The sequence below is a fragment of the Mesorhizobium sp. M0040 genome, assembly GCF_040323505.1.
Lineage (GTDB): Bacteria > Pseudomonadota > Alphaproteobacteria > Rhizobiales > Rhizobiaceae > Mesorhizobium.
The window spans coordinates 115,344-171,258 of sequence record NZ_JAMYVA010000008.1 but is presented as its reverse complement, the minus strand read 5'-3'; the positions used below and the strand labels follow the sequence as shown (position 1 = coordinate 171,258).

The 55,915-nt window shown below is 63.4% G+C and carries 56 protein-coding genes (2 of these 56 only partly in view); 25 read left to right on the top strand and 31 right to left on the bottom strand.

Annotation, left to right across the window (positions count from 1 at the left end; translation table 11 throughout):
• The 5 genes from NKJ91_RS10155 to NKJ91_RS10135 form a co-directional block, all read left to right on the top strand.
• Positions 1-1,157, top strand: the 3' portion of a protein-coding gene (locus NKJ91_RS10155; protein WP_352455420.1) for a saccharopine dehydrogenase family protein. Its footprint begins 7 nt before the window's first position; 1,157 of the gene's 1,164 nt are visible here — the last part of the coding sequence; its start codon lies off the left edge, out of view; its stop codon occupies positions 1,155-1,157.
• Between the two features lie 110 nt (positions 1,158-1,267).
• Positions 1,268-2,056, top strand: a complete 789-nt coding sequence (locus NKJ91_RS10150; protein WP_352455419.1) for an ABC transporter substrate-binding protein — start codon at positions 1,268-1,270, stop codon at positions 2,054-2,056.
• A gap of 184 nt (positions 2,057-2,240) precedes the next feature.
• Positions 2,241-2,912: an amino acid ABC transporter permease gene (locus NKJ91_RS10145; RefSeq protein ID WP_352455418.1), complete on the top strand. Its 672-nt coding sequence runs from the start codon at positions 2,241-2,243 to the stop codon at positions 2,910-2,912.
• Positions 2,909-3,583, top strand: a complete 675-nt coding sequence (locus NKJ91_RS10140; protein WP_352455417.1) for an amino acid ABC transporter permease — start codon at positions 2,909-2,911, stop codon at positions 3,581-3,583. Before NKJ91_RS10145 ends, NKJ91_RS10140 begins: the two co-directional genes overlap by 4 nt.
• Positions 3,584-3,612: 29 nt before the next feature.
• A complete protein-coding gene (locus tag NKJ91_RS10135) occupies positions 3,613-4,341 on the top strand; it encodes an amino acid ABC transporter ATP-binding protein (protein WP_352989606.1) in 729 nt (242 codons plus the stop codon).
• A gap of 637 nt (positions 4,342-4,978) precedes the next feature.
• On the opposite strand, the gene NKJ91_RS10130 is transcribed toward NKJ91_RS10135, so the two are convergent.
• The 3 genes from NKJ91_RS10130 to NKJ91_RS10120 all read right to left on the bottom strand — a co-directional run bounded on the left by NKJ91_RS10130 (position 4,979) and on the right by NKJ91_RS10120 (position 7,528).
• On the bottom strand, positions 4,979-5,431 hold the full coding sequence (locus tag NKJ91_RS10130) for a nuclear transport factor 2 family protein (RefSeq protein WP_352455415.1): 453 nt from the start codon (positions 5,429-5,431) through the stop codon (positions 4,979-4,981).
• A gap of 14 nt (positions 5,432-5,445) precedes the next feature.
• Positions 5,446-6,111, bottom strand: coding sequence for a hypothetical protein (locus NKJ91_RS10125; RefSeq protein WP_352455414.1), 666 nt, complete (start codon positions 6,109-6,111; stop codon positions 5,446-5,448).
• Positions 6,112-6,241: 130 nt separating this feature from the next.
• A complete protein-coding gene (locus NKJ91_RS10120; protein ID WP_352455413.1) occupies positions 6,242-7,528 on the bottom strand; it encodes a LuxR C-terminal-related transcriptional regulator in 1,287 nt (428 codons plus the stop codon).
• On the opposite strand from NKJ91_RS10120, the gene NKJ91_RS10115 reads away from it, so the two are divergent.
• Entirely contained in the window at positions 7,517-7,819 is a 303-nt protein-coding gene (locus NKJ91_RS10115; protein ID WP_198023562.1) for a hypothetical protein, read from the top strand. The genes NKJ91_RS10120 and NKJ91_RS10115 overlap by 12 nt on opposite strands.
• Positions 7,820-8,335: 516 nt before the next feature.
• Here NKJ91_RS10115 and NKJ91_RS10110 read toward each other — a convergent pair.
• The 4 genes from NKJ91_RS10110 to NKJ91_RS10095 all read right to left on the bottom strand — a co-directional run bounded on the left by NKJ91_RS10110 (position 8,336) and on the right by NKJ91_RS10095 (position 13,544).
• Complete coding sequence (locus NKJ91_RS10110; protein ID WP_352455412.1) at positions 8,336-9,424, bottom strand: Gfo/Idh/MocA family protein; 1,089 nt, start codon at positions 9,422-9,424, stop codon at positions 8,336-8,338.
• A 53-nt stretch (positions 9,425-9,477) separates the two neighbouring features.
• On the bottom strand, positions 9,478-10,263 hold the full coding sequence (locus NKJ91_RS10105; RefSeq protein WP_352455411.1) for a ThuA domain-containing protein: 786 nt from the start codon (positions 10,261-10,263) through the stop codon (positions 9,478-9,480).
• 363 nt (positions 10,264-10,626) lie between these two features.
• Entirely contained in the window at positions 10,627-12,162 is a 1,536-nt protein-coding gene (locus tag NKJ91_RS10100; RefSeq protein WP_352455410.1) for a tlde1 domain-containing protein, read from the bottom strand.
• 569 nt (positions 12,163-12,731) lie between these two features.
• A complete protein-coding gene (locus tag NKJ91_RS10095; protein ID WP_352455409.1) occupies positions 12,732-13,544 on the bottom strand; it encodes a class I SAM-dependent methyltransferase in 813 nt (270 codons plus the stop codon).
• 219 nt (positions 13,545-13,763) lie between these two features.
• On the opposite strand from NKJ91_RS10095, the gene NKJ91_RS10090 reads away from it, so the two are divergent.
• Positions 13,764-14,186, top strand: coding sequence for a hypothetical protein (locus NKJ91_RS10090; RefSeq protein WP_352455408.1), 423 nt, complete (start codon positions 13,764-13,766; stop codon positions 14,184-14,186).
• Positions 14,187-14,431: 245 nt separating this feature from the next.
• On the opposite strand, the gene NKJ91_RS10085 is transcribed toward NKJ91_RS10090, so the two are convergent.
• On the bottom strand, positions 14,432-15,028 hold the full coding sequence (locus NKJ91_RS10085; RefSeq protein ID WP_352455407.1) for a cation efflux transmembrane domain-containing protein: 597 nt from the start codon (positions 15,026-15,028) through the stop codon (positions 14,432-14,434).
• A 31-nt stretch (positions 15,029-15,059) separates the two neighbouring features.
• Entirely contained in the window at positions 15,060-17,261 is a 2,202-nt protein-coding gene (locus NKJ91_RS10080; protein WP_352455406.1) for a heavy metal translocating P-type ATPase, read from the bottom strand.
• Positions 17,262-17,324: 63 nt separating this feature from the next.
• Between NKJ91_RS10080 and NKJ91_RS10075 the strand changes: the two genes are divergently transcribed.
• The 9 genes from NKJ91_RS10075 to NKJ91_RS10035 all read left to right on the top strand — a co-directional run bounded on the left by NKJ91_RS10075 (position 17,325) and on the right by NKJ91_RS10035 (position 26,234).
• Positions 17,325-17,750 carry a MerR family transcriptional regulator gene (locus NKJ91_RS10075; protein WP_352455405.1) on the top strand — a complete coding sequence of 142 codons (426 nt, stop codon included), beginning with the start codon at positions 17,325-17,327 and terminating at the stop codon, positions 17,748-17,750.
• Positions 17,751-17,837: 87 nt separating this feature from the next.
• A complete protein-coding gene (locus NKJ91_RS10070; RefSeq protein ID WP_352455404.1) occupies positions 17,838-18,245 on the top strand; it encodes a hypothetical protein in 408 nt (135 codons plus the stop codon).
• 130 nt (positions 18,246-18,375) lie between these two features.
• Entirely contained in the window at positions 18,376-19,812 is a 1,437-nt protein-coding gene (locus tag NKJ91_RS10065) for a multicopper oxidase family protein (protein WP_352455403.1), read from the top strand.
• A gap of 28 nt (positions 19,813-19,840) precedes the next feature.
• Complete coding sequence (locus NKJ91_RS10060; protein ID WP_352452325.1) at positions 19,841-20,281, top strand: DUF411 domain-containing protein; 441 nt, start codon at positions 19,841-19,843, stop codon at positions 20,279-20,281.
• A gap of 7 nt (positions 20,282-20,288) precedes the next feature.
• Positions 20,289-20,816 (top strand): TlpA family protein disulfide reductase, encoded by a 528-nt coding sequence (locus tag NKJ91_RS10055; RefSeq protein WP_352455402.1) that lies wholly within the window; start codon positions 20,289-20,291, stop codon positions 20,814-20,816.
• Positions 20,817-20,883: 67 nt separating this feature from the next.
• Entirely contained in the window at positions 20,884-21,567 is a 684-nt protein-coding gene (locus tag NKJ91_RS10050) for an SCO family protein (protein ID WP_352455401.1), read from the top strand.
• 53 nt (positions 21,568-21,620) lie between these two features.
• The gene (locus NKJ91_RS10045; RefSeq protein WP_031211922.1) at positions 21,621-22,400 is read left to right on the top strand and encodes a DsbA family protein; all 780 of its coding nucleotides are present in this window, start codon (positions 21,621-21,623) and stop codon (positions 22,398-22,400) included.
• On the top strand, positions 22,397-22,963 hold the full coding sequence (locus tag NKJ91_RS10040; RefSeq protein ID WP_352455400.1) for a hypothetical protein: 567 nt from the start codon (positions 22,397-22,399) through the stop codon (positions 22,961-22,963). The genes NKJ91_RS10045 and NKJ91_RS10040 overlap by 4 nt, the downstream gene beginning before the upstream one ends.
• A gap of 736 nt (positions 22,964-23,699) precedes the next feature.
• Positions 23,700-26,234: an NAD-dependent epimerase/dehydratase family protein gene (locus NKJ91_RS10035; protein WP_352455399.1), complete on the top strand. Its 2,535-nt coding sequence runs from the start codon at positions 23,700-23,702 to the stop codon at positions 26,232-26,234.
• Here NKJ91_RS10035 and NKJ91_RS10030 read toward each other — a convergent pair.
• From NKJ91_RS10030 to NKJ91_RS10020, 3 genes are read right to left on the bottom strand one after another with little or no spacing between them, the layout of a single operon-like run.
• A complete protein-coding gene (locus tag NKJ91_RS10030; RefSeq protein WP_352455398.1) occupies positions 26,231-27,451 on the bottom strand; it encodes an NAD(P)/FAD-dependent oxidoreductase in 1,221 nt (406 codons plus the stop codon). The genes NKJ91_RS10035 and NKJ91_RS10030 overlap by 4 nt on opposite strands.
• The gene (locus NKJ91_RS10025) at positions 27,448-28,161 is read right to left on the bottom strand and encodes a methyltransferase domain-containing protein (RefSeq protein WP_352455397.1); all 714 of its coding nucleotides are present in this window, start codon (positions 28,159-28,161) and stop codon (positions 27,448-27,450) included. The genes NKJ91_RS10030 and NKJ91_RS10025 overlap by 4 nt, the downstream gene beginning before the upstream one ends.
• The gene (locus NKJ91_RS10020) at positions 28,158-29,225 is read right to left on the bottom strand and encodes a type III polyketide synthase (protein WP_352455396.1); all 1,068 of its coding nucleotides are present in this window, start codon (positions 29,223-29,225) and stop codon (positions 28,158-28,160) included. Before NKJ91_RS10020 ends, NKJ91_RS10025 begins: the two co-directional genes overlap by 4 nt.
• Positions 29,226-29,489: 264 nt before the next feature.
• Here NKJ91_RS10020 and cueR point away from each other — a divergent pair, with 264 nt between their 5' ends.
• The gene (cueR, locus tag NKJ91_RS10015) at positions 29,490-29,888 is read left to right on the top strand and encodes a Cu(I)-responsive transcriptional regulator (RefSeq protein WP_352455395.1); all 399 of its coding nucleotides are present in this window, start codon (positions 29,490-29,492) and stop codon (positions 29,886-29,888) included.
• A gap of 42 nt (positions 29,889-29,930) precedes the next feature.
• Here cueR and NKJ91_RS10010 read toward each other — a convergent pair whose 3' ends face one another.
• Positions 29,931-30,413: a DUF2127 domain-containing protein gene (locus NKJ91_RS10010; RefSeq protein WP_352452336.1), complete on the bottom strand. Its 483-nt coding sequence runs from the start codon at positions 30,411-30,413 to the stop codon at positions 29,931-29,933.
• A gap of 41 nt (positions 30,414-30,454) precedes the next feature.
• Between NKJ91_RS10010 and NKJ91_RS10005 the strand changes: the two genes are divergently transcribed.
• Both NKJ91_RS10005 and NKJ91_RS10000 read left to right on the top strand, forming a co-directional pair.
• Positions 30,455-30,997 (top strand): phosphatase PAP2 family protein, encoded by a 543-nt coding sequence (locus tag NKJ91_RS10005; protein WP_352455394.1) that lies wholly within the window; start codon positions 30,455-30,457, stop codon positions 30,995-30,997.
• Between the two features lie 17 nt (positions 30,998-31,014).
• Complete coding sequence (locus NKJ91_RS10000) at positions 31,015-31,572, top strand: cytochrome c (protein ID WP_352455393.1); 558 nt, start codon at positions 31,015-31,017, stop codon at positions 31,570-31,572.
• Between the two features lie 5 nt (positions 31,573-31,577).
• On the opposite strand, the gene atzF is transcribed toward NKJ91_RS10000, so the two are convergent.
• From atzF to NKJ91_RS09960, 8 genes are read right to left on the bottom strand one after another with little or no spacing between them, the layout of a single operon-like run.
• Positions 31,578-33,386: an allophanate hydrolase gene (gene atzF / locus NKJ91_RS09995; RefSeq protein WP_352455392.1), complete on the bottom strand. Its 1,809-nt coding sequence runs from the start codon at positions 33,384-33,386 to the stop codon at positions 31,578-31,580.
• Complete coding sequence (locus tag NKJ91_RS09990; protein ID WP_352455391.1) at positions 33,383-33,733, bottom strand: cupin domain-containing protein; 351 nt, start codon at positions 33,731-33,733, stop codon at positions 33,383-33,385. The genes atzF and NKJ91_RS09990 overlap by 4 nt, the downstream gene beginning before the upstream one ends.
• Positions 33,726-34,394 carry a cysteine hydrolase family protein gene (locus NKJ91_RS09985; RefSeq protein ID WP_352455390.1) on the bottom strand — a complete coding sequence of 223 codons (669 nt, stop codon included), beginning with the start codon at positions 34,392-34,394 and terminating at the stop codon, positions 33,726-33,728. Before NKJ91_RS09985 ends, NKJ91_RS09990 begins: the two co-directional genes overlap by 8 nt.
• Entirely contained in the window at positions 34,394-35,926 is a 1,533-nt protein-coding gene (locus tag NKJ91_RS09980) for an ABC transporter ATP-binding protein (protein WP_352455389.1), read from the bottom strand. The genes NKJ91_RS09985 and NKJ91_RS09980 overlap by 1 nt, the downstream gene beginning before the upstream one ends.
• Before the next feature lie 10 nt (positions 35,927-35,936).
• Positions 35,937-36,638 (bottom strand): biuret amidohydrolase, encoded by a 702-nt coding sequence (gene biuH, locus NKJ91_RS09975; protein ID WP_352455388.1) that lies wholly within the window; start codon positions 36,636-36,638, stop codon positions 35,937-35,939.
• A 14-nt stretch (positions 36,639-36,652) separates the two neighbouring features.
• Entirely contained in the window at positions 36,653-37,579 is a 927-nt protein-coding gene (locus NKJ91_RS09970; protein ID WP_352455387.1) for an ABC transporter permease, read from the bottom strand.
• A gap of 16 nt (positions 37,580-37,595) precedes the next feature.
• Positions 37,596-38,738, bottom strand: a complete 1,143-nt coding sequence (locus NKJ91_RS09965; protein ID WP_352455386.1) for an ABC transporter permease — start codon at positions 38,736-38,738, stop codon at positions 37,596-37,598.
• 20 nt (positions 38,739-38,758) lie between these two features.
• Positions 38,759-39,886, bottom strand: a complete 1,128-nt coding sequence (locus tag NKJ91_RS09960) for a BMP family ABC transporter substrate-binding protein (protein ID WP_352455385.1) — start codon at positions 39,884-39,886, stop codon at positions 38,759-38,761.
• 322 nt (positions 39,887-40,208) lie between these two features.
• On the opposite strand from NKJ91_RS09960, the gene NKJ91_RS09955 reads away from it, so the two are divergent.
• Entirely contained in the window at positions 40,209-40,868 is a 660-nt protein-coding gene (locus NKJ91_RS09955) for a GntR family transcriptional regulator (RefSeq protein WP_352455454.1), read from the top strand.
• A 3-nt stretch (positions 40,869-40,871) separates the two neighbouring features.
• Here NKJ91_RS09955 and doeB read toward each other — a convergent pair whose 3' ends face one another.
• From doeB to ehuR, 10 genes are all read right to left on the bottom strand, one after another.
• Positions 40,872-41,873, bottom strand: a complete 1,002-nt coding sequence (doeB, locus tag NKJ91_RS09950; RefSeq protein WP_352455384.1) for a N(2)-acetyl-L-2,4-diaminobutanoate deacetylase DoeB — start codon at positions 41,871-41,873, stop codon at positions 40,872-40,874.
• Between the two features lie 5 nt (positions 41,874-41,878).
• A complete protein-coding gene (gene doeA / locus NKJ91_RS09945; RefSeq protein WP_352455383.1) occupies positions 41,879-43,057 on the bottom strand; it encodes an ectoine hydrolase DoeA in 1,179 nt (392 codons plus the stop codon).
• Positions 43,058-43,095: 38 nt separating this feature from the next.
• On the bottom strand, positions 43,096-44,088 hold the full coding sequence (locus tag NKJ91_RS09940) for a cyclodeaminase (RefSeq protein WP_352455382.1): 993 nt from the start codon (positions 44,086-44,088) through the stop codon (positions 43,096-43,098).
• A complete protein-coding gene (gene eutB / locus NKJ91_RS09935; protein WP_352455381.1) occupies positions 44,085-45,077 on the bottom strand; it encodes a hydroxyectoine utilization dehydratase EutB in 993 nt (330 codons plus the stop codon). The genes NKJ91_RS09940 and eutB overlap by 4 nt, the downstream gene beginning before the upstream one ends.
• A gap of 10 nt (positions 45,078-45,087) precedes the next feature.
• Positions 45,088-45,861 carry an ectoine utilization protein EutA gene (eutA, locus tag NKJ91_RS09930; protein WP_352455380.1) on the bottom strand — a complete coding sequence of 258 codons (774 nt, stop codon included), beginning with the start codon at positions 45,859-45,861 and terminating at the stop codon, positions 45,088-45,090.
• Complete coding sequence (ehuD, locus tag NKJ91_RS09925) at positions 45,858-46,517, bottom strand: ectoine/hydroxyectoine ABC transporter permease subunit EhuD (protein ID WP_023677202.1); 660 nt, start codon at positions 46,515-46,517, stop codon at positions 45,858-45,860. Before ehuD ends, eutA begins: the two co-directional genes overlap by 4 nt.
• 16 nt (positions 46,518-46,533) lie before the next feature.
• A complete protein-coding gene (gene ehuC / locus NKJ91_RS09920; RefSeq protein ID WP_254819481.1) occupies positions 46,534-47,193 on the bottom strand; it encodes an ectoine/hydroxyectoine ABC transporter permease subunit EhuC in 660 nt (219 codons plus the stop codon).
• Positions 47,194-47,365: 172 nt separating this feature from the next.
• Positions 47,366-48,217 carry an ectoine/hydroxyectoine ABC transporter substrate-binding protein EhuB gene (ehuB, locus tag NKJ91_RS09915; RefSeq protein ID WP_023677200.1) on the bottom strand — a complete coding sequence of 284 codons (852 nt, stop codon included), beginning with the start codon at positions 48,215-48,217 and terminating at the stop codon, positions 47,366-47,368.
• A gap of 65 nt (positions 48,218-48,282) precedes the next feature.
• The gene (ehuA, locus tag NKJ91_RS09910) at positions 48,283-49,068 is read right to left on the bottom strand and encodes an ectoine/hydroxyectoine ABC transporter ATP-binding protein EhuA (protein WP_023677199.1); all 786 of its coding nucleotides are present in this window, start codon (positions 49,066-49,068) and stop codon (positions 48,283-48,285) included.
• 121 nt (positions 49,069-49,189) lie between these two features.
• Positions 49,190-50,575, bottom strand: a complete 1,386-nt coding sequence (gene ehuR / locus NKJ91_RS09905; protein WP_352455379.1) for a MocR-like ectoine utilization transcription factor EhuR — start codon at positions 50,573-50,575, stop codon at positions 49,190-49,192.
• 82 nt (positions 50,576-50,657) lie between these two features.
• On the opposite strand from ehuR, the gene NKJ91_RS09900 reads away from it, so the two are divergent.
• From NKJ91_RS09900 to NKJ91_RS09880, 5 genes are all read left to right on the top strand, one after another.
• Positions 50,658-51,149: an Lrp/AsnC family transcriptional regulator gene (locus NKJ91_RS09900; protein ID WP_352455378.1), complete on the top strand. Its 492-nt coding sequence runs from the start codon at positions 50,658-50,660 to the stop codon at positions 51,147-51,149.
• A 127-nt stretch (positions 51,150-51,276) separates the two neighbouring features.
• Entirely contained in the window at positions 51,277-52,770 is a 1,494-nt protein-coding gene (locus NKJ91_RS09895; RefSeq protein WP_352455377.1) for an NAD-dependent succinate-semialdehyde dehydrogenase, read from the top strand.
• Positions 52,771-52,805: 35 nt separating this feature from the next.
• Positions 52,806-54,185, top strand: coding sequence for an aspartate aminotransferase family protein (locus tag NKJ91_RS09890; protein WP_352455376.1), 1,380 nt, complete (start codon positions 52,806-52,808; stop codon positions 54,183-54,185).
• Between the two features lie 9 nt (positions 54,186-54,194).
• Positions 54,195-55,361 carry an alcohol dehydrogenase family protein gene (locus NKJ91_RS09885; RefSeq protein WP_352455375.1) on the top strand — a complete coding sequence of 389 codons (1,167 nt, stop codon included), beginning with the start codon at positions 54,195-54,197 and terminating at the stop codon, positions 55,359-55,361.
• A 147-nt stretch (positions 55,362-55,508) separates the two neighbouring features.
• A protein-coding gene (locus tag NKJ91_RS09880) for a nucleotidyltransferase family protein (RefSeq protein ID WP_352455374.1) crosses the window boundary here: on the top strand, positions 55,509-55,915 show its 5' portion. Its footprint extends 706 nt past the window's final position; only the first 407 of its 1,113 coding nucleotides appear in the window; its start codon is at positions 55,509-55,511; the stop codon falls past the right edge of the window.

Sequence of the window (55,915 nt, the reverse complement as noted above, 5' to 3'; positions counted from 1 at the left end):
TCGCGGTTCTCGGCGGCCTCGGCCTGCAAGGCCGGGCGGCGATCGCCGATCTCGTTGCCAGCGACGGCGTCGAGCAAGTGGTCTGCCTCGACACTGCAACCGACGGCGCTGCGCGGCTTGGCGGCCTGACCGACCTTGCCCGGGTGCGTTTTGTCGTGCCGGAGGGCGCGATCGGTCCGGTGCTGGCCGATGTGATGAAGGACGTCGACGCCGTCATCGACCTGTTGCCGCTGCCGCTGATGCGCGAGGCGGTGCAGGCGGCGATCGCGACGCGCACGCCGCTGGTCACCACCAATTACGGCAAGGCCATCGCCGATCTCGCGCCCGAGGCCGAAAAGGCCGGCGTCTCGATCGTCACCGAATGCGGGCTCGACCCCGGCATCGACCTTGTGCTCTACGCGCGCGCCGCAAGCCAGTTCGACACCATCACCGCGATCGATTCCTACTGCGGCGGCATTCCCGAGCCGAAAGCGGTTGTCGAGCCGTTGCGCTACAAGGTGAGCTGGAATTTCGACATGGTTCTGGTCAGCCAGAACCGCGACAGTGTGCTGGTCGAGAACGGCAAATGGGTCGATGTGCCGGCCGCCCGCCAGCACGACAATCGTTTCATCCACGACATCGAGATCGCCGGGCTGGGCAGGCTCGAAGCCTTCCCCAATGGCGACGCGCCGCATTATGCCGGCATGCTCGCCGCCGCCAAGGGACTGCAGCGCTCCGGCCGCTATTCGCTGCGCTGGCCCGGCTGGTCGGCGTTCTGGGCGCCGCTGAAGCAGCTCGGCCTCCTGTCCGAGGACAAGGTGCCCGGCACCGGCGTTAGCCCACGCGAATTCCTCGGCCGGCTGCTTGGCCCGCAACTGCAATATGGCGCGGACGAAAAGGACCTTTGCGTCATGCGCAACGTCTTTGTCGGCAGCGAAGGCGGCCGCCGCAAGACGGTGACCTCAGAGCTGGTCATCGAGCGCGACCTCGCCTCCGGCCTGTTCGGCATGAGCCTCGGCGTCGGCTATCCCGCCAGCATCGTGGCGCAGATGCTGGCACGGCGCGAGATCGCCGCGCCCGGCCTGCTCAACCCGCTGCTGCATGTGCCGGATGGCCGCTTCCTCGATGAGCTCGCCAGGCGTGGCATCAATGTCGCCGAAACGGTGAGCTGGGATTGAAGATTTTCGAACGGTGGTTGCCGCCGGCAACGGCGCCGCCGCTCAAAAGGCACCCCGATGGGGTGAAACAACAAGTGGAACAACAAACGACAACAAGGAGGAATGCCCAAATGAACATTGCCAAGCTTTTCATCGCCGGCCTTGCGCTCGCTGGCCTTACCGCTGCCGCCAGTGCGGGAACGCTCGACGAGATCACCAAGCGCGGAGAGTTGCGTGTCGCCGTGCAGACGCAAGGACCGCCCTTCTCGCTGGTCGGTGCTGCCGGCGAACGCACCGGCAGTTCGGTCGAACTCGCCGAACTGATGGCCAAGGAAATGGGCGTCAAGATCACCTTCCTCGACTTCGACTGGGACGGCCTGATCCCGGCGCTGCTGTCGGGCAAGGCCGATCTTCTGGTCGCCGACATGACCCCGACACTGGCGCGTGGCATGAAGGTCGCCTTCACCAAGCCTTACATGTACACTGGCAGCACCGTCTTCACCAAGGCTGGGACCGCCTTCAAGTCCACCGAGGACTGCAAGGCCAAGGGCACCAAGATCGCCGTGCTGCTCGGCGCCACCGGCGAGAAGGAAGCCAAGGCCGCCTTCCCCGATGCCGACATCAAGAGCTACAAGGGCGGCGGCCCGCTGTTGCTCGACGCCGTCAACAACGGCCAGGCCGATTGCGGCGTCAACGACGTCTCGGCGGTCAAGGGCCAGTCGACCGCTTACCCGGCCGGCAGCTTCACCATCATGCCGGATATGCTGTCGAAGGAGCCGCTGGCCTTCGCCACGCGCTATGACGAGCAGGACCTGCTGGTCTGGATGAACCTGTTCCTCGACCAGGTCAGCCTCGACGGCCGCCTGCAGAAGAACCTGGATTACTGGGTGAATTCCGACGCCTGGAAGAAGGATCACTGAGTAGGGTGAATGGTTAATGGTTAATGGTGAATAGTGAATAGTAAGTAGGGAGCAGGGAGTAGGGGGTAGGGAGTAGAGAAAGAGCTACTCTCTACTCGCTACTCTCTACTCTCTACTCTCTACTCACACTTCACTATTAACTATTCACTATTCACCATTCACTATTCACATTCACCGCCCCACCATGCTCGAAAACTTCAGCTTCCGCACCATCGTCGAATATCTGCCCCTGTTCGGGCAGGGCCTCGTCACGACCGTGTGGCTGTCTGTCCTCTCCTTTGCCGGCGCGCTCGCCGTCGGCATCGTGCTCGCCGCAATGAACCTGCAGCGCGGCCGGCTGTTCCGCGTCCCGGCCAAGGCCTATATCGACGCGGTGCGCGCCACGCCGCTGCTGGCGCAGCTTTATTTCCTCTATTTCGGCCTGCCGCGGCTCGGCCTCATCCTGCCCGAGTTCGTCGTCGGCATCCTCGCTTTGTCGCTGAACAGCGGCGCCTATGTCGCCGAGATCATCCGCGCCGGCATCCTGTCGATCCCGCGCGGCCAGGTCGAGGCCGGCGTCGCCTCGGGCATGACCTATGTCCAGCGCATGCGCCTCGTCATCCTGCCGCAGGCGTTCAAGGTGACGATCCCGCCGCTGCTCGGACAGGCGATCGTGCTGGTCAAGGATTCCGCGCTGTTGTCGCTGATCTCGGTCGCCGAACTGACGCGCGCCGGACAATTGCTCGCCTCCGACCGCTTCATGCCGGCGGAAGGTTTCATCACCATCGCCGCCTTCTACCTCCTGCTCTATTACGGGCTGAAGGGACTGGCGGCGCTCTCCGGGCGCTGGCTCGGCCTGGCGGGGACACGGACATGATCTGGCAGCAGCTGCAAAGCGTCGCCGGCAGCTATCCCCTGGCGCTGCGCGGCCTCGGCATGACCGTGGTGCTGTCGCTGATCAGCCTGGTGCTGGGCACGCTGCTCGGCTTCGGCCTCGGCATCCTGCGCACCGGCGGCAACCGGCTGATCAGCGGCGCGATCGGTGCCTGGGTCGACCTGATCCGCGGCACGCCGTTCCTGGTGCAGATCTTCCTGATCTTCTTCATCCTGCCGGAACTCGGCATCGAGCTCGACGCCTTCACCGCCGGCATCATCGCGCTGACCAACCTGGCCGCCTGCTTCATCTGCGAGATCGTCGTCGCCGGCATCCGCTCGGTGCCGACCGGCCAGGTCGAGGCAGCACTTGCGTCCGGCCTGTCGCGCTGGCAGCGCATGCGCCAGGTGGTGCTGCCGCAGGCGATGCGCATCGTGCTGCCGCCACTGGTCGGGCAATATGTGCTGCTGATCAAGGATTCCTCGGTCGTCTCGGCCATCGGCCTCACCGACCTCACCCGCGTCGGCTGGCTGGTGGTGCAGCGTGTACCAAATGGCCTGCTGGTCTTCTTCCTCGTCGGCCTCGGTTACTTCATCGTCTGCTACCCCCTGATCATGCTGGCCCGCCGGCTGGAGCAACGCATGGGCGCGGCGCATGGCGAGGTGCAATTGTGATGTCGAACCCCAGCAAAAATGGCACCGGCATGATCGAATTTCGCGGCGTCAACAAATGGTTCGGCCAGCTCAACGTGCTCAGGGATATCACGCTGAGCGTCGAGCCGCGCGAAGTGGTCGTCGTCTGCGGCCCGAGCGGCTCGGGCAAGAGCACCTTGATCCGCTGCATCAATGGGCTGGAGACGATCCGCGACGGCGACCTGACGGTCGACGGCCAGCGCCTCGGCGACCCCGCCACCAACATGACGCGGCTGCGCACCGAGATCGGCTTCGTCTTCCAGTCGTTCAACCTCTACCCGCACAAGACGGCGCTCGAGAACGTCACGCTGGCGCCGATCCATGTCCGCAAGATCCCGCGCGCCGAGGCCGAAATGGCCGGGCGCGAATTGCTCGCCAAGGTCGGTCTTGCCGACAAGATCGACGCCTATCCCGCGCAGCTCTCAGGCGGCCAGCAGCAGCGCGTGGCGATCGCGCGCTGCCTCGGCATGCGCCCCAAGATCATGCTGTTCGACGAGCCGACCTCGGCGCTCGATCCCGAGATGATCTCGGAAGTGCTCGACGTCATGGTCGCGGTGGCCGAGGAAGGCATGACTATGATGGTGGTGACGCATGAAATGGGCTTTGCCCGCAAGGTCGCGCAGCGGGTGGTATTCATGGACGCCGGCGCCATCGTCGAGAGCGGCACGCCGGACGAGTTCTTCTCCAACCCGAAGACCGACCGCAGCCGCGCCTTCCTGAGCAAGATCCTGCGGCATTAGGGCTAACAACTCAATTAGCTGACTGCCGGCTGCGACCGAGATGAGTGGAAATCGACCTTAGGACTCGCGCACCGTGACCTTGGTCACAGCTCTGTCGCCACGCTCAATCTTAATGCGCTTGTCACTCGGGATAGGCGGTGGAGCTACGTTAGCAATCTTTCCATCCTCTAACCGATCCGCAGTCAAAAGCTCTTCCCCTTTCGCCGTCTTTAGGCGCTCTAATTGATTGATTACAATCCTGACATGCCGGCCTCCCAAACGAAAAAATCGGACAAGAATATTGTTAATAGCGAGCAGGCAGGCGGAAGAAGCAACTTGCGAATTAGAGAAAGCGCATCACGCTTTCAATATAGCGGCCGAGTCCCTGGCCCTCAATATCAACTAACGGACGTGGTTTACACAGCATGCCGAGAGGTCTGCAGAGGGTTCAACTCGGTCGTTCAGAATGATTGGGTTTTGACCTAAAACTTCAGCCGGCCGTGGCCGGCGTCTTCAGCCAAACGTCGCCAGAGGGTCGGCGCTGATCTCGACCCAGCCGACGGGCTGAAAGAAGCACAGTTCTGGCTCGATGACGCCGGCAGAGCCGATGGTCCCGCCAGCGCAATTCCTTTCTCTGCCCGTTTCGGACCGACGCTTCTCAGAACGCGAAATCCGCGGACTGAACGACATCGGCTGGGAGCCAGGTTTCATGAACTTGCAAGATCTCGGGCCCCCGGCTGTAGCCGCGATCGCGGACCACCATCGTCGTGACCCGGCCATTGTTCGGTTGATCGGAGTCCTTCGCGTCGCGTTGCCATTCGTGGTAGTTCACGACCGCCAGGTCGGCGCTTTGATGGCTGATCCGGATGTCGCGTATCTTGATACGGAAGGCCGGATTCGATCCGTAGATGCTCTTCATGTAACCTGCGAAGTCTTTTTTCCCGAACGCCCTGCCGCCTGGCATGATGGCGACCAGATCATCGCTGATCCGGTCGAGCGCGTTCTTCTTGAACGTCGCATCGTCGCCACGGCATCGGCCCGTCACCCAGTCGGTGAAGAATTCGTGGACGTCGTGGATCGTCGCTTCGATTTCCTTCGTTTGAAGGGACATGTTTTCCTCCTGTCTTAAGATGATGCTGGATCAGGCGCTTTGTGCTGTGGCTTGCCCGACCGGACGCTCCTTGAGGACAGCCCGTACCACGCGAGCCACAGGCACATGAGAAGCGAGGAAATCAGCCAGATCGGACCTCCGATGCCGATCCCGAGCTGCTCACCGAGTGTCCACCCGGTTGCCGAAAGGATACCGAACGCCGAGCCGACGATCGCGGCCCATCGGGGCAGTATCCCGACGTCATCGCGGGCGTCGTGATACGCGACAAGCGCTGTCGCCAGGGCGAGCGCCCAGAATCCGTTACCCATGCCGCCGGAAAACGCCCACCAGGTCATGAAGGCGTTGGTGTCACCCCGGTCGGCCGCGACCGCGACCACCGATGCCTCGGCGACTGCGGTGGAGAACGTGATCAGGGCGCCGAGAGCCATCACCATCCAGGCAGAACTCAGCATCGGCGAATGCCGGACCCGGGGGTTGAGCGCCAGGTTCAGGAACGAAGCGCCGGCGATCAGGAACAGCGCCGCTGCCGCCGTCCAATGGACCGTAGCCCATCGCCCATGGCCCTCGGCGATATTCTGCATCTGAACAGACAAATCCGCGTCCGGTGGCCCGTGAAAGACGAGCGCAGCCGCCAGCAGTAGCGTTCCGGTGGCGAGCCAGACACCGCCCGGCCCGCTCATGCTGTTATTATTCGTTGGCATCGGGAAAACCTCCTGTGGCCTTTACCACCCCATGAGGTTTAGACCCGCGCCACGGTTGCCCGCTTCGGCGTAAGTACCCACGCAACGAGAAATTTTGGCTTGGGTAGGATTACCCAAACACGTCCATGCCGATCAGGCCGTGCTCGACCGCATAGGCCGTGGCTGCCGCGCGCGTGCGCACGTTCAGCCGCGTCAGGATATCGCTAACGTGACGGTCTACCGTCCGCTGGCTCAGACCGAGCTCGCCGGCAACTTCCGGGTTGGTCAGGCCTGACGCGATCAGGCGCAGAACCTGCGTCTGTCTGGGGGTGAGAACTTCGCTGCCTGTCGCCGTCATGGTGACCCGCAGCTTGCCGGCAACGGCTTCGTCGGGGCGCGCGCCGAGCTCGCGGAAAAGTCTTATCGCTTCGTCCAGTTCGGTCCGCGCCGCTTCAGTATCGCCGGTTGCGAGACAGGCCCGCGCTGTCAGCACCCGCATCCGGGCAAGATGATAGGGCGCCCGAAGCTCCCAGAGGATCGCTACCGCGCGCCGGATATGGGCCAATGCCTCCGCGGCTCGACCAGCATGGATCAGCACCCGCGCGGTAGCCTCGGCGGCTGCGGCGCGGACTGCATCCGCGGAATATTGGCGCGCGCAGTCGTGCAGTGTTTCGCACAGCTCCCAAGCGTCATCGGCCGAACCGACGGCGAGAGTGATTTCCACCGCAGCCGGCAAAAGGCGGAGTTTGCCCGGCATGTCGTCGACGGACTGCAGTGCGCGGCGGATCGCCGAAAGGGCCGGCTGCTCGTGCCCCTGCTGCAATCGCATAAGCGCCAGCCCCGGCTGCGGATCGAACCCGAGCCTGCTCGCCGCGCAATAGGCGGCATCGGCCTCGTTCCATTGGCCGCGGAGGCGAAATACCTCGCCCTTCTGGTAGAATGCCGGACCGGCGTGGTGCTTCGAGGGCCCCTGCTGAAGGCGGATGCTGGCGACACCGGCCTCGCGGCCGGCCTCGTCCCAGTGGCCGTCGAGGATCAGGATTTCGGCCCGGTGGATCAGGCATCTGCCGGTGAAGGCAACGATTTCGGGCTGTCCCGCGCACCATCCGACCAGCGCCGATGTCCATTCCCTCGCCCGGCCCGTGGCATGAAATTTCTGACAGATCTCGATCACGCTGCAGTAGACCAGCCCGGTGACGATCGGTGAGAGCCGGCCCGAGGTGACCGAAACCATCACCTCGTCCAGCAGTTCGAAGCCGCGCACATAGTCGCCGCGCAGGATCAATATCCGCCCCTGAAGGTGGCGCGCGATAGCCAAGAGGTCCGGATCTTCGCAGCGCTGTCCGATCTCCGCGGCACGTGTTGCGTGCGCGAATGCTTCGTCCGGACTGTCGGCGGCGAGGCTTTGTTCGACCATTGGGAGCTGAAGGTAACCGTGTTCTGCACATTCCTGCGTATGATCCTCGACCAGCCGGTTGGCGCGCGTCAGCCATCCGCTGCCTTGGGCGAATTCACCGCGAAACATCAGGGTGAGCCCGATCCAGAAGCCGCAACGCGCTGCGGATCGTTCGCGTCCGTTCCGGAGATGCTCTTCGAAGGCCCTTTCGTAGTCCCGAACGAATTCCTCCTCGCGCCCAAGCATGTAGGCGGCTTCCCCGAGGCGCTGGAGCTCGGCGCCGCCAAGTTCACTGCAGCGGTCTCTGTCTGACAGTTCGCGGTGAAGCCTGGACCAATCGCCGCGATTGGCTAGCTCCGCATACGGATCCGATGCAACTGCACCGTCTTCCGGCGACTTGTCGGGTGATCGGTCGGAGGGCGCGGGCATAGCCTCAGAATAGCACATATCTTGCTGAGGAGGTGGCGCCAGGTTACCAACGTGACAGAAGTTCGTTTCGGGCTCAATCGAGCCGTTCATCGCGTCCGCCGCCGAGGACCGGGAACGGTGATGGAATGCTGCCATTCGTCTCGTCGATGGGAACGAGTAGGTAGCGCCAATATCGCGACATTCATGGCGCTTCTCAAAAGCTCCCCTCGCGCAACGGCTCGAATCGACCCATTTCTGCCGTTCCGATATCGGCCTCACCACCTCCAGGGCGGACATTCACCCATTATTCGGCGAAAAATCTCGTTCCGATCAAAGCCGCCCTACTTCGTTGCAGCGGCTGCGGCTCGCCCGAACAAGTGGCTGACAGCTGACCGCAGGAACATTCGGCGCGCCGCGTGATCATGGCTGGCTCCTCTCACGATTCCCTGAACGATATCGCTGCGTATCGGTGCTCAATTCGGCCCGCTTCTCATCCGAGACGACTGCGAGGTCCAGCACCTTCTGCAATTCGGCCGCATGGCGAAATGACGGTTCGGCCTGGACGCCGTTGCGCACCGCATCGACGAAGCGCCGGTAGTTGGTCGGTACCGTTCCGGCATTCAGAACCTGCCATTTGGCGTTCTCGACGTCTTGGCCGACGCAGGCTTTCAGCTCCGAGCCGGTCAGATTGTGCACGACTTCGATGCCGCCCTTGTCGCCGTAGATGCGCAGGCGGAGTTCGTTCAAATGGCCGGTTGCCCAGCGGCTGGCATGGACGACGCCGAAGGCGCCATTGCTGAAATCGAGCGCCATGGTGAAACTGTCGTTGGCGTCGAGCTCGTATTCGCCGATCCGGTTGCCGGGCGCCTTGTCGAAGGATCTCAGGCGGCAGAACACATGGTCGATGTCGAGCGCCGCGCCATAGCTGGCGAAATCGAGAATGTGGATGCCGACGTCGCCCAGCACGCCATTGGAGCCGTGGCCGCGCGACAGCCGCCACAGCCATTTCGGATCGGTGCGCCAGTCGCCCCAGAACTTGGATATCAGCCAGCTCTGCAGATAGGACGCCTCGACATGCCTGACCGTGCCGATGTCGCCGGCCAGCACCATGGCGCGCGCTCTCTGCAGCGGCGCGACATTGCGATAGGTCAGGTTGACCATGTTGATGATGCCGGCTCGCTCGGCGGCATCGGCCATCTCACTGGCCTTCTCGAAGTTTTCGGCGAGCGGCTTTTCGCACAGCACCGGCTTGCCCGCCGCGATCAGCATCATGGTGGTCGGATGGTGGATGCGATCGGGCGTCACGTTCGCCACCGCGTCGAACTTGCCCCATGCCAGCGCCTCGTCCAGCGACGCGAACCGGTTGGGGATACCGTAGATGTCCGAAAACTTGTCGACACGCGTACGGTCGAGATCGACGGCGCCGATCAGTTCGACGCCCTCGATCTTGCCGAACTGCCTGGCGTGCTCCTCCGCCATCCAACCGGTGCCGAGTATCAAGAGGCGCATGATTCTTATCCTTAGGACAGGGCTTTATCTTCTTGTTCGATCATGGATTTGGTCTAGCGAAAGCCGGCTTCGCCGGCGGAATGAAGTTTTCCGCCGCGCTCGACGATCGGCTCAAGTGCCTTTTCCACCGGCACGTTCGGCGCATCGAGGATGGCTGGATTGGAGCCTTGCGGGTTGTGCGCCCATCTCACCGCATTGCGCAGCACCTTGTGGACGTTGGCGTCGTGATAGGTCGGATAGGTCTCGTGGCCGGGCCTGAAATAGAAGATGTTGCCGGCGCCGCGGCGATAGGTCAGCCCCGACCGGAACACTTCGCCGCCCTGGAACCACGAGATGAAGACGGTCTCCAGCGGCTCCGGCACGGCGAACTGCTCGCCATACATCTCCTCGTTCTCGAGCTCGAAATACTCGCCGATCCCGGCAGCGATCGGGTGGTTGGGGCTGGTCACCCAAAGCCGTTCGCGCTCGCCCGCCTCGCGCCATTTCAGCGTGCAGGGCGTGCCCATCAGCTTCTTGAAGATTTTCGAGAAGTGGCCGGAATGGAGAACGATCAGCCCCATGCCTTCCCAGACGCGGCGCGTCACGCGCTCGACCACTTCGTCGGCGACGGCGCCATGGTCCTTGTGCCCCCACCACAGCAAGACATCGGTCTCGGCCAGACGGTCGGCCGGCAGCCCATGCTCCGGCTGCTCCAGCGTCGCCCACGACACCGAAATCTCCGGGTCGAGCTTCAGTGCATTGGCGATCGTCGCATGCATGCCCTCGGGATAGATGCCGGCGACCACCTCATTGGTCCGCTCATGAATATTCTCGCCCCAGACGACAGCGCGTATTGTCATGATGTCCTCGTGATTGTTTGAAGCTGGAGCCGCCCGGTCCGGTCATTCATAGTGTCATCGGACGGGATTGAAAACCTTCGAGATTGGCCAAACCTCCCCAGCTTCGTCATCCCAGGGCGGAGCAGGCGCGAAGCGACGTCGCGAAGACCCTGGGATCCATTCCGTGACCTCTCCGCGCTGCAACGGGCGGGACTTTTTGATGCGGGAAGGACAGGAGGTGAAAGGGATCGCTACAGAACGGCTTTCAATCTGCGTCGTTGCATTCTTCGGCTGACGTAACGGCATGGATCCCAGGGTCTGCGCTCCGCTTCGCGTTCGCTCCGCCCTGGGATGACGAAGCCATGAAGGACTGCCGCGAGCGACCTAAGCCCCTCGCCCCTCTTGGGCGACGCGTGTCAGCGGCTTCGACAGGCGCGGCACGACGACAAGGCGCTTGATCTTGCCTTTCTTGTAGGCGGCGAGGAAGCGGGCATAGTCCTTGAAGACGACGCAGCCATTCGATTCGGCGCGCCCGCCGCGCAGCATGTAGGTGTGGGCGAGCAGGCCGTCGCGGCCATATTTGTTGCTGCCGCTGGCCGGCGTCAGACGGATCGCCTCGACACCGTGGAAGCGCGATTCCCGCATCGTCAGATTGTAGGTATCCGGCGGCGTCGGGCCGACATTCTTCTTGTGGACGTAGCGCGGCTGGTCGACCATCGAACCGTATCCCGAATGTGCCTCCAGCCGCGAGCCGTCGGGCATATAGACGGTCTTGGCCGAGATGTCGTAGACGGCGACGCCGCTGCCCAGGTTAGGCGTGGTGAACAGGTTCCTGAAGGCTCCGCCGAGACCGCCGGAAGACATGTCGGGCTTGGCATAGGCCAGCATGTCGCCGCCCTGCGTCTTCGACCGTTTGCCCGGCTTGCCCGACACGGCCGGCACTGCCGCTTGTGACGAATTGCGAGGCGACAGGCTGCCGGGTTGCGTCTCGACCGGCGGCGCTTCGGCCGTCTGCACCTTGCTCGCCTTGGCGGTCCTGGAGGCCTGCGCCTTGGGCGGCTCCGTTTTCGATGCTTGATCCTTTTGCGCCTGGGCCTTTGGCGCCTGGTCTTTTGGCGCCTGATCTCTTGACGCTTGAGCCCGCGGCGCCTCGGCCGGCTTATCGATGTCCGCCCGCGGACGCAGCGTCGGCAGCGGAATGCTGTCGGGCATGTCGTCTTGCGGCGGCAGCGAGGCTACCTCGACCTCAGGTTCTTGCGGCTCTCGTGAGGCTGCGGGCTCGCTTGCCGCGATGGCTGCCGGGAGCACATCGATCATCTGCTCCGGCAATGTATTCGCCAGCGCCAGCGCAAGGCGCGACGAGCGTTCGATCTCCGCCACCTCCGGCCCGAAGCGCACCGGTGCCGGGCCGTTCGGGTCGGGTATGCGTACCGGCTCGGCGAACCGCGCGTCGGCCGGCAGGCTGGCGAGCATGACGGGTGAGCCGGCTGAGGCACGGGCAAAGGCGGCGGCAAGCTTTTGCGGCGACAGCGCGGCCTTGGCGACCACGTCGTCGAAGCTCGATTGCCGCGACGCATCAGCGACAAGCGGCACGGTGTTGCGCTTGAGGCGGGCCGATTTTCCCTGGTGGACGAAGTTCGACGCCGACCGCAGGCAGTTGGCATCGCATCCGTGCTGCAGCAGCTTGGCCGACAGCGCCGCGTTTGCTGCGGCCCATGTCGGGGCCTGCGCCTTTGCAAGGCTGCGGCGAGGATCGGCGAGCGCGATGGTGCGCGGCGCGAGCAGGCTTTGCGGGAGACCGTTGGAAGCGGCGCTGAGCGAGGTTCCCACTGAATAAAGGCCGGCCAAGGTCGCCACCGACCATAAAGCAATGGCTGCGCCGACGGCCGGAACCGCGACCCAGCGCAGGCCGGGCCTCATCGAAGTCAATCCAGTTGCAGGACTGTCACCCCGGGTTTTCGCACTTACAAACGCCATTCAACCACTCTCAATCGGCCGATGCCGGCTAGCGGATTTCGCAGCCGTGACATTCACAGTTCGCCTGGTGCCCCCAGCACGCTTTGCGTCTGTTGCCGATTGATTCAAAAGATGGACAAAGTTGGTTAACCAATCCCTCTACCGACCGCCGATTGGGCGACGGTCACACCGAAAAACACCCTCCAAAACCTGCATAGTTGGCAAAACTGCCCTCCAATGATGACTTTGCTGCCCGTTTTTGTCGGCCGAGTCAAGAAAGCGAAATGACTAGACCTTGCTGGGCGGAGTCGGCCATGGCTGCGAAAGTGAAGCCGGGCCGACCAGAATCTTGCGGCCGGCAGCCGCCGCCATCAAGCCCCGGCGATCGGTCAAACCGGCGATTATCGACCTGGCACTTGTCGACCTGCCACTCGGGCGAATGAACGTTAACGTCTGAGAATTCGGGATAGCGGCAAGATGTTTGCCGCACAGCAGCTGAATGTCGCCAAGTGCCGGAGCGGGATATCCAACACCTAGGCCACAGCCACCACTATGTGAGCCTGGATTTTGGCAGCAACCTCGCCGCTGCCATGCCTGTCTGCAATCACGGCTGCGGCGTAGTCGGTTGCAGCGTCCAGTTTTCCCGCCTCTCTGGCCTCGATTTCATTGCGAAGGAGAGTGCCCTGGCAATAAGCAACGGCCGGAAGGCGCGGCGAGGAGGCACGGCTTTGTTCGGCTCTCGTCTCGATCACCACACCGGAAAAACCTGCGTCCTCCAGCTCGCTACGGATCAGTGCCGTATCGTGGTAGCCATGCGGCGTGCGTGCCAGAAAGCGCGGCGGATCGTTCGGAAAAATCCTCGCCAGAGCATTCGTCACATCGTCCGCAAATACATTCTCTTCGATACGATCCCATACGCTGAATAGAAAATGTCCTCCGGGCTTCAGGACTCGCCGGGCTTCGCGATAGGCACATGAGCGGTTGGGAAAGAACATCGCACCGAACTGACAACAAACGAGATCGAAGGCCGCATTTTCGAACGGTAGCGCCAGAGCATCAGCCTGACGCCATTTGATACGATCGTCGGGAGCTTGCCGCGAAGCGGCGTAGTCGAGCATCGGCTGGTTGAGGTCGGTTACGACATAGCTTGCATCGGCGGACAGTTTTGGCGCCAATGCGCGGGTGACAACCCCGGTGCCTGCGGCGGTTTCCAGAACGGCGCTTGGCGACAAGGACGCTGCTCGTCGTGCAAGATCTGCGGCGAACGGCTCGAAAATCAACGGCACCATATAGCGGTCGTAGTTTTCCGGAATTGAGCCAGCGAATACCTTGTCCGTTTCCAACATTGCTGTCCCCCGTCGCCCGTTTGATGGCTCGCCAGCATAGCATGGAATTGTTTGCTGTTCGGTCGCATTCGACCGGGAGGCGGTTTCGCTTCCGTGAGCTCCGAAACGCCGTGCTGCAATTACCTGCACATGTGCTAATCGTGCTGCAATTACCTGCATATGTGCTAATATATTGTGGTCATGCGCATTGGTGCGTGGCCAATATAATGGGAGGATGCCGTGAAAACCATAAATCGCAGGTCTGCAATTGCGCTCGGCGTGACGGCGGCAGCGGTAACGCCTTTGTTCACGCTGGCGGCAGCTGCAAAGGTCAAGAAATACGGCCCGAAGGAAGGCAAGGAGATAGCCCCCGGCGTCAGGGTGGTCGAGGTCGGCACCGGCAATTCCGACATCCCCGCCTACAAGAGCATCTCAATTGTCGATGTGGTCTTCCAGCCGGGAGCAGCCGCCCCTGCAATGGTAATGGACAACGACATGGTGTGCACCATTGCCGCCGGTGAATTCACGATCAAGAAAGCCGACAAGGAATTCAAGCTCAAGGAAGGTGACGTATATACCTGCTCCAAGGGCAAGACCGATGCGGCAGCCAACACCAGCAAGGTGGTCGGCATCCACCGCATCGCCGTCTTGATACCTGCCTAGCGCATACCGACGAAATCGGCCCGCGTCCTCTTCGGAGACGCGGGCCTTTTGATGACGTGCGTGGCCTTGAGCGGTTCATCGTTTCACCGCTTCGACCCGGTCGACTTCGTCCAAGTGTGGTGAGGCTCATGCTGTTCATGGTTTTTCCTCCCGATTTTTACTTATGAGCGGTTCTCACTGCTGGCCGGTATAGGGGCCTGCATTGGCGGATTGGCAATCCGGCAGCGCGCTGAGCGTTTTGGAGTTCACGAAACGGCCCGGTGCTCTTCCCGAGCTGCCTCCCAGACCTCGCGCGCCGCATCTGCATTCAGTGCCGCGATTCCCAGGCCGACGATCAGATCCGGCCACGCCGAGCGCCACAGGAAGGCCGTCACCAACCCGGCCAGTATGATCGCAATATTGGCGACGGCGTCGTTGCGGGCCGAAAGGAATGCCGCCCTGGTAAGACTGCCGCTGTGATGGCGGTAGCGCGCCAGCATGTAGGCGCATGACAGATTGACCGCCAGAGCGCCCAATCCCGCCAGCGTCAGCGCCGTTGGCTGCGGCGGCACCGGCATGTTGAACTTTCCCCACGCGGTCCACAGCGTCGCCAGGCCCGGCACCAGCAGGATAAGCGCCAGCGCCATGCCGACCCGCGAGCGGGCACGCAGCGACCATCCCATGGCGAGCAGTATGAGGAGATTGACCGAGGCATCTTCCAGAAAATCGACGCTGTCGGCGAACAGCGACACCGAGCCGATCGCCAGCGCGACAGCGAATTCAATGCCGAAATAACCCAGGTTCAGCAGTGCGACGACAAGCACCACCCGGCGAAGGCCGTCCGACGCAATGGCTTGCTGCATGGTCTGCCCTAACACGATGCCGTTGTCGCTCTTACCAGCTGCTCTTCCAACGCAACACCCGCATGGCATTGGCCGTCACCAGCACCGTCGCCCCGGTGTCCGCGACAATGGCGGGCCAGAGGCCGGTGATGCCGGCGATCGTCGTCACCAGGAACACTGCCTTCAGGCCCAACGCAATGGTGACGTTCTGCTTGATGTTGGCCATGGTTGCTTGGGACAGCCTGATCATGGCCGCAACGTCGCCGACGCGTCCATGCAGCACCGCTGCGTCAGCCGTTTCAAGAGCCACATCGGTGCCGCCGCCCATGGCAATGCCGACATCGGCGGCGGCAAGTGCCGGCGCATCGTTGATGCCGTCGCCGACCTTGGCTACCCTAAGCCCCTGCCCCTTCAACTCGTCGAGGATGCGCTGCTTGTCCTCCGGGAGCAGTTCGGCGCGCACCTCGATGCCGAGTTGTTTGCCAATGGCAGCCGCCGTGCGCTTATTGTCGCCGGTTAGCATGACTGTCCTGATGCCTGCATTGGTCAGCGCCTTTAGCCCGGCGAAAGCATCCGGCCGGGGTTCGTCGCGCATGGCAATGAAGCCGGCCAGCGCGTTGTCTACAAGCAGCACCGCCACTGACTTGCCTTCATCGTTCAATGCCACGATGCGTGCCGCCTGGTCTGCTGGCAGCAGGTTTATCTCGCCCGCCGCGACTGGCGAGCCCAGAAACAGGTTCTTGCCGCCGACACGACCGATAACCCCTTTACCGCCGATCGCTTTGGCTTCGGCGGCAGGCGGCACAGGAATGTTGCCGGCTTTGGCCCTTTGGAGGATGGCCAAAGCGAGGGGGTGGCTCGAGCCGATCTCAAGCGCTGCCGCGAGCGAAAGGATGTCGCGTTCACTGGCACCCACCGCAACGACATCGGTGACCTGCGGCTTGCCGAGCGTCAGCGTGCCGGTCTTGTCGAACGCCACGGCGTTGATGGTCGCGAGCCCTTCCAGCACCGCCCCACCTTTCATCAGCAGGCCGCGCCGGGCTCCGGCCGAAAGCGACGCCGCGATCGCCGCCGGAACTGAAATGACCAGCGCGCACGGGCAGCCGATGAGCAGCAGCGCCAGCCCCTTGTATATCCATTCGTTCCAATCGCCGCCCAAGAGCAGCGGCGGTGTGGCGGCCACGAGCGCCGCGACGGCGACAACGCCGGGCATGTACCAGCGCGAAAAGCGATCGATGAAGCGCTCGGTCGGCGCCTTGTTTTCCTGCGCCTCCTCGACCAGCTTGATCACGCGTGCAATCGTGTTGTCTGCGGCGGTCGCCGTCACCTTGACGCGCAGCACGCCGTCACCGTTGATAGTGCCGGCAAAGACCGTGTCGCCGACGTCCTTGCGCACCGGCACGCTTTCACCGGAGACGGGTGATTCATCGATGGCGCTCCCGCCTTCGGTGATCTCGCCGTCAGCCGGAATCCGGTCGCCCGGCCGCACGAGGATGATGGCGCCCACAACCAGGCTTTCGGCCGGCACCTCGCGGGTCTGGCCGTCTTTCTCGACGAACGCGGTTTTGGGAACGAGGACCGTGAGCGCTTGAATACTGGACCGTGCCTTGCCGGCCGCAACCCCTTCGAGCAACTCGCCGATCAGGAACAAGAAGACCACCGTCGCCGCTTCCTCGCCGGCACCGATGATGACGGCCCCGGCCGCCGCCACAGTCATCAGCATTTCGATTGTGAACGGAATGCCTGCCGCTGCGGCCATGGCCGCTCGGCGCGCGATCGGAGCCAGGCCGAGCAGCATTGCGGCGATGAAGGCCCACGGGCCGGTCGCGGGCCAGGCGTAATCAATCGCGAAAGCCACGGCCAAGGCGACCCCGCTGGCGATGGCCAGGCGACCCTTGGCGCTGTCCCACCATAGCTCCGACGCCGGCGCATCATCGTTATCATGTAACCGCGCTACGTTCTCGTCGTGATTGCGCCTTCCGTCGGCATGGTTGTCGGCGGATTGATCGGACGCCGGCGTCCCAGACTTGGAGGTCAGCGGAGCGACGGCGTAGCCGAGGCCGGTGACCTTCCTCTCGATCGCGCCGAGATTGCTTTCGGGAGTATGAGTGACCGTCAGAATGCCCGCCGAAACGGATACGTTGATGTCCTGAACACCAGGCATCCGCCGCACGGCCGTATCGATTTTGCTGGCGCAACCGGCGCAATCCATGCCTTCCACACGGTAGCGGGTCTGTTGTTTGGTCGCAGCCATGATGAACCTCTTGTATCTTCGACCGCGACGCTACATCCTCTAGCGACTAGAGGAGCAAGCGAAATGTCAACAGGTGTGACCATCGGTGAAGCGGCCCGACACAGCGGCGTGAAGGTTCCAACCATCCGCTACTATGAGCAGATAGAGTTGCTTCCTGCCGCTGCCCGCAGCGAAGCCAATCGCCGGCAGTATGAAGCGGCAGACTTGCGCCGGCTCGCCTTCATCAGGCACGCGCGCGAGTTGGGGTTCGGGATCGAAGCCATCAGGGCGCTGCTGACGCTGCAGGATAATCCCAGCCAGCCTTGTGCGACCGCCGACGCCATTGCCCAGGCGCGTCTGGCCGACGTGGTTCAGCGGATACGCAGCCTTACAGCATTGAAAGCCGAGCTGGAGCATATGGTCGAAGGCTGCCGGCACGGAAAAGTCTGCGAATGCCGTGTCATCGAGGTCCTGGCGGATCACGATAAATGCGAGCATCCTCACCATTGATTTGCCAGAGCAGAGCTCGCGTCAGCCCCGATGTCGCGGCATCCGGAGCTTGCAAAAGCCGCACTTTACGGTCAACCTGAGCGGATGATGGCGCGCCTGTCACCAAAACACCTCCTGGTCATGCTTCTCGCGGTCGTCGTGACCGCCGGGTTCAGCCTGTCCGCCGCTCAAGCTGCCGTCATGTCGGCCAGGATGGCAGTCGACGGCCGCATGACCATGGCCGCAGATACCGGCACCACCGACGCCGACATGGCCAAGATGGCCGATGCCAGGGACGGTGACTGCAACGCTTGCCTCAAGGGCTCGGCCGGCAATGACAAACCGATGCAATGTGCGCCGACCTGTGTCGCACCGGTTCTGGCGGTACTGCCGGAAGCTCTCCCCGTGACGGGACTGCCGCCGGCCGAGCTGCCGTCGGCGCTTACCGCCCCGTTCCTGCACGGGCGAAGTCTGCTGCCCGAGCCATTCCCTCCAAGACCCAGCGCTCTCGTCTGACGCCGTTTCTGCCGTTCCGCGGCTGATTAGCGGCGTTTGATCGCCCGGTTGCGCGTACTGCGCAGCGGGCGCGGTGGCAATTCAATCGACGTCGCGACGTTCGCCGTCGGTTACCGCAAGGGTCACAAAAGTGAATTCCGTTTCAAATCCGTTCATAACGCGCCGCAAATTCCTGCTTGCGGCAGCGAGCATTGCCGCCGCAGTGCCGATCCGCCCTGCGCGGGCGATGGCCACCGGCGAATACCGGATCAGGGTGGCGCCGGGCCAGGCCCGGTTCGCCGGCCCTGATGGTCCGCGCACTCCGGTATGGGCCTATGATGGCACGGTCCCCGGCCCGACACTGCGCTTACGCCAGGGGCAGCCCGCTCGCATCATCGTCGAGAACGGACTGGACGAAGACAGCACGGTTCACTGGCATGGCATCCGGCTGCCGAACGCGATGGATGGCGTGCCCGGCCTGACGCAGAAGCCGATCAGGCCAGGTGAAAATTTCATCTATGAATTCACCCCGCCCGATGCCGGCACCTTCTGGTATCACCCGCACGCCAACAGCCTGGTCCAGCTCGGCCGTGGCCTTGCCGGCGCACTGGTCGTCGAGGAGGTCGAGCCGGTCGCCGTCGACCGTGACATTCTGTGGCTGCTGCAGGACTGGCGGCTTGCGGCCGATGGGCAGATCGCCGGCGGCTTCGGCAGTGCCATGGATGCGTCGATGTCGGGTCGCGTCGGCAATGTCGTCACCGTCAACGGCACGGGGCCAGGCGATCGGAGCGTGAAGGCCGGCGAGCGCGTCAGGCTGCGGCTCGCCAATGCCTCGCTTGCCCGCATGATGGCGCTGCGCTTCGAAGGCCACCGTCCGGTCGTCGTCGCCATCGACGGCCAGCCCTGCGATCCGCATGAACCGGAGGGCGGTCGCCTGGTGCTGGCGCCCGCCATGCGCATCGACATCGTGCTCGACATGCAGGGCCACCCCGGCAGCCGCCACGCGGTGATCGACGATTTCTACGACGGCCTCGCCTATACGCTGACCACGCTGGCCTATGACGCAGCGCCGCCGCTGAGAACCCATCCGCTCGACACGCCTGTCGGCCTGCCGCGCAACCCCTTGCCCCGGCCCGACCTCGCTGGCGCCGAGCGCCAGGAGATCGTCCTGCAGGGCGGCATGATGGGCGGCGGCAAGCTCAAGGGCGTCGGCGGCATGATGGGCATGGGGATGATGGACATGAACGGCGGTGCGGCCTGGGCGATCAACGGCATGTCGATGACCGGCGACGGCCATGCCGGCATGGCGCCGCAGTTCACGCTGAAACGCGGTGTGACCTGCCATCTCACCATGCGCAACGAAACCGCCTGGTGGCACCCGATGCATGTCCACGGCTTCAGCCTGTCGGTCATCTCGCGCAACGGCTCGCCGGTGCCGCACCGGCAATGGCAGGACACGGTGCTGCTCGCCCCCAAGGATACGATCGAATGCGCCTTCGTCGCCGACAATCCCGGCGACTGGATGCTGCACTGCCATGTCGCCGATCACCAGATGGCCGGCCTGATGACGGCGTTCCGCGTGACCTGAAACTTTTATCCAACCAAGGAGAACTGCAATGAAACTGACCTACCGCCTTGCCGCCCTGTCCCTGCTGATCGCAACGCCGCTGCCCGCCTTCGCCGCAACGATCAACGCCGTCATGTACAAGAACCCGCAATGCAGCTGCTGCGAGTCCTACGCCAACTATCTCGAGCACAACGGCTTCAAGGTCGACATCAAGCCGGTCAACAATCTCTCCCAGATCAGCAGCGATGCCGGTGTGCCGGCCGACCTCGAAGGCTGCCACACGCTGATGGTCGACGGCTATATCGTCGATGGCCTGGTGCCGGTCGAGATCGTCAAGAAGCTTTTGACCGAGCGCCCTGCGATCACCGGCATAACGCTCGCCGGCATGCCGGCCGGCGCCCCAGGCATGGGTGGCGAGAAGCAAGGCCCCTTCGTCGTCTACGCCTTCACCAAGGACGGCAAGGCGCCCACCGTCTACGCGACCGAGTGAGGACATTGTGAGCAAACTAGCCGTGGTCCTGGTTGGCATGCTGCTGGCGTTTTCGTGGCCGGTATCAGCCGCTGAGCCGCCGCAGAACTTTGCCGTTCACGAGGCGCCCGTCCCCGTGCCGGAAATCAGCTTCGAGGATGGCAATGGCAAGCCGAAAATGCTTGCGGATTTCCACGGCAAGGTCGTGCTGCTTAACGTCTGGGCGACATGGTGCGCGCCCTGCCGCAAGGAGATGCCTACGCTCGATCGCCTACAGGCCAAACTCGGCGGTCCGGATTTCGAGGTCGTCGCGCTGTCCATGGACCGCGCCGGTCCTGAGATTGTGAAGAAGTTCTTCGCCGAGATCGGCATCAAGCACCTCGCCCTCAACATCGACGTCTCGGGCAGGGCCATGTTCGCCATCGGAACCGTCGGCCTTCCGGCAACCCTGCTGGTCGACCGCGACGGCAAGGAGATCGGCCGGCTGATTGGGCCGGCCGAATGGGACGCCCCCGACATGGTCGACTTCATCCGCAGCCGCATCGCCGCCAAGTGAGAAAGGGACAGATATGTTCGGGCTAAAGGCTCGCTGCGTTGCATCGGCTTTGAACGAATGGAGGTGCTTGCTGCTAAACGTAATTGCCATTGCGGCGCTGACCGCGGGCCTTTCGTATCAGGCGCAAGCCCACTCGCTCGACGAAATCGACGCCACGCTTGAGGCCGACGAGAAATATTTCCAGCCGATCGACAAGCCGGCGCCTGATTTCACGCTGCGCGCCGCCGACGGGCGTGTCGTGCGGACGGCCGATCTGCGCGGCAAGGTGGTCGTCCTCCACTTCATCTACACGTCGTGCCCGGATGTGTGCCCCCTTCATGCCGAGAAGATCGCCGAGATCCAGAAAATGGTGAACGGCACGCCGATGAAGGACCGGGTCAGCTTTGTGACCATCACCACCGACCCGACCAGGGACACGCCGGACGTGCTCAGCAAATACGGGCCGGCGCACGGGCTCGATCCCGTCAATTGGCTGTTCCTGACCACGATGGAGGATCAGCCGGAGGATGCGACCCGCAGACTGGCGGAGGCCTTCGGCCACAAGTTCACGCTGACGGATGATGGTTATCAGATGCACGGCACCATCACCCATGTGATCGACAAGGAGGGCCGCTGGCGGGCGAATTTCCATGGCCTGGATTTCGCATCGGTCAATCTCGTCACATTCGTCAATGCGCTTACCAACAATGTCGAGCGCCCGCACCATGAGCAGGAAACGGGATGGTGGGCGAAAATCAAGGGCATGTTCTGAGGCATCATTTGCACGTGCCGGCGGTCCGGCGAAACAGAGGGAAGGAGAACCCTGTGACCCACAAGTCCAATCCATTGAGCGGAGCCGTCGGCAAAATGGCCCGTGCCGTCATGCTGGCCGGCGCGACGATCTGGCTCGCGCTCGGTCTCCACAATCAGGCGATCGCCGCGGGCGAGATGTCCCAGGACCAGTTCGACCAGCGCATTCACGACTACATTCTTGCGCATCCAGAGGTGCTCGTGCAGTCGCTGCAGAGCCTCGACGCCCGCCAGCGCGAGGCTGCCGCAAAAGAGGCGAAAGCCGCTTTGACGGACAAGGCGGACGAGATTTTCCGGGACCCGGCGAGCCCGGTCGGCGGCAACGCCGAAGGCGACGTCACCATGGTCGAGTTCTTCGACTACAACTGCCCCTATTGCCGGCAGGTTGCGCCGATCATGGCGCAAGCAATGGCCGACGATCCGCAGCTCAAGATCGTCTACAAGGAATTCCCGATCCTCAGCACGGATTCCGTATTTGCTTCCAAGGCGGCTCTCGCCGCAGTGCGCCAGGGCAAATACATGGCGTTCCACAAGGCCTTGTATGCGGTGAAGACGCGGGTGACCGAAGCGGTCGTGCTGAAGGTGGCTGCCGACGTCGGTCTCGATGTGGCTAAACTGAAGACCGACATGCAGCAGCCCGATATCCAGGCGTCGATCGACCGGAATACGCAACTGGCCCAGGCGCTGAAGATCAGCGGAACGCCAAGCTTCGTCGTTGGCGAGCAGATTTTCCCCGGCGCGACCGACCTCGCAACGATGAAGAAACTGATCGAGCAGGCGAGGACCAGCAAATGAGCCGAATATTTTGCCCAAACCGACGGACGGTTGTTCTGGGGAGCGCCTTTGGCGCCGCTGCGGTCGTGAGCCTGCTCAAGGGGCCGGATTTGGCGATCGCCGCTGAGGATCCCGATCTGGCACGCCGTTTCAGATATCTCAGCCAGAACGGCAACAGCACGTGTTCGACCAAGTTCACGGAATCGATCGCGACCATGCCGGCAACGTCGCGGATCACGGGCTCGTGCTGCAGCCCGATGGAGACGAAGCGCTATGCCGAGCAGGTGAGCGGCCTGGCCAGGTACCGCGAGATTGCGATGATCCCAAGCGATCCGTACGATATTCCGGCCGGCATCGCACAGAAGATGATGCCCTACTACGATGTGAAACTCTCCGGCGAAGAGCAGCAGGCCTACGACTATGCGATGGCCAATTCCAACGAGAAAGGTCCATGCTGCTGCCAATGCTGGCGCTGGAAAGTGTATGGCGGGCTGGCGAAGTTCCTGATCCGCGAGCACGGTTTCACCGGCAAGCAGGTCGTCGACGTCTGGGATCTCTCAGACGGCTGCGGCGGAGGAGAGTAGAGCCGGGCGACAACTCGGCTGCGGTTCAACAAGCGCTCTCAACCTGTTCTAGCTTCTTGAAAGGAGCGCTTGACCTTCCGGTGGCTGGAACCGTCAGGCTCATTGCTAACTTCCGGAGGTCGTCCAATTGCGGACCGAACCATGAATGTCGAAAGGCAGCTACTGGCCCTGTCAGAGAGGCATATCGGCAAGGCAGATCAGATGTCGCGGAACACTTGCTGCGGGCGCTGGAGGCGCTGGATTAAAGCCCTGCCCTTTCGGAGTTACCGCGTGGCCAGCATGTTCTGGCAGAAGCCTATTATGTACTCGTTCGTCTATAGCATTGAACGTGCCTTGATTGACCGGCAAGCCACCGCCTTCGTGGGCTGATCGAGTTCGCCTTGACGGGCGTACATGGCGAACTAGTTCCCCTCGCAATCGCCGGTGGCAGCGGCGGCGGGAGGGATGGTTGTGATGATGATGGACGGTTCAATGTGGATGATGGGCGGCATGGCGCTCATTTGGGTCCCGGTGCTTGTCACCCTCGTGCTCGCGATCGCGGCGCTGGTCAAATATTTGCGAACCTGACGGCATAGGCAGTCGGGGTCAAAAGAGCAAAAAGGGCGGAAAGTTGTAGTCGTCATCGGAAGCAGCAGCGTCATCGGGTCGGCGTCGGAACTGGTCCGGCCCCTCGGCTCTTAACGTCTGTCGCCTTCGGCCCTCTCAGGAGTGGCAAATCGCCGGCTATGAGGTCTGGATGGCGAAGCGCAAAGACACGGTTATTGTTACCGGCAGCACCGGCTTCATCGGCTCGGCTCTGGTCAACAGCTTCGCCGACCGGTTTGCTCTCGTCGGCCTCGACCGGGCGGCGACGCGTCAGCCGCCGCCGGCCGCGGAGTGCGTCTGCATCGACCTGACATCGGAGGACGCCGTGGCAGCCGGCTTGGCGCGCGTGCGGACGGCCTATGGCGCCCGCCTCGCCTCGGTGATCCATCTTGCGGCCTATTTCGATCTCACAGGCGAACGGAACCCGCTCTACGAAAAGATTACGGTTGGCGGCACCGAGAAGCTCCTGCGCGCCCTGAAACAATTTGAGGTCGAGCAGTTTGTCTTCATGAGTTCGATGCTGGCGCACAAGGGTGGCCGACCAGGCGACATCATCGATGAGGATTGGCCGCTCGAATCGAACCTACCCTACCGCACCTCGAAGATCGAGACCGAGCGCCTGATCCATGAGCAGCACGGGGCGATCCCTGTCGTCTATGCCAGGCCGGCCGGCGTCTATGATGATCTCGGCCGTAACGCATTCCTCGCCAATCAGATTGCGCGTATCTACGAAGAGGATCCGACCGGGCATGTATATCCGGGTGACCTGCTCACCGGGCAGTCGTTCCTGCATCTGGAAGACCTCACCGATGCGGTGGGGCGCCTTATAGATCGGCGGAAGAAACTTCCCACGGAGCTGGCGCTGCTTCTCGGCGAGCCTGAGGTCATGGGCTACGGCGAACTTCAAGCCGAGATTGGTCGGTTGATCCGTGGCGAGAACTGGGAGACACGGGAGGTGCCGAAGGCGCTCGCCAAGGCGGGTGCCTGGGTCCAACAGGACGTGCTGGGCGAAGAATCATTCGTTCGTCCCTGGATGGTCGATATCGCCGACGACCACTACGCGATCGATATCAGCCGTGCCCGCAATGTCCTCGGCTGGCAGCCCCGGCATTCCCTGCGCGAGACGTTGCCGCGGATCGTCGACGCGCTCAAGGCAGATCCCGCCGGCTGGTATCGGGCCAACAAGCTCAACGCGGCCAAGGTGGCCGGCAGCGGAACAAAAGCGCGAGAGAAAGACAAGGCGTTCGAGGCCAAACACGACAAGATGAAACCCGGACACATGGCCGAGATGGCGGGGATGGGCCAGCAGATGCTGTGGGCTCATTTCCTGGTCATCACGCTTGGCGTGTGGCTCCTCACCAGCCCGCTTCAGTTCGCGCTGTTCGATCCGGCGGCGGCCGGCACTGTGCGTGACGTCACGCAAGAGCGTGGACTGTGGGAACCGGTGCTGCGCAACGCGCTCACCGGCTGGAGCGACATTGTCTCGGGCTTGCTGCTGATGCTGTTTGGCGGGCTCGCACTGTCGCCGCGTTTTTCCTGGGCGCAATGGGGCACGACGATCGCCGGCCTGTGGCTGCTGTTCGCGCCGCTGTTCTTCTGGACGCCGAGCGCCGCCGCCACCATGAACGACACGATCGTCGGCGCGCTGGCCATCGCTTCCTCGGTGCTCGTCCCGATGATGCCGGGCATGAGCCACGAAGGGATGATGGACGAGAGCACCGTTCCGCCTGGCTGGACCTACTCGCCGTCATCCTGGCTGCAGCGCCTGCCGATCATCGCGCTCGGTTTCTTCGGTTTCCTCATCGCCCGCTATCTCACTGCCTACCAGCTCGGCCATGTGGGTGCTGTCTGGGAGCCATTCTTCCTCGGCGGAGACGGCAGGAACGGCACGGAATTCATCATCACATCCGACGTTTCTCGAGCCTGGCCAGTCGCTGATGCCGGGCTTGGCGCCGTGGCCTATATGATCGAAACCCTGATGGGCGCGATGGGCACGGCGACCCGCTGGCGCACCATGCCCTGGATGGTGACCTTCTTCTTCATCCTGGTGGTGCCGCTCGGCGGCGTCTCGATCTTCTTCATCATCATCCAGCCGATCATGATCGGCACCTATTGCACACTGTGCCTCATCGCGGCGGCGGCCATGCTGGTCATGATCCCGCTGACGCTGGACGAGGTGGTCGCCATGGGCCAGTACATGCTGCGCAGCGTGCGGACAGACCGTCCGTTCTGGCGCACCTTTTTCCAAGGCGGGCCGGAGCCGAACGGCGAGGCGGACAAGAACGATCCCGGCTTTTCCGCCGCGCTTGCCGCACAGTCCGCCGCAGCCATTCGCGGTGTCACGTTTCCATGGACGCTGGTCGCATGCTGTATCGTCGGCGGTTGGCTGATGGTCTCGCGGCTGGTCTTCGGCACGGCCGGCGCCATTGCAAACAGCGATCACCTCTCGGGCGCCATGATCATCACGATCGCGGTCTGCGCCATGGCCGAGGTGGCACGGCCATTGCGTTTCCTCAACCTGCCGTTCGGGTTATGGCTGATCGCAGCGCCCTGGCTGCTCGACGGCGCGACCAGAGGTTCGACATTGAACAATGCCGTCGCAGGGCTAGTTGTGATCGGCCTCAGCCTGCCTCGGGGGCGCCGAAGCAAGGAGCACTACGGCTCATGGGACCGCTATGTCGCCTAGACGAAGCCTGGAACCGGCTTGGTCTTGCCGCTCAGTTGCGCGCCCAGCGTCAGGGCCTGCGGGAAATTCTGGACGATCGCCGCCATCAAGGTGGCGCTGCCGGGGCGAAGGGCAATTCCGGCAACGGCCGCGGCGGCGTAGACCCGTGTCGAAAACAGTCTTTTCCAGGCCGCCTCGTAGCGTCTGGCGGCAGCCTCGCGCCCTGCTCGGCCACTTGGCGCGTATGCGAGTTCGCAAGCCAGCAGCCAGCCGGACTGAAGCGCCATCGAGATGCCCTCGGCGATGACAGGATGAGACTCTCCGGCTGCATTGCCGACGCGAAAGATGTCCCCTTCGTAGCACGAGCGAATTCCCGGCCGGATCGGACCTGCGGCAAGCCACGGACCGTCGAGGAGAGCCGGTTCCAGGGCGTCCCGCACGCCCCGGCATGAATTCAGGAGATGCCGGGAGACCGCATCGGCGGCCGACACGTGGCTCCGTTGTTTGGGGCCATATTGTTTACGCAGCCGCGCGAGCATATCGCGCCGGATGCAGCACGAGATCGACAACCGGCCATGATCCGCCGAAACCATGCCGCCGTAGCCGCCGGGAAAGGCCAGCAGAGGCATCAAATCCGGCGCCAGCGACGACCCGGTGAAATGCGCCTTGAAGCCGAGCAGGTCCGACGGGCGATTGGCCTTTCCGAGCTGGCTGGGCAATGGTCCCGGTTCCCAAGAGCCGTGAGCGGCGACAATCACCGGCGCTCGCAATATCGCCGCTTCATCCCCGGCCTGAATTCGCACCCTTTGCATCTCACCGTCCGGCTCGATGGCGACGGCGCGGCAGGGCTGGAAGATTTCGACACCCGCCGATCGCGCCGCCTGTAGAAGCAGAGAGTCGAGAATGTCCCGGCCGAGCGCCCGGCCAAAGCCATCTTTCGCACGAGGCCCAGCTCCTGCACCAGGCATTGCCGCGTCGACGCAGGTCTCGCCGGAAAACAGGCCGACGCGGCGGATATCGGGGCCCGCCTTGGCACGCCAGGCATCGCCGATCTCCAGCCGGTCGAGAAGCGCAAGATTGCTTGCCGAGATGTATTCGCCGCAGACCTTGCGGCGCGGAAATGCGGTCTTTTCCACAATTGCCACGGCCCATCCGCGCCGGGCCAGCGTGAGCGCGACGGAGGTGCCCGCCGGGCCGGCACCAATGACGATCGCGTCATGAGTCGACAATCGCGTCATGGCTCGACACTGGCACTGGCGCCGACGAAGATGTGGGAGAACAGGCCGGCGCGCCGCTCCTCGACCGGTTTGCCGTTGGCCGCAAGCCAGAGACGGGAAAGCTCGCTGCCGCGAAAGCCGGCACGCACGCTTTGCGCCGCGTCGTTTCGTGTGACGTCGTTGGCGCCGATTGCCGGCAGAAGACGGGTCGCGGCCAGCGGCAGTTTCGCCCGCAGCGGCTCTGTCGCGATGAGCAATGGGGCTTTCGGCCTGATCAGCGAAAACAGACGCACGAGCTGCGCATCGTCGAGGTGATGCAGGAACAGATTGACGGTGACGGCGTCGAACGGCGCACCCTCGATCTTTCCTGCCCAGTCGAAGACATCGGCGGTGACGCCTTCGGCCTTCCATCCCAGCCTGTCAAAATCATCGCGCAATTGCGTGGTGACGAGGTCGACGCGGTCGAGCATCACCAGTTCGACCCCGGGCCAATGCCCGGCCATGCGCCGCGCCACCGCCAGCATGAAGGAGCCATCGCCGGCGCCGATCTCCAGAATGCGGCGTGGCGGCGTTGGCACGAACCTCCTGAGCAACGACGTCATGATCGGCACCTGAAACATCAGCATATTGATGCGCCGAAGGTCGCGGCGCGCGGCCAGCGCTCGCGGATCTTCGGCCGCAAGTCCGTCGAGGATTTCCGGCGCAAGCTGCCGGTGCTCCAGGCCGCTCATGACACCGTTCGAAAGAGCATGGTTTCGGCCGTCAGCCCGGGTCCGAACGACATGCCGCAACCGAGCAGGCCGGGTGGCGCCTTCAACATCTCCTTCATCACGAACATGACGGTCGCCGACGACATGTTCCCGTATTGGCGCAACACCTCGCGCGATGGTTCCAGCGCGGTGGGCTCCAGTTTCAAGGCCCTTTCGACGGCGTCGAGCACCGAACGTCCACCCGGGTGTACGGCCCAAAGGTCGATGTCTTCCGTCGGCCGGCCGCCGAGCATGGCGGCCTGGCTGTTCCGCAACGCCTCATGAATCGCTGCCGGCACCTGGCCGGAAAGAACCATTTCGAAGCCGTGGTCGCGAATATTCCAGCGCATCAGATCCCGCCGCTTCCTCGCCACCAGACAGTGAAAGCTGTCGAGCTCGATGCCGGCCGGCTCGGCGGTGACGAGCGTGGCCGCGCAGCCGTCGCCCCAGATGCAGAACGACAGCAGTTTTTCCAGTTCGGTGGTTTCGCGCAGATGCATCGTGCAGAGCTCGATATTGACCAGCAGGATCTTGGCCTGCGGGTCCGAGCGGACGATGTGACGGGCCAGCTTGAGGCCGTTGATCGCCGCGTAGCACCCCATGAACCCGATCATCGTGCGTTCGACACTATCGGGCAGCCCGCAACGCGCGATCAGCTCCAGATCGATGCCCGGCGCCGAAAAGCCGGTGCAGGTGGTGACGATCAAATGGGTGATGCGGGAAGCGTCATCGCCAAGCTGCAATCCGTCGATGCCCTTTTGTGCCAGAACAGGTGCAGCATCGTCGAACATCGCCATTCTCATGGCCGTTCCGGGAAACGCGCCCCGGATGAAGGTCCCGGCCAGGTCGGCAGTTGGTCCTTCTGGGTCGGACGCCGGCGCAAAGCAGGAATAGCGGTGCTCGATGCCGGCAAGATCGGCCATGCGTTCGAAGATCCTCCGCCGATCGGCCGCGAGCATGGAGGCCGCGAAACGCAGGTAGAATTGATGAACCTCGTGCTCCGGCACCGCCGTCGCGATCCGGTTGATATAGGCGTTGACGGGCATATTCTGTCTCCTCGGCGTGTGCACGGTGTAACGTGCCGCCGGAGGGTCCTTGCTCATCGTTACCCGGTGTCGAACACCGGGTTTTGAGCGCTGTTCGATAAACGTTTCCGAAAACTGATTTCTTCCCGAAGGTTCAGTGTGCGCTGTTGGCAGGCAAACGGTTGGAGCGGGCGGGCGGTTGCGTCGGGCATCCAAAATCGCCACATCATGTTGACCTTCCATCTACTGGAAGGTCTATTTCCTCCGATAAAGGAGATTTCCGCCATGAACATCGGTATCGCATCCGAAAAATCCGGCCTGCCGGCCAAGACGATCCGTTACTACGAGGATATCGGGCTCTTGCACCCGGCTCGGACAGACAATGGCTATCGCGATTACTCGACGGCCGATATTCACCGGCTGCGCTTCCTGCAGCGCTCGCGAAGCCTGGGGTTTTCGGTCGACGAATGCCGCCAACTGCTGTCGCTGTACCAGGACAGGGAACGTGACAGCGCCGACGTGAAGGCGATCGCGAAAGCCAAGCTGGTCGAGATCGACAGGAAGATCGCCGAACTGGTCGGATTGCGCGGCCTGCTCCACCAATTGGTCAGTCACTGCCACGGCGACGAGCGGCCGGATTGCCCGATCATCGACGAGCTGGCAGGACAAGGCGTCGCCCAGTGAGGTGGATTGAAAATCGGAGCGGCTGACGTGCAAACTTCGCTGTCATGCCGGCTTGTGCTGCCGCACGACCTTCCATTCATGCCAGATCAGCACCATGACGACAGCATCGAATACGGTCAGGACAAGCAGGCCGAACGAATGGGTGTAGGAGTAGCGGTAGACTTGATAGAACATAAATGCGCCCAGCGCCGCAAGCGAAGCCGGATACGACCACAGCTTGCCTCTCAAAAGCCCGACAACGAGCAGCAGTTTTATCAGGCCGTGGCTAAGCAGGTAGAAGGCATAAAACTCCTTGCTGGCGACGGAAAAGTGGCTTGCCATCTGCGACAGATAGCCAGCTATGAAATCGTTCGGATCTTCGATCAATTCCTCTTGGGTGAATGTATTGACCCAGGAGGCAATGGCGTCGGTGGTGACGACATAAAGCAGGATCCCGCCCACGCATTCGATCAGGGCATGCGCCCCTTTAAGCCAGATGCTGAGCTCGAAAATCTGATGGATGCGGCGTTCGTCTACTGCTTTCACAAAATTCACCTTGCGATCGACAACAGCGGAAACGAGAAACGATGGATGCAGCTCTAACCCACTGGATCAACGCGGCAGCCGGGATCAGCCCTTTTCTTGATAAGGCAATGATCGCCGTCTCACAAATCGGCGTTCCGCTGATGGTGCTGGCTGTTGCCCTGCAATGGTGGGCAAAGGCCGACCGCCACCATGTGCGCCATGCTGCCTTGTCCGCCGGCTTGGCGTTCCTGCTCGGTCTGGCGATCAATCAGTTCATTTTGCTATTCGTCCACCGGCTGCGGCCCTACGATGCCGGCGTGACGCATCTGCTGATTGCGCCCAGCGCCGACTGGTCGTTTCCCTCCGACCACGCGACAGCCAGCTTTGCGGTTGTTGCGGCTCTTGCAATGCAAGGTCTGCCGCGCCGGACGCTGGCCCTCTCCATCATGGCATTGCTGATCTGCTGGTCGAGAATTTATATCGGCACCCACTATCTCACCGACGTGATAGGCGGTGCCATCACTGGCGTCTTAGGTGCCGTTGTGGTCCGATTGGCCTATCGCGAGAACTCCCGACTGGACAGTCTGGTCACAAGAATTCTCTAGCTCCTTATGTGCCAACGATGAGACGAGCAGCTATCATAGCGGTCCTGTCGCTTGCCTGCGTCTCTGTCGTGCTCGCCGCCGCCCATTCGGGTCGTGATGCGGTCATCCAGGCTCGCCAGGCCTCGATGAAGGAAATGGCCGCGGCGGCAAAGGCGATCGCTGGGATGTTCGACGGCAAGCAGGCGTACGACGCCGCGGCCTTCAAGGCGGCGGCCGAGACCATCCGCGCCCGCACCGGCCCTGCCCTGATTGCCGAATTCCCAAGCGCGACATTGGGTGCGCCGTCAGGCGCCAGGCCGGATATCGACCCCGCCCGCGCGGAGTTCGAAGAGCTGGCTCGCCACATCGGGACGCTGGCCAGCGCCTTGGCCTCCGACGCCGAGCGGGCGCCGCCGTTTATCACCGACGACATGAGAATGGGTTCCGGCCTGGCAATGGGCGGTGGCAGCCTGCTTGGCAAGCGACCATCACTCGCGGAAGCCGATCCCACTAAATTGCCGGCGGAGCACCTCCTGCATCTCATCTTGCAGGATTGCTCGAGCTGCCATTCGAAGTTCAGGCAAAAGGTCGAGTGATAGCGTCAGCTTCGCTGCAGCTGACCCGCCATGAAATTGCGCCAGCCGCCGAAATGCGAAATCTCCTTTGCATCGGTGAGGCCGGCACTTTCGACGAGGAAGCCTTTCGGCGAAGTTCCGTCATCAAGCAGAAGCGTCCCGATGCCGAGCGGCGGCGGGATCGCGGCAACAAAGCGCCCGAAGGCTTGTGGCGAGAGCCGCCAGACTTCGACCTCGATCGCTGTCCCCTTGCCATTGCAGCTGCGCTCGAGCCCCGGTCGCGACACCGACTGGCCGGCGAGCGCATAAAGCCGGTAGAGCGGCGCCGTTCTTGCCGCCCGGGCGAAAATCGCGCCGAGCTGCTGCAACTGGCCGTTCAGCGCCATCCCCGATAGATGCGCGCCGACCACGGCCAGCTCGATCGTGCCCTCGTCCACGCCCGCCTGAACATCGCCGCGCTGCGGCTGCGGCCAGCCGGTAGCACCAAGCGAAAGGCCGCTTGCCGCATGGACATCCTGCGCAAGCGACGCCGGCAGATGGTCCTTGCCCGCCGCGGCAACTAAGGTGACGCTCATCGGCAGACCGTCGCTGCGGGTTCCGCTCGGTACCGAAATGCCGCACATGTCGAGCAGATTGACGAAGTTGGTGTAAGTGCCAAGCCGGCTGTTGGTGACGATGGGGTCTGCCAATACCGCTTCAACCGTGTAATGCGTCGGCGCGGTCGGCACACAGAAAAGATCGACCGAGGCGATGACCGGCGCCAGCCTGGCCTTGTAGCCTTGCAAGGCATAGAGCCCGTTGAAGGCGTCCGCGGCTGAAAGTGTTCGCGCGCCGCCGATGATCTGCCGCGTCACCGGATGCATGGCGGCCTCTTTGGCTTCCATGAAGTCCCTGATCGCGGCATAACGCTCGGCCACCCAGGCGCCTTCGTAGAGCAGGTTGGCGGTGGCGTAGAAATCACCGAACGGGATTTCGACCAGCCGGCAGCCCAGCGTCTCCAGCGAGGCAAGAGCCGCCTCGAAACCCGCCTGCATCGCCTCGTCGCCGAAGAAGGTCCAGTCCGCCCTGACCGGCACGCCGACAGTCAGCACCGGCGGGCGCGCGGCAAGGCCCTGGACGCCGAGGTCACGCGAATAGGGGTCGGCGTCGTCCTTTGCCGCCGCCGCCTCGAACACGCGGTAGCCGTCATCGACGGTGAGCGCGAAGACCGAGATGCAGTCGAGCGTGCGGCAGGCCGGCACGACGCCGGCGGCCGACAGCGCGCCGACGCTCGGCTTCAGCCCGACGATGTTGTTGAGGCCGGCGGGAATGCGCCCCGAACCGGCGGTGTCGGTGCCGAGCGCGAAGGAGACGATGCCGCGCGCCGTCGCCACGGCCGAGCCGCACGAGGAACCGCCCGGCACCAGTTTCGGGTCGATCGCATTCCTCGGGATTGGATAGGGCGTGCGAACGCCGACCAGGCCGGTGGCGAACTGGTCGAGATTGGTCTTGCCGACAACCAGCGCGCCGGCGGCCTTGAGCCGCGCGACGACGGTGGCGTCTTTCGCCGGCAAGTAGGCATATTCCGCACAAGCCGCCGTGGTCGGCATGCCGGCGACGTCGATGTTGTCCTTGACCGCGAATGGCACGCCCCACAGCGGCTTTGCCGCGGGATCGAACGGGCCGAGCTTCTCTGCTTCGGCAAGCATCTCCGCCCTGCTCGCCAGATGGATGAAGATGCCCGGATCATCGGCCGCCGCGAGCCGCGCATGCACCGTATCGACCATCTCGCCGATGCTGACGCCGGCCTGATAGGCGGCGTGCAAGTTGCCTATGTCGAAGCGGATGTCGTTCATTTGGCCTCGCCCAGAATGACTACCGGCACGTTCCACTGGATGAGCACCACGCAGCCATCCTTCGTCCACACCGAGTGTTCGGTTCCGACCGGGTTCAGAATCACGCTGCCCGCGGCATGATCGCCGTTCTCGTCGCTCTGCGTGCCTTCCAGCACGATGATCGTCTCCAGCCCGGCATGGCGATGACGCGGCACGCTGGCGCCAGCCCGGTAGTTCAGGATGGCAACCGACGGTTCCATCGGCCCACCCTTGAGCAGCCAATGCACTGTGATGCCTTCGCGAAAATGCTCGAATGGCAGATCACGCCAGCCCCCTTGGATGAGAGCCGCGTATGCGACGTTAGGCATTGGAAAGTCCCTCGAGCACCTGGTCCGTCGTTGCCGTCCAGCCGACGATGGCGCCCTGCGCCCTGATCATGGCAAGGGCTGCCGCCTTGAACTCCGGAAAATAGCTCTCAGTGGCATCCTCCGCCAGAAGGCATTCATAGCCGCGGTCGTTGGCCTCGCGCATCGTCGTCTGCACGCAGACCTCCGTCGTCACCCCGGCAAAGACCAGTTGCTGTGCGCCAAGCCGCTTGAGGTCGTCGCCGAAGCTGGTGGCATAGAACGCGCCCTTGCCGGGTTTTTCGATGACGATCTCGCCAGGCAGTGGGGCAAGTTCATCGAGGATCGCCGTTCCCGGCTCCCCGACGATCAGCACACGACCCATCGGCCCGACATCGCCGATCCTGATCGACGGATTGCCGCGATTGCGCTTGGCCGGCGGCAGATCCGAAAGGTCTGCCTTGTGGCACTCCATCGTGTGGATCACCGGCAGGCCAGCGGCGCGAAACCCCTCGATCAGCCTCTTCACCGTCGGCACGATCGCCGTGACCCGGCTGACGTCATTGCCGAGGCTGGCGCCGAAGCCGCCGGGTTCGGCAAAGTCGCGCTGCATGTCGATGACGACCAGCGCCATCGCCTCGGGCTTGAACACAAACGGAAACGGCAGCGCCTCGATCCCAGCCATCAGTGATGTCCCGCCATGTGCTCGCCGATCGTCTGCACGCTCGCCTGCGCGATCGGCGTCTCGTAGACCAGCGCGCCGTCCGACATGACGAAGATGCGGTCCGAGAGCTCGAGCAGCTCATCAAGGTCCTCCGACATAAGGAGCACCGCGGCGCCGGCATTGCGCGCCTTCATGATGCGGGCGCGTATTTCGGCGACGGCGGAGAAGTCGAGGCCGAAGCAGGGGTTCGACACGATGAGCAAATCGACCTCGCCGGTCAGTTCCCGCGCCAGCACCGCGCGCTGCACATTGCCGCCCGAGAGCGACGAAATCGGCGAAGCGAGCGAGGCCGTCTTGACCTTGAACTGTTCGACCAGACGGGCCGCGTAGTCCCTGATCGCACTCATCCTGATCCAGTTGACCGGCTTGCCGGCCTCGTTGAGGTCGAAGGTCCGGAAGGCCATGTTTTCCGCCACCGTCATCTTCGGTGCGCAGGCATTGCGCAAGGGCTCCTCCGGAATGAAGCGGACATTGAGCGTGCGCGCCTCGCTGCGGCTGGCGCCATAGGGCGAGCCTTTCACCAGAACGTCGCCGCCATTGCGCGCCCGCTGTCCGGCAAGGACTTCGAGAAACTCCTTCTGGCCGTTGCCGGAGATGCCGGCAATGCCGACGATCTCACCCGACTTCACATCGAGTTCGCCGATGTCGATGGTTTTCAAACCGGTGCGGTCGGGCGCCTTCAGCGACTTTACCGTCAGCACCTGTCTGGCGCCGGCCGGCACCGGGGCGCGGCTGTCGAGTGCGGCGATCGGTTGGTCGCCGATCATCATCGCCGCCATCTGCTTGTGGGAAAGTTCGGAGACCTTTCCGGTTCCGGTCAGCCTGCCCTTGCGCAGCACGGTGATATCGTCGGCAAAGGCCGTCACCTCGTGGAATTTATGCGAGATCATCAGCACGGTGAGGTCGCCGGTCCTGGTCATGTCGCGCACCAGGCCAAGCACTTCGTGTGCCTCGCCGGGAGTGAGCACCGAAGTCGGCTCGTCGAGCACCAGGAAACTGCGGCCGAGATAGAGCTGCTTGATGATTTCGAGCTTCTGCTTCTCGCCGGCCGCAAGTTCCGCCACCTTGACGTCGAGCGGCAGCTTGAACGGCATACGCTGCATGAATTGCGCAAGTGCGGCGCGCTCCTTGCGCCAGTCGATGACGCCGGGCACCTTCTCGCGCGAAATGACCAGGTTCTCCGCGCCGGTCAGCGACGGGACGAGCGTGAAATGCTGGTAGACCATGCCGAGCCCCAATGCCGAGGCATCCTTCGGACTGGCGATCGCGACCTCGCGGCTATCAACCAGCATGTCGCCGGCGGTCGGATGGTAAAAACCCATCATGCATTTGACCAGCGTCGACTTGCCGGCGCCGTTTTCGCCGAGCAGCGCATGGAACGATCCCGCCGGCACCTTGATCGAGACGTCGTCCAGCGCGGTGAAGGCGCCGAAGCGCATGGTCATGCCGATGGTCTCGACGCCGACGGCCTTTTTGCCGATGCTTCCGCTCAAGATCGTGTCCTCACGGCAGCTGCGCGACGAAGGATGCCGAATTCGACACCGCGCCGAACACGCCGCCCTGCATCTTGATCATCTTGATCGCGGCGAGATGGTTTCCGTAATCGGTCGCGCCGCAGCAATCCTCCAGCATGACGCATTCAAAGCCGCGATCATTGGCCTCGCGCATCGTCGTGTGGACGCAAACATCGGTGGTGATGCCGGTCAGCGCGATGTTTTCGATGCCGCGCTGGTGCAGGATCAGCTCCAGGTCGGTGGCGCAGAACGAGCCCTTGCCCGGCTTGTCGATGATCGGCTCGCCAGCCGCCGGATAGAGGTCGGGGATGATGTCCCAGCCGGGTTCGCCGCGCACCAGGATGCGCCCGCAAGGCCCGGGGTCGCCGATGCCGGCATTGATGCGGCGCGAGCGCCAGTGCTTGTTGGCCGGCAGGTCGGCGAGATCGGGCCGATGGCCCTCGCGCGTGTGGATGATGGTGTAGCCCTTGGCCCGCATGGCTGCGAGCACCGACTTGATCGGCTCGATCGGCGCCCGCACCAGCGAAAGATCGTAGCCCATATGATCGACATAGCCGCCCGGCCCGCAGAAATCGGTCTGCATGTCGATGATGATCAATGCCGTATTGTCCGGCCGCAGCTCGCCATTATAGGGCCATGGATAGGGGTCGGCATCGATGTAGCGCTGGGTGATCTCGGCTCTGGCGTTCATCGGAAAAACTCCAGTCATTTGGTGATCGACAACTCGCCCGGCGCGCCGGCAAGCGAGCAGCTCGGCGACGAGGTGGCGGTCATGATGATGAGCGTGAGGATGTAAGGCGCGGCGTAGAAGAGATAGTAGCCCTGCGTCACCCCGACCGACTGCAACGCCGGGCCCAGCGCGCCGGCGCCGCCGAACAATAGTGCCGCGGCAAAGCAGCCGAGCGGATTCCAGCGCGCGAAGATAACCAGCGCCACCGCCATCAGGCCCTGCCCCGACGAGATGCGTTCGGTCCAGCTGCCGGGGTAATAAAGCGACAGATAGGCGCCGCCGATGCCGGCGAGCGCACCGCCGACACCTGTCGCAAGCAGGCGCACGGTGTTGGGATTGAGGCCCATGGCGCGCGCCGCATCGGAGCTGTCGCCGACGACGCGCACGATCAGGCCGGCGCGGGTGTTGCGAAAGGCCCACCACAGGAACAGCGCGAGTGCCGCGCCGATCAGGAACAGGACGTTGACGTTGAGCGCGGCCTGCACCTGCGGAATGTTCGACCAGCCACCGAAGGCGATGGCCGGCAGGTCGGGTGCCGAGGGCTGGATGAAGGGCTTGCCGAAGAAGAAGGCGAGACCCGAGCCGAACAGCATCATCGCAATGCCGATGGCGATGTCGTTCACCCCGCGGAATTTGCAGATCCAGCCGTGGAACAGGCCGAAGCAAAGACCGGCGCCTGCGGCAGCCAGCAGGCCGAGCCATGGCGAGCCGGTCATCACCGCGACGGCATAGGCGGTCATCGCACCGAAGACCAGCGTGCCTTCCAGGCCGAGGTTGATGCGGCCGGAGCGCTCGGTGATGGCTTCGCCCAGCGACACGAAGATGAAGGGCGTCGAAACGCGGATGGCGCCGCCGAGTATGGCGAGCGGCACCCCCCACAAGCCGATTTCGGTCGCGTCCATCAGCCAGTTCCCTTCATCAGGCAGTCCCCTTCAAGAGATCGGGCCTCTTCCACAGGTCGGCGTTGAAGGCCTTGAAGCGGCCGTAGAAGGTTTCGCTGAACAGGATGACGATAAAGAGCATGCCTTGTAGCACCAGCACCGTCGCGTCGGGCAGGTCCATGCGGCGCTGGATCAGCCCTCCGGACGCGTCGATGCCGCCAAGCAGGAAGGCGACGGGGATGATGGCGAGCGGATTGTGGCGGGCGAGGAAGGCGACGAGGATGCCGGTATAGCCATAGCCGGCGGCTAGCGAGGCATTGGCGCTGCCTTGCACGGCGCCGACTTCCAGCATGCCGGCAAGGCCGGCGAAGCCGCCGGCCAGCCCGGTGAAGCCGACGATCAGCGGTCCGACGGCAAGCCCCTGCACCTGGGCCGCCCTGACATTGCCGCCGGCAATGCGAGCGGCAAACCCCCAGCGCGTCTTTTCGATCAGCAGCCAGGACAGGACGCAGGCGACGATGCCGACGACGAGGCCCCAATGCACGTCCATGCCCGGAATGTTGCCGATGCGGTAGGCATCCGCCAGCGGCTCGGTCGAGGGCTTGTTGAGCGAGGCCGGATCGCGCAGCGGTCCTTCGACCAGATGATTCATCAGCGCGATGGCGATATAGGCCATCAGCAGGCTGGAGATGGTTTCGTTGACGGCGCGGTAGTGGCGGAGCGCGCCGACGGCGCCGATCCAGATGCCGCCGGCGACCATGCCCGCCACGCCCATCAGCAGGATGACCAGAAAAGCCGGCGCGCCATTCACTGCGACGCCGATGGCGGCGGCGGCAACGCCGCCCAGCACGATCGCGCCTTCGCCGCCGATGACGACGAGGCCGAGCCGGGCCGGCAGCGCAACGCAAAGCGCTGCCAGCAAAAGCGGCGCTGCCCGCGACAGCGAATTCTGGATCGAGAACCACGAGCCGAAGCCGCCGCGCCACATCGTTTCATAGAGCTGTACCGGCGACTTGCCGACCAGCGCAATGAACAGGCTGAACAGCGCCATGCCGACGATCAGCGCCGCGAGCGGTATGACGAAGGCTTCCGCCCGCCGCGCCACCCATTCGAGCGCCGCCGGATAATTCTTGGCGCCAAACAGCGCCGGTGCGCCCGCAGTGCTGACCGTGTCTGCCATGGCCCCGTCTCCGATCCGGTTCAGGCGGTCGAACCGACGACGCCCTCGACGAGGTAGTCCATGCTTTCGAGCTCGATCGCGGTCTCGGCGAAGGTCTGGCCTTCGGTCGCGACGACAACGCCCTTGTTGCTCCTCAACGGACCCTTGATGACGGAAAACCCGCCTTTCATCATTTCGGCAAGCGTGCCGTCGAACTGCTTGCGGGCCGCATCGCCGACGGCGGGGCCGAGCGGGCTCATCTTGACGAAGCCGTCGGCAAGGCCGCCGCGCGTGAAATTGGGCAGCGGCGTGCCGGCCACCAGATCGTCGACGAACATCTTGTAGACCTTGGCCCAGTTCCATTCCGCGCCGGTCAGGTATTTTTCCGGCGCCAGCGGGCTCTGGTTGGCATGATAGCCGCAGATGAAGGCGCCACGTCCGGCCGCCGTCTCGACCACCACCTTGGGGCTGTCGACATGGCAGGTAATGACGTCGGCACCTTGGTCGACCAGCGCATTGGTGGCCTCCGCCTCCTTGACCGCCAGCGACCACTCGCCGGTGAAGATCACCTGGCAAGCGATGGTCGGGTCGACCGAGCGCGCGCCGAGCAGGAAGGAATTGATGTTGAGCAGCACCTGCGGGATCGGCTTTGCCGCGACGAAGCCGAGCTTCTTGGTTTTGCTGGTGTGACCGGCGACGACGCCGTTCAGATACTGGCCCATGCCGATATAGCCGAAATAGGAACCGGCATTCATTGGATGCTTGTCCTTGTTCCACATGCCGCCGCAATGGCGGAACTGCACGTCGGGGAATTTCGCGCACATGGCGAGCATGTGCGGATCGAAATAGCCGAACGAGGTCGGGAAGATCAGCGACGCGCCGTCGAGGTTGATCATCGATTCCATCGTCTTCTGCACGTCGACCGTCTCCGGCACGTTCTCCTCCTCGACGACGGAAATGCCTTCGATCCCCTTCAGCGTGGCGGCGCCTTCGGCATGCGCCTGGTTGTAGCCGTAATCGTCCTTTGGCCCGACATAGATGAAGCCGACGGTGGCCGTCGCGGCGAAGGCCCTGCTGATCGGAAACGATGCGGACGCAAGGCCGAGCGCCGCTCCGGCGGCGGAGGTCTTGAGCAGGTCGCGGCGGCTAAGCATGAATCTCTCGAACATTGAATGCTCCCTCTGTGGGGCCTTTGGGGCCGGTTAACACCTCAATGAAAGAAGTGTATGCAATCAGCATGCCAGTTTCAGAAATGAGATTTATTCAGCAATATCAATGAGGGTGCCGATGTGGCCTGCACAAAGCCGGAGCAATTGCATACACTTTTTGCCTCCAAAATCGCCAATTTGACATGACGGCTAAAACATAGGCATACAGAGATGCGGAGGAATCGAAGCCGGTGAGTGGCTTACGGCTCTAGCGAAAAGACTGGACGGAGGAGACGTGTCGGGAAAGCGCAATTTGATCAGGTCGGGCACGACCGTCGATCAGATGGTGAGGGCGATCAGCGACCGGATCGTCACCGGTTTCCTGCGCCCGGGCGAAAAGCTCGACGAAGCCTCGCTCGCCGCCCGCTTCGACGTCTCACGCACGCCGATCAGGGAAGCGCTCAGCCGGCTCAGCGCCATGGGGCTGGTCGAAAGGCGGCCGAACCGCGGCGCCACCGTCGCCGTGGTGACGCAGGAGCACCTCGCCTCGATGTTCGAAAGCATGGCCGAGCTTGAAGCGATCTGCGCGCGGTTCTCGGCCGAGCGCATGACCGCTGGCGAGCGCCGCACGCTGGAGGCCGAGCATCAGGCCTCGGCGCGCTTGGTGCAGCTCGGTGCTGAAGAAGAGTATGAGCTTTTCAACACCGAATTCCACACCCGGCTCTATCGCGGCGCCCACAGCAAGCACATTTATGAACTGACCGTCATGACCCGCGGCCGCCTGGCGCCGTTCCGGCGCGCGCAATTCATGCTGCCCGGCCGGCTGGCCCAGTCATGGCAGGAGCATGACGCCATCGTCACCGCAATCATGCGCGGCGACAGTGCGGCGGCCGGAACAGCCGCCAAGGATCATGTCTCGATCGTCAGCGAGGCGAGCGCCGTCTTTGCCATCGGCGATCGCCCCAAAGGCAGGACCGAGCCGTTCCCGACATCGGCTTCCTAACCGTCAATCGACCAGCACGGCGACCACGGCAGCGCAGTCGCCGGCCTTGACCAGCCCCGGAAAATGCCGCGCCGCCAACAGACCGGACATTTTGGCCCGGATCTCCTGCGGAGCGCCGCCGGTGCGGCCTATGGAATGGATACGTGCCAGCACCTGGTTCTCTGCCACCGGCTCGCCGAGATCGATCATCGTTTCGATCATCCCGTCGTCCTCGGCGAACGAGAAGCAATCGCCGGACGGCATGTCGAGCCAGCGGGTTGGCTGCATCTCGACCGCGCCGGCGACGATGCCGGCATGGCGCAGCACATTGAGCACGCCGCGACGTGCGATCCGCACCGTTTCCGCGCGCGAAGTCCCGCCGCCGCCAAGCTCTGTGGTGATGAACAGCTTGCCCATCTCTTCGGCGGCAGTGTCGAACATGCCGACCGCGTCGATCTCCAGCATTTTCATCGACCATGGTGCGGAGAAGGCTTCAACCGCAGCGAAACCCTTCGCTTCCAGCACCTTGTCGGGCCGGATGTGGGCGGCGCAGAACGGCACGAAGTCGAGCGTCTTGCCGCCGGAGTGGAAGTCGAGCGCGATGTCTGTACGGGGCAGAAGCTCGCGCTGGAAATAATCAGCGATCTTCTCGGTCACCGTGCCGTCGGGCCGGCCGGGAAAGCTGCGGTTGAGATTGCCCTTGTCGATCGGCGAGGTGCGCGTGCCGGCGCGGAACGCCGGATAATTCATCGCCGGCACGATGATGATCGTGCCGCTGACGTCTTTCGGGTCGAGCGTACGGGCGAGGTCATAGAGCGCCAGCGGCCCCTCGTACTCGTCGCCATGATTGCCGCCGGTGACCAATGCGCTCGGCCCCTTGCCGTTGCGGATGACGCAGATCGGGATCATCACCGATCCCCAGGCGGAATCGTCGCGGCTGTAAGGCAGGCGCAGGAAACCGTGCTGCACGCCGTCGCGCTCGAAATCGACGGTCGGCGTGATCGGTGACGGGCGAAGGCTGGACATCGGGCTCAATTCTTCACCACCAGTTTGCGCGGCACATTCGCCAGGCACTCGACGCCCGTCTCGGTGATCAGGATGGATTCGGTGATTTCCAGCCCCATCGTCTCAAGCCACAAGCCGGTCATGAAATGGAAGGTCATACCGGGCTTCAACTCGGTGCGGTCGCCTGGACGCAGGCTCATCGTGCGCTCGCCCCAGTCAGGCGGATAGGAAAGCCCGATCGGGTACCCGGTGCGGTTGTCCTTGACGATGCCGTACCGCTTCAGCACCGCGAAGAAGGCGTTGGCGATGTCCTCGCATGTGTTGCCGGGCTTGGCGGCGGCAAGTCCCGCCTCCATGCCTTCCAGCGTCGCCTTTTCGGCATCGAGGAATTCCTGCGTCGGTTTACCAAGGAACACGGTCCGCGACAGCGGGCAGTGATAGCGGTTGTAGCAGCCTGCGATCTCGAAGAAGGTGCCCTCGCCCGATTTCATCGGCCGGTCGTCCCAGGTCAGATGCGGCGCCGATGCGTCGGCGCCCGACGGCAGCAGCGGCACGATCGCCGGATAGTCGCCGCCGATGCCGTCGACGCCGCGCGTGCCGGCATCGTAGATCTCGGCGACCAGGTCGCATTTGCGCATGCCGACCTCGATCTTGTCGACGATGCGCTGGTGCATCGCTTCGACGATGCGGGCGGCCTTGCGCATGTAGTCGATTTCGGTCGGGCTCTTCACCGCGCGCTGCCAGTTGACGAGTGCCGTGGCGTCGACGAAGCGGGCATAGGGTAAGTGCTTCTGCAGCGCTGCGAAGGCAGCGGCCGAGAACCAGTAATTGTCCATCTCGACGCCGATGCTGAGCTTGCCCCAGCCGCGATCGGAGAGCACGCTGGACAGAAAATCCATCGGATGGCGCTCGGTCGACTGCACATAGTGGTCGGCATAGCCGATGATGTTGTCGTGCGCGAGATAGGCGGTGCGCTTGGCGCCGTTGGCGTCCTGGCCGCGCCCGTACCACACCGGCTCGCCCGACGGCGGCACGATGACAGCCTGGTGCACGTAGAACGACCAGCCGTCGTAGCCGGTCAGCCACGCCATGTTGGACGGATCGCTGACGATCAATAGATCGACGCCCTTGGCCTCCATGACCTTCCGCGTCTTGGCGAGGCGCTCCGCATATTCGCCGCGCGAGAATTTCAAATTAGGCTGCATTGTTCTTGGTCCTCTTTTGTTGGGCCTTGCGGCCAGCATCAGCTTTCGAAAATCGTACCGGTCTTGGCTGCACGCGCACGGTCGCGGGCGAGCGTGGCGATCGCCGTGTCCTGCACGCCGGTGCCGGTCAGGTCGGCGATGGTGATGTCGCTGTCCGAGCGCCGGCCATGCCTTTCGCCGGCGATGATGTGGCCAAGCTCGGTGATTTCGGCATCGGACGCCATCACGCCCGCCGCGATAGCATGGTGCAGTTCGCCCAGCCGGCGCGTCTGTTTGGCGCTATCGGCGACGTAGAGATCGGCCATGCGCAGGATCGCCGGCGCGATCTCGTTCTTGTGCTCGGCATCCGAGCCCATGGCAGTGATATGCTGGCCGGCGGAGACGAAGCCGGCCTTGATCAGCGGCTCGGTCGACGGCGTCGTGGTGACGATGATGTCGGCATCGGCCGCAGCGTTTGCCGCGTCGGGCTCGGCGTGAACGGCGATGCCCAGTCTTTCGGACAATGCGTCGGCCGCGGCCTCGGCCTTGGCGGTATCCCTTGCCCAGATGCGAGCCTCGGTGATCGGCCGCACCAGCATCAGCGCTTCGAGCTGCAGTCCGGCCTGAACACCGGCGCCGAAGATCGCGGCAACGGAGGAACCCGGCCGCGACAGATGCTTGGCGGCAACCGCGCCGGCCGCCGCCGTGCGGATGTCGGTGAGATAGCCATTGTCGAGCAGCAGCGCCTCGACCAATCCGGTTTTCGCCGACAGCAGCACCATCATACCGTTGACGCTGGGCAGGCCGAGCTTGGGATTATCGAAAAAGCCGGGGCTGATCTTGATCGCAAAACCGTCGATACCCGGTACATAGGCGGTCTTGACGTCGACCTCGCCGCGATGCTCGGGAATGTCGAGCCGAAGGATCGGCGGCATCGCCACCGGCAAGGTGGCGAGCGCCCGGAACGCGGTCTCGACGCAGGCGATGGCATCAAGATCGAGCTTCACGATCTTGCGCAATTCAGCTTCGGTGAGGATCGTCATCCGGCTCATGCTGCGCTCTCCGCAATTGCTTCGCCGCAGATGATCTTGCGGTGCAGTGTCATATCGATGTTGCGGCCGGACAGCACGAGCACCGTCGGGCCGCTCGCCCTGACCTTGCCGGCAAGCACGGCTGCGATGCCGACCGCGCCGGCGCCTTCGACGATCTCGCGCTCCTGTTCATAGGCATGGCGGATGCCGGTGGCGATCTCGTCCTCGCTGAGCAGGATCACATCGTCGAGCAGGTCGCGGCACATGGAAAAGGTCAGCCGGTTGTCGAGGCCTATGCCGCCGCCGAGGGAATCGGCCAGCGTCGGCAGTTCCTCGACCAAAACCGAATGTCCGGCGTCGAGGCTCGCCTTCATCGCCGCACCGCGCGCCATTGAAACGCCCATCACCTTCGTCGCCGGGCTGACGCCCTTCACGGCAGCAGCGACGCCAGCCGCCAGCCCACCGCCGGAAAGCGGCACCAGCACCAAGGCGGCGTCCGGAACCTGTTCGATGATCTCCAGCCCGAGCGTGCCTTGCCCGGCGACAATGGCAGGATGGTCGAAGGGCGGCAGCATGATCAGCCCCTCTTCCGCGACCAGCCGTTCGACCTCCCGCTGCGCATCGTCCTGGCTGTTGCCGACGATGCGGATCTCGGCGCCGAGCCGACGGATCTCGTCCAGCTTGTTCTGCGGCACCAGCCGCGACATGCAGATCGTCGCGTGGATGCCTTGCAGTCGAGCAGCATAGGCAAGCGCCCGGCCGTGGTTGCCGGTCGAGGCAGCGACGACGCCACGCGCCCTCTCCTCGTCTGTCAGCGAAGCGATAGCGTTCGAGGCACCGCGCAGCTTGAAGGCGCCGGTGGTCTGCCGATGTTCGAGCTTGAGATAAACAGGAGCGCCCAAGTGCTGGGAAAGACTCCGGGAAGGAACGGTCGGCGTACGCTCGATCTTGCCTGCGATGCGCTCGCGCGCGGCGCGGATATCGGAGAGGCTTATCCTGGACGTGGTCATGGCTCTGCAATCAGTTCAGCGGCAGCGTCATCAGACGGCCGAATTCAGGACGCGACATCTTATCTCCGCAAAGCCGCAGGCAATTCCAGGCCGTCGCCTGGTTGCTGGTGACGACAGGGCGGCCGATGGCCTCTTCCATACCCACAACTGCCGCCGCGGACCGCAGTGCCGTGCAGGAGACAAACAGCGCGTCCGAGTGTTCGGCCGTCGCCTCGCGAGCCAGATCGACCAAGGATTTCGGCGCAATCCGCGCCATCTCGCGGTCGTCCTCGAAGCCGAGGCAAGTGAAGCTGGCGATCTCGAATCCATGCTCGCTGAAATAGGTCGCCATCGGCCGGCTGGTCTCGACCGTATAAGGGGTAAGAATGCTGATCGTCCTGGCGCCCAGCGCCTTCAGGCCGCGCACGCCGGCCATCGGCGGCGTAACCACCGGCGCGCCGGGTTTCGCGGCCTGCACCGCCGCCTCGATTTCGGCATCGCCGATCACGACGGAAGCTGAGGTGCAGGAATAGCAGATCGCATCGAGCGGCTCGTCGGGCAGGATCAGGGCCGCGGCCGCCGTCAGTGACGGCTGCATCTTGCGCAAATTGTCCGGCGTCGTCGGGTTGGCGTAGGGGATGCGCGCGACATAGATGCCGATGCGGTCGCTTGCCACCATGCGGTGAAAATCCGGTTCGCTCGTATGGTCGGTGGCAAGGATGATCAGGCCGACCCGCTTTTCCAGCGGACGCGCATCGAGCGGCGGCCGGGCCGAGTGCAGGCGGATATCGGGTGCAGCGCTCATCGTTCGATCCGCCCATAACGGTGTTCCAGCCAGCGCAGCAGCACCACCGAGAACAGGCTGATGGCGAGGAAGAAGGCGCCGACCAAGGTGATCGGTTCGATATACCGATAATAGGTATTGGCGACGCTCTTGGCCTGGTTCATCAGTTCCAGCACGGTGATCGCCGACAGCAGCGGCGTCTCTTTGAACATGGCGATGAAATAATTGGCAAGCGCCGGGATCATCGGGGGGATCGCCTGCGGAATGATGATGTGCGTCCAGGTCTGGGTGGCGTTTAGATTGCAGGCCTTGGCCGCTTCCCACTGGCCGCGGGGCACATTGTCTATGCCGGCGCGGTAGACCTCGGCCGTGTAAGTTCCGTAATGCAGCCCGAGACCGATGACGCCCGCCACCAGCGGCGGCAACAGGATGCCGAAATCCGGCAGCACGTAGAAGATGAAATAGAGCTGCACCAACAGCGGCGTGCCACGGATGAACTCGGCAAGGAAACCGACGGTGCGCGACAGAGCCCTGTTCGGCGACCGGCGCGCCAACGCGATGCCCAGCCCAACGATGGCCGCCAGCACCGAGCCGAGCAGCGTCGCCAGGATGGTGATCTTCACCCCCTCGATCAGCGTCGGCAGGATCTGCCGGACAAAATCCCAATCCCATTCCATTAGCAGGCCCGATCCATCATACGCGCACCCCGTCGAGGCCACGAGCCATGCGGCGTTCCAGCGACCGCACGCCCCAGGAGATGAGCAGCGCCAGCACGAAATAGATGACGAGGATGGTGCTGAACGGCACCAGAGTATTGCCGGTCTGCGAGCGCACCACCTGCGCCTGGAAGGTCAGGTCGGCGAGCGAGATTAGCGAAACGACGGCGGTGGCCTTGAGCAATTCAATGGCGTTGTTGCCGAAGGTTGGCAGCATCACCAGAAGCGCCTGCGGCAGGATGATATGGCGCATGGCTTGCCAGCGGCCGAGATTGAGGGCGGTGCAGGCCTCATATTGTTCGCGGCCGATAGACTTGATGGCGCCACGCACCACTTCCGCCGCATAGGCGCCGACATTGAGGCCCAGCGCCAGCACCCCGGCCTGCAGCGGCGTCAACGAAATGCCGGCAAAAGGCAGCACGAAATAAGCCCAGAACAGCTGCACGAAAATCGAGGTGCCGCGGAAGAACTCGATATAGGCGGTGGCCAGCGCGCGTAGCACGAAAAACCGCGACAGCCGCCCCAGCCCGGCAAGAAAGGCCATGACCAAGGCCAGCACCGACCCCATCAGCGTCAGCTCGATGGTGACAAGCGCTCCTTGCAATATCAGGCCGAAATAGCCGGACCATTGGGTCATTGGGGCTAAGCGTTTCCTCGCTTGGTGATCATTGCAGAACGCCGGCGCCGCCCCTCATCCGCCTGCCGGCACCTTCTCCCCGTTATAGGGACGGGGAGAAGGGTGAAGCTCCAGCGTTGACGCCCCCCTCTCCCCGTTTTTGACGGGGAGAGGCTAGGGTGAGCGGCACTTTTTACTTCGCCGAGCAGAGCTTGTCGCGGCTCGTCGACATTGCCGCCGCCGCCGAGAAGCCGTAAGGCTCGATGATCTTGGCGAACTCACCGGACTTCTTCAGTTTCGCCAGCTCGACATCATAGGCGTCGCGCAGCGCTTCGTCGCCCTTCTTGAAGGCCGCGCCGTCGCAATAGACCGGCGCACCGACCACCGGCGCGATGACTTCGAGGTTCGGATCATTGGCTTTCTTGACCAGGTCGTTGATCGACAGCACGGGCAGCGAATAAGCATCGATGCGGCCGTCCTGCAGCATCTTCAGGCCGCTCTGGCCGTCCGGCACGACGATGACGCGCTCGCGCGGCACACCTGCGGTGAGCGCCAGCTTCTCTTCAGTGCCGCCACCCGGCGCGCCGATCGTGGCGCTCGCGTCCTTCGCGACGTCCTCGTAGCTCTTGAAACCCTTCGGGTTGCCCTTCTTCACCAGCATCGCCTCGGCGTCGCACAGCACCGGTTCCGAATAGGCGACCGCAGCACAACGTTCCGGCTTCATGAACAGGCCGGCAGTGACGACGTCGAAACGGCCGGCCTGCAGGCCGGGAATCATGGCGCCATATTCCGAGATCGAGGCGACGATATCGTTGACGCCAAGGCGCTTGAAGATTTCACGGGCAACGTCAGGCGCCGCACCCGAAACCTTGCCGTCGGCAGCGACCGCCGTATAGGGCGGCTCGTTGGCGATGGCGACGCGGGCAAAGCCTTGCGCCTTGAGCTCTTCGAGCTTGCTGTCGTCGGCCGAGCCGGCCGTCGAGGCGGCCAGCACCGCCGTCAGCGCAATACCGGCGACGCCGGCCAAAATGGCAAATTTCTTCATTGTTCCCAACTCCTTGTTTGTCTGTCTTCTTGGCTTGCTTGAGGCGTCGCCGCCTCGCATGGCAGTCAGACCCGATGTCCGGCCGCAATGATCTTCTTCAGGAAACCTTGCGTACGCTCCTGTTTGGGATGGCGGAAAATCTCGTCGGGCTTGCCCTCCTCGACTATTCTGCCGCGATCGAAGAACAGCACCCGGTCGGCGAAGTCATGGGCGAAACCCATCTCGTGGGTGACCAGCAGCATGGTCATGTCGGTCTCGGCGGCGAGCTTGCGCATGACGTTGAGCACCTCGTCGACGAGCTCAGGGTCGAGCGCCGAGGTGACCTCGTCGAACAGCATGATTTTCGGCGACAGCGCCAGCGCCCGCGCAATCGCGACGCGCTGCTTCTGGCCGCCTGAAAGCTGCGCCGGCATCGCCTTGGCCTTGTCGACCATGCCGACCATGTCGAGCAGTTCCATCGCCCGCTTTTCGGCGGCGGCCCGCGGCACGCCTTTGGTCAGCATCGGTGCCAGCGTCACATTGTCGATGACGCATTTGTGCGGAAACAGATTGAACAGTTGGAAGACCATGCCGATCTTCTGGCGCATCTTTGCCAAATGCCGTTCATCGGCCGTCAGCAGCCGGCCGTTACGCTCCATGTGGTACAACTGTTCGCCGTCGACCTGGATGTGGCCGCTGTCGATACGCTCTAGCGTCATCAGGATGCGCAGGATCGTCGTCTTGCCCGAACCCGATGGACCGATCAGTGCCAGCTTCTCGCCGGGCATGACTTGCATCGAGAGGCCGTCCAGCACCTTGAAGGTGCCGAAGCTTTTTGAAATGCCGTCGATCTTGATGATGGGAGCCGACAATGAATTTCCCGTGCTGGAGAAGCTTGCCTTTAACGATGCGGATCGCGGCAAATCATGTCAATCAAGAAAATAATATCATGACAATATTTCGGATTCCGCACAATTTCGCGCCATTTGTCGCCTAGATCGCAAGCAGGAGATGCTCGGGATCGCCGAGCAGAAGCTTGGTGACAACGCCGAGACCGGCACGCAGTTCCCCCTCCGTGGTCGAGCCCAGCGAAATCCGTACGGCTGGATGCCAAGGCATCTGCGAAATGCGAAACGACGTACCGGGCGCAATCGCCACGCCCTGCAGGCGCGCCTGGGACACAAAGCTTTCCTCGCCGCGATCCTCGGGCAGCCGCAGCCAGACATGCAGCCCGTCGCGATGAGCGCGATAGTCCACTCCGGCAAGCACCTCGGCGGCTATGTCCAGACGCCGCCGCAAAGCCAGGCGCTGCCATCGCACGAGTTCCATCGCGGTGCCGTCGGTCACCCATTTGGTGGCGATCTCGGCCACCAGCGGCGTCGCCATCCAGTTCGAGACGAGATGGCGATTGGCGACCGCGGCGACATAACGATCGGGCGCCGCGAGATAGCCGATGCGCAGGCCCGGCACCACGATCTTGGTGAAGGAGGTGACGTAGAGCGTGCGCTCGGGCGCGAAGGCGGCTACCGGCGGCGGCCGGTCCTCGACCAACGGGCCGAGGACGTCGTTTTCGATAATGGCGATGTCATGCCTGCGCGCAACGGCGGCAATCTGTTCGCGCCGGCCGGCATCCATCAGGGTAGCCGTAGGGTTGATCACCGACGGCTGCACGAACACGGCGCGGATGTCCGACAGCCGGCAGGCCTGGTCCAGCGCTTCCGGGATCAGCCCATTGTTGTCGATCGGCAAACCCTCGAGATTGAAGCCGAGATAACGCGCCAGCGGGATCAGCGTGTGGTGACCGATCGCCTCGGTGGCGACGGTCGAGCCGGGCGGCGCCACGCTCATCAGCGCCACTGTCATCCCTGCGGTGGCGCCGTTGGTCAGGCTGATGTTCTGCGGCGACGCGTCGAGGCCACAGAGGCGTAGCCACTCGACACCCACCGCGCGGTGGCGCGGGAACACCATGTTCGGCCTGAACGACAGCGCCGAGCTCGACGGCAGGTTTTCGGCGAGCCAGCCCAGCGCCTGCCTCAGCCGCTCCAGATGCATCGGTTCGCAGACCGGCTTCAGGATGGAGAGATCGATGACCTCGCCCAGCCGCTCCGGCAGATAGGGCGGCTCCGGCTCGCGGCGCTGCGTCTGCACGAAGCTGCCGCGGCCGACCTCACCGGACACCAGCCCGCGGCGGATCAGCTCCTCATAGGCGCGGCTGACCGTCTGCACGGAAAGTTGCAGATCTTCAGCCAACTGCCGGTGCGTCGGCAACCGAGCGCCATTGGCCAGGCGCCCGTCATGGATGGCGCGCGCGAACTGGTCGGCGAGCGATTGATAGGCCGGCCGCCGGATAAGAGCGGGATCTGGTCGCCAAAATGTCATGACTTATTAGAGATCGAAATCAGTGCAATTGACAATCGAAATAATGCGCCGTCATGGTGTCCGGCACTGGAAGTGGGCGATCATGGCTGCAGCGAAACTCGATCCGATCGATCTGAAAATCCTCGACGCCATCCAGCGCGACGGGCGCATCACCAAGCTGGCGCTGGCCGAGAAAGTCGGCCTGTCGCCGACGCCGTGCTGGATGCGGCTGCGCAAGCTGGAAAAGGCCGGCATCGTCTCGGGCTACCATGCCAGGATCGCCATGCGCGCCATCGCGCCGGTCGCTACCGTGCTGATGGAGGTGACGCTGGCTAGCCACCGCCAGGCCGATTTCGACCGTTTCGAGCGTGTCATCCGCAACATTCCCGAGATCATCGCCTGCTGGTCTGTCGGCGGCGGCGTCGATTACCTGCTGAAAGTCATGGCGCGCGACATCGACGCCTATCAGCGGCTGGTCGACAATCTGCTCGAGCGCGAGATCGGCATCGACCGCTATTTCACCTATATCGTCACCAAGACGGTGAAGGAGGAGAGTGTGCTGCCGGTGGCGGACCTGTTGCCGGCATCTTCCTGATACCGGAGAGATCGTCTGGCTGGGCAGGGCAATAGAGACAATCTCTCTACGTGCAGGCACGCAAACAGCCTCTCTGTTTGCGCGGCAGAGATAGTCTTGCGGCATCACCCGAACCGGGAGCCCGATGATGTCCGCACATTTTGCCCGCTCGCACCGCCATGAAGCGCTTGATCGCCTTGCCGACCGGCGGCTGCTGCGCGAACTCGCCTATGTCGCTGGCCACTGGACGGCGAGCGAGACCGCGGAGAGTTTCGAGGTGACCGATCCGGCTACCGGATCCACCGTCGCTTTCGTTGCCGCGCTCGATGCCCGGCAGACCACATTGGCGATCGATGCGGCATCGCGCGCCTTTCCTGCCTGGCGCGCATTGCTGCCGCAGGAACGGTCGAAAATCTTGCGAAAATGGTTCGATCTGATCGTCGCCGCCAAAAATGACCTGGCCCTGCTGATGACGCTAGAACAAGGCAAGCCGCTGAAGGAATCGCGCGGCGAGATCGACTACGCCGCCTCTTTTGTCGAGTGGTATGCCGAGGAGGCCAAACGTCTCAACGCCGAAAGCGTCACCAGCCATCTGCCAAATGCCGAGATGGTGGTGCGACGCGAACCGCTTGGTGTCGTCGGCGTCGTCACCCCGTGGAATTTTCCCGCGGCCATGCTGACCCGCAAGGCGGCGGCCGCCCTCGCCGCCGGCTGCACCATCGTCGCGCATCCTTCCTCGGAAACGCCGCTGTCGGCACTGGCGCTAGCCGAACTTGGCGAACGTGCCGGCCTGCCGGCTGGCGTCTTCAACGTTCTCACCGGTAAGGCTTCGACCATCGTTGGGCGGATGTGCGAAGATCCGCGCGTGCGGGCAATGAGCTTCACCGGCTCGACTGAGATCGGCAGGTTGATCGCCGCGCAAAGTGCGCCGACGATGAAGCGTCTGGTGATGGAGCTTGGCGGTCATGCGCCTCTGATCGTCTTCGCCGACGCCGATCTCGACAAGGCTGTGACCATCGCCGTCGACGCTAAATTCGCCACCTCCGGCCAAGACTGCCTCGCCGCCAACCGCATCTATGTCCAGCGTCCGATATACGATCGGTTCTGCGCTGCTTTCGCTAAACGCGTCGAGGCATTGCGGGCCGGCAATGGCCTCGCTGACGACACCGAAATCGGACCCTTGATGCACGAACGCGCCGTCAAGAAGGTCGAGGAGCAGGTGGCCGATGCGCTCGCCAAAGGCGCGCGTTGCCTGACCGGCGGCAAGCGCCATCCGGCCGGTCCGCTGTTCTACCAGCCGACCCTGCTGGCCGATGTTGACGACGACGCCCTGATCATGCGCGAGGAGACCTTCGGTCCGGTTGCGGCCGTGACGCCTTTCGACAGCGAAGTCGAAGTCGTCGCCCGCGCCAATGCGACAGAATACGGCCTCGTCGCCTATGTCGTCACTGAAAACGGCGGCCGGCAATTGCGCATCGGCCGCGCGCTCGACTATGGCATGGTCGCCATCAACCGCGTCAAGATCACCGGCGCGCCGGTCCCGTTCGGCGGCGTCAAGCAGTCCGGCATCGGTCGCGAGGGCTCGCGTCACGGGCTCGAAGCCTTTACCGACTTCAAATATCTCTGCCTCGACGTGGCGTAACGCCCCGTCAGGCTTTTGCTTTCAAGGAGTAAAAAATGCTCGACCAGTCCAACGAACTCGCCGCCTGGGATCGCGATCATTTCTTCCATCCCTCGACCCATATGGGAACGCACGCGCGTGGCGAGAGCCCGACTCGTGTGATCGCCGGCGGCGAAGGCGTCACCATCTGGGACAACAACGGGCGCAAGAGCATCGATGCCTTCGCCGGGCTCTATTGCGTCAATGTCGGCTATGGCCGCCAGAAGATCGCCGACGCCATCGCCGCGCAGGCCAAGAACCTCGCCTATTACCACGCCTATGTCGGCCACGGCACCGAGGCGTCCATCACCCTTTCCAAGATGATCATCGACCGCGCGCCGCAAGGCATGTCGAGGGTCTATTTCGGCCTCTCCGGTTCCGATGCCAACGAAACCAACATCAAGCTGATCTGGTACTACAACAACGTGCTCGGCCGGCCGGAGAAGAAGAAGATCATCTCGCGCTGGCGCGGCTATCACGGCTCCGGCATCATGACCGGATCGCTGACCGGCCTCGACCTGTTCCACAACGCCTTCGACCTGCCCCGCGCGCCGGTCCTGCACACCGAGGCGCCCTACTACTTCCGCCGCGCCGACCGCTCGCTGAGCGAGGAGCAGTTTTCGCAATACTGTGCCGACAAGCTCGAGGAGATGATTCTCGCCGAAGGGCCGGAGACGGTCGCCGCGTTCATCGGTGAGCCTATCCTCGGCACCGGCGGCATCGTGCCGCCGCCGGCCGGCTACTGGGAGAAGATCCAGGCGGTGCTGAAGAAGTACGACGTGCTTCTGGTTGCCGACGAGGTCGTCACCGGCTTCGGCCGGCTGGGCACCATGTTCGGCTCCGACCACTACGGCATCAAGCCCGACCTGATCACGATCGCCAAGGGCCTGACCTCGGCCTATGCGCCGCTGTCGGGCGTCATCGTCTCATACAAGGTCTGGCAGGTGCTGGTGCAGGGTTCAGACAAGCTCGGCTCGCTCGGCCATGGCTGGACCTATTCGGCGCATCCGATCTGCGTGGCCGCCGGCGTCGCCAACCTGGAACTGATCGACGAGATGGACCTAGTGCGGAACGCCGGCGAGACCGGTGCCTATTTCCGCGCCGAGCTGACGAAAGCCGTCGGTGGTCACAAAAATGTCGGCGAGGTGCGCGGCGACGGCATGCTGGCGGCAATCGAGTTCGTCGCCGACAAGGACGATCGCGGGTTCTTCGACGCCTCGCAAAAAATCGGGCCGCAGGTAGCAACCGCTCTTGCGACAAGCGGCGTCATCGGCCGGGCCATGCCGCAGGGCGACATTCTCGGTTTCGCGCCGCCGCTCTGCCTGACGCGGCAAGAGGCCGATATCGTCGTGTCGAAGACGGCCGACGCGGTGAAGAGCGTGTTTGCAAACATCTGAAGAGCCGACATGAATGCCATGACCAAAACCCTCCCCGCCACCATGGCCGCCGTGCAACTGATCGGGCACGGCGGACCGGAAAAGCTCGTCTACCGCACCGACGTCAAAGTACCCTCGCCCGCCCCGGGCGAGGTGCTGGTCAAGGTCACCGCTTGCGGCATGAACAACACCGACGTCTGGGTGCGCCAGGGCGCCTATGGAACGGAGGAGGATGCCGCCGCTGTGTCGACCTGGCGTCGTCAGGGCAATACGCTGAGCTTCCCGCGCATCCAGGGCACCGACACGGTCGGCAACATCATTGCCGTCGGCGACGGCGTGTCGCCGGCCCGCATCGGCGAGCGGGTGATGGTCGATTTCTCCATCTACAATCGCGACGACGATTCACTCGCCGACATCGACTATATGGGCCATGGCCGTGACGGCGGCTATGCCGAATACCAGGCAGTACCGTCCGAAAACGCCCATGTCGTCGACACCGATCTGAGCGATGTCGAGCTTGCCACTTTCTGCTGCGCCTATCTCACCGGCGAGCAGATGTTGGAACGCGCCGCATTGAAAGCCGGCGAGCGTGTGCTGGTCACCGGCGCCTCGGGCGGCGTCGGCTCGGGCATCGTGCAGCTGGCGCGGGCGCGCGGCGCCATTCCCTATGCGGTTGCCGGCAAGGGCAAGGAACAGGCCGTGCGTGACATCGGCGCCGAGGCGGTGATCACCCGTGGCGTTGCCGATCTGCCGGCCGCCGTCAGCGCGGCGACCGGGGGCCAGCCGATCGACGTGGTGGCCGATCTGGTCGGCGGCGCGATCTTCAACGACCTCCTGCGCATCTTGAGGCCGGAAGGCCGCTATACCACGGCTGGTGCAATTGCCGGCCCGGTCGTGCAGCTGGATCTGCGCACCATGTATCTGAAACAGCTGCAACTGCATGGCTCGAGCCAGGGCACGCGGGCGGATTTCCGCCGCATAGTGCGCTACATCGAGGACAAGAAAATCCGGCCGCTGGTCGGCGGCGTCTACAAGCTGTCCGATTTCCATCGCGCCCAGGCGGATTTCATCGCCAAGGATTTCGTCGGCAAGCTGGTGGTCGTTCCGGATGCGGCCGCCAAAATAGCGCGTCGACCACAAACGCCTATGACAGGCTCGGGCCGTTCGTGGACGCGGAATGAGCAAAACCCATTCTGATTTGGCTGCACGCCGGCAACAAGGATTCCTGACCTCTCCTGCGGCGTTATAAGGTTTTCGCGATTTTCTTATAACCCCCGCTTGCGTCCCTTGAGGTCATGGCGCTATAAGAGAACCGCATTTTTCTTATAACCGGAGCCGCCCGACATGAAGACGGTCGACCTCGTTTACCGCACGATGTATGCGGAACTCGTCCAGCGATCCTTGGACGCAGCCTTCGAAACGGATTTCCCTACGACGGGCAATCTCGTCAAGGTGCCCGTCAAGGGCAAGGTATACTGGTATTTCGAGGAAACGCAGCCGACGAAGACGCGACGGTATGTCGGGCCTGACAGCGATCCCGAGATTGCAAAACGCGTTGAATCCTTCCGTCAGATCAAGGACGACCTCCGCGCCCGCAGGAAGCTGGTATCCACGCTCGTGCGCGAGGCAGGGCTGACAGAACCCGAAAGGTTCACCGGGGATGTCGTCGAGGCGCTGGGGAAGGCTGGCATCTTCCGCTTGCGCGGCGTCCTGGTCGGCACAGTCGCCTTTCAGTCCTACGCGGGCTATCT

Coding starts and splice junctions, on each gene's coding strand:
- NKJ91_RS10040 (WP_352455400.1), top strand. CDS start 22,397: ATGAGCCGAATATTTTGCCCAAACCGACGGACGGTTGTTCTGGGGAGC.
- NKJ91_RS10135 (WP_352989606.1), top strand. CDS start 3,613: ATGATCGAATTTCGCGGCGTCAACAAATGGTTCGGCCAGCTCAACGTG.
- cueR (WP_352455395.1), top strand. CDS start 29,490: ATGAACATCGGTATCGCATCCGAAAAATCCGGCCTGCCGGCCAAGACG.
- NKJ91_RS09960 (WP_352455385.1), bottom strand. CDS start 39,886: ATGTTCGAGAGATTCATGCTTAGCCGCCGCGACCTGCTCAAGACCTCC.
- eutB (WP_352455381.1), bottom strand. CDS start 45,077: ATGACCACGTCCAGGATAAGCCTCTCCGATATCCGCGCCGCGCGCGAG.
- NKJ91_RS10060 (WP_352452325.1), top strand. CDS start 19,841: ATGAAACTGACCTACCGCCTTGCCGCCCTGTCCCTGCTGATCGCAACG.
- NKJ91_RS10100 (WP_352455410.1), bottom strand. CDS start 12,162: ATGAGGCCCGGCCTGCGCTGGGTCGCGGTTCCGGCCGTCGGCGCAGCC.
- NKJ91_RS10070 (WP_352455404.1), top strand. CDS start 17,838: ATGGCGCGCCTGTCACCAAAACACCTCCTGGTCATGCTTCTCGCGGTC.
- NKJ91_RS10130 (WP_352455415.1), bottom strand. CDS start 5,431: ATGTCCCTTCAAACGAAGGAAATCGAAGCGACGATCCACGACGTCCAC.
- biuH (WP_352455388.1), bottom strand. CDS start 36,638: ATGAACGCCAGAGCCGAGATCACCCAGCGCTACATCGATGCCGACCCC.
- NKJ91_RS10110 (WP_352455412.1), bottom strand. CDS start 9,424: ATGCGCCTCTTGATACTCGGCACCGGTTGGATGGCGGAGGAGCACGCC.
- NKJ91_RS09885 (WP_352455375.1), top strand. CDS start 54,195: ATGAATGCCATGACCAAAACCCTCCCCGCCACCATGGCCGCCGTGCAA.
- eutA (WP_352455380.1), bottom strand. CDS start 45,861: ATGAGCGCTGCACCCGATATCCGCCTGCACTCGGCCCGGCCGCCGCTC.
- NKJ91_RS10035 (WP_352455399.1), top strand. CDS start 23,700: ATGGCGAAGCGCAAAGACACGGTTATTGTTACCGGCAGCACCGGCTTC.
- NKJ91_RS09895 (WP_352455377.1), top strand. CDS start 51,277: ATGTCCGCACATTTTGCCCGCTCGCACCGCCATGAAGCGCTTGATCGC.
- NKJ91_RS09990 (WP_352455391.1), bottom strand. CDS start 33,733: ATGCCTAACGTCGCATACGCGGCTCTCATCCAAGGGGGCTGGCGTGAT.
- ehuC (WP_254819481.1), bottom strand. CDS start 47,193: ATGACCCAATGGTCCGGCTATTTCGGCCTGATATTGCAAGGAGCGCTT.
- ehuB (WP_023677200.1), bottom strand. CDS start 48,217: ATGAAGAAATTTGCCATTTTGGCCGGCGTCGCCGGTATTGCGCTGACG.
- NKJ91_RS10095 (WP_352455409.1), bottom strand. CDS start 13,544: ATGTTGGAAACGGACAAGGTATTCGCTGGCTCAATTCCGGAAAACTAC.
- NKJ91_RS09985 (WP_352455390.1), bottom strand. CDS start 34,394: ATGGCTGGGATCGAGGCGCTGCCGTTTCCGTTTGTGTTCAAGCCCGAG.
- NKJ91_RS10145 (WP_352455418.1), top strand. CDS start 2,241: ATGCTCGAAAACTTCAGCTTCCGCACCATCGTCGAATATCTGCCCCTG.
- NKJ91_RS10105 (WP_352455411.1), bottom strand. CDS start 10,263: ATGACAATACGCGCTGTCGTCTGGGGCGAGAATATTCATGAGCGGACC.
- NKJ91_RS10000 (WP_352455393.1), top strand. CDS start 31,015: ATGAGACGAGCAGCTATCATAGCGGTCCTGTCGCTTGCCTGCGTCTCT.
- NKJ91_RS10125 (WP_352455414.1), bottom strand. CDS start 6,111: ATGAGCGGGCCGGGCGGTGTCTGGCTCGCCACCGGAACGCTACTGCTG.
- NKJ91_RS10120 (WP_352455413.1), bottom strand. CDS start 7,528: ATGGTCGAACAAAGCCTCGCCGCCGACAGTCCGGACGAAGCATTCGCG.
- atzF (WP_352455392.1), bottom strand. CDS start 33,386: ATGAACGACATCCGCTTCGACATAGGCAACTTGCACGCCGCCTATCAG.
- NKJ91_RS10005 (WP_352455394.1), top strand. CDS start 30,455: ATGGATGCAGCTCTAACCCACTGGATCAACGCGGCAGCCGGGATCAGC.
- doeA (WP_352455383.1), bottom strand. CDS start 43,057: ATGCAGCCTAATTTGAAATTCTCGCGCGGCGAATATGCGGAGCGCCTC.
- NKJ91_RS09900 (WP_352455378.1), top strand. CDS start 50,658: ATGGCTGCAGCGAAACTCGATCCGATCGATCTGAAAATCCTCGACGCC.
- ehuD (WP_023677202.1), bottom strand. CDS start 46,517: ATGGAATGGGATTGGGATTTTGTCCGGCAGATCCTGCCGACGCTGATC.
- NKJ91_RS10025 (WP_352455397.1), bottom strand. CDS start 28,161: ATGAGCGGCCTGGAGCACCGGCAGCTTGCGCCGGAAATCCTCGACGGA.
- NKJ91_RS10150 (WP_352455419.1), top strand. CDS start 1,268: ATGAACATTGCCAAGCTTTTCATCGCCGGCCTTGCGCTCGCTGGCCTT.
- NKJ91_RS09965 (WP_352455386.1), bottom strand. CDS start 38,738: ATGGCAGACACGGTCAGCACTGCGGGCGCACCGGCGCTGTTTGGCGCC.
- NKJ91_RS09890 (WP_352455376.1), top strand. CDS start 52,806: ATGCTCGACCAGTCCAACGAACTCGCCGCCTGGGATCGCGATCATTTC.
- doeB (WP_352455384.1), bottom strand. CDS start 41,873: ATGTCCAGCCTTCGCCCGTCACCGATCACGCCGACCGTCGATTTCGAG.
- ehuR (WP_352455379.1), bottom strand. CDS start 50,575: ATGACATTTTGGCGACCAGATCCCGCTCTTATCCGGCGGCCGGCCTAT.
- NKJ91_RS10030 (WP_352455398.1), bottom strand. CDS start 27,451: ATGACGCGATTGTCGACTCATGACGCGATCGTCATTGGTGCCGGCCCG.
- NKJ91_RS10085 (WP_352455407.1), bottom strand. CDS start 15,028: ATGCAGCAAGCCATTGCGTCGGACGGCCTTCGCCGGGTGGTGCTTGTC.
- NKJ91_RS10140 (WP_352455417.1), top strand. CDS start 2,909: ATGATCTGGCAGCAGCTGCAAAGCGTCGCCGGCAGCTATCCCCTGGCG.
- NKJ91_RS09970 (WP_352455387.1), bottom strand. CDS start 37,579: ATGGACGCGACCGAAATCGGCTTGTGGGGGGTGCCGCTCGCCATACTC.
- NKJ91_RS10075 (WP_352455405.1), top strand. CDS start 17,325: ATGTCAACAGGTGTGACCATCGGTGAAGCGGCCCGACACAGCGGCGTG.
- NKJ91_RS10020 (WP_352455396.1), bottom strand. CDS start 29,225: ATGCCCGTCAACGCCTATATCAACCGGATCGCGACGGCGGTGCCGGAG.
- NKJ91_RS09955 (WP_352455454.1), top strand. CDS start 40,209: ATGGTGAGGGCGATCAGCGACCGGATCGTCACCGGTTTCCTGCGCCCG.
- NKJ91_RS10080 (WP_352455406.1), bottom strand. CDS start 17,261: ATGGCTGCGACCAAACAACAGACCCGCTACCGTGTGGAAGGCATGGAT.
- NKJ91_RS09940 (WP_352455382.1), bottom strand. CDS start 44,088: ATGAGCCGGATGACGATCCTCACCGAAGCTGAATTGCGCAAGATCGTG.